We start from the raw sequence: 55,787 nt of genomic DNA, 5'->3' as shown, positions 1-55,787 counted from the left end.
CCACGGACGTGGCGGCGCGCGGCATCGACCTGCCGGGGCTGGAGCTGGTGATCCACGCGGACCTGCCGACGAACTCGGAGACCCTGCTGCACCGCTCGGGCCGCACGGGCCGGGCCGGGGCCAAGGGCGTCTCGGCGCTGATCGTCACGCCCGCCGAGTTCAAGAAGGCCCAGCGCCTGCTGCAGGGCGCCCGCGTCGTGGCCGAATGGGGCAGCGCCCCCTCGGCCGACGAGGTGAAGGCCCGCGACGACGCCCGCATCCTCGAACACCCCGCCCTGGCCGCCGAGCCCGAGGACGAGGCCGCGCTGGCGGCCCTGCTGCTCGACCGCCACGGGGCCGAGCGCGTGGCCGCCGCCTTCGTGCGGCTCTGGCGCGAGGGCCGCTCCGCCCCCGAGGAGCTGTCGGACGCCGCTGCCCCGGGCCGCCCGGCCCCGCGCGAGCGCGCGGCCTTCGGCGACTCGGTCTGGTTCTCGCTGGCGGTGGGCCGGTCGGGCCGCGCCGAGGCGCGCTGGCTGCTGCCCAAGGTCTGCGAGGCGGGCGGCATCACCAAGGCCGCCATCGGCGCAATCCGCGTGCAGGAGGACGAGACCTTCGTCCAGATCGCCGCCGCCTCGGCCTCCCGCTTCCCCGAGGGCGTCGAGGTCGTCTCCGGCGTCGCCATGCGGCGGCTCGAAGGCGAGCCCGTGCTGGAGCGCGCCGAGCGCCCCGCCCCGTGGAAGGGCCGCCCGGCGCACGGGTCGCGTCCGCCCCGGGACGCGGAGCCGCGCGCCATCGACGCCCAGCGGCCCGAAGCGACCCCGGCGACGGCGGCCCCTGCGGCCGAGCCGTCCGTCGAGCGTCAGGAGCCCCGCAGCACGCCGGCCCGCGAGCGGACCGACTCCCCCAGGGCCGGGCGGTCCCGTGAGGACGCCGCTGACACGGCGGCCGACAAGCCCCGCTGGAAGACCGGCAAGCGGCCCCCCGAGAAGGCCGCCCCCCGGACGCCGGGGGTCCGGGCGCGCGACACGCAGGACCGGAGCGCCGTGAGGCCGGCCAAGGCCCCCGCCACGTCCCGCGGCCCCAAGCCCGGCCCGGCCCGGCCCGGCGGCAAGCGCGTCCTCAAGCCGAAGGCGCCCCGGCGCTGACCGGGACGGGGGCGACCCGGCCTTCGGAACGCCCTCCCGGCGCCTCGCGTGGTCCGGGGCTCGCCGGTCTTCGAACCGGCGCCCCGCCCCCGCCGGACGCCTCGCCGGTCCCCATCCGCGCCATCGCGGGAGGGATCGGCGCCCGCACGGGCCGCTCCGCCCGTCCCTTGCCCTCGGCCACGCTTTCCCTCTTTCTGGGATCATGAGCACCCCGCCTGCCCCCGCCGCCATCCGCGCGCCTGGACCGCGTCCACCCGAGCCCGCCGGGGGCTGGCCGCCTCGTTCGGGAGGGCCGCGCCCTGGCTGACCGGCCCGACCTCCCGAACCTCGCGCCGGGCGCCTTCGAGCGGCCGGACCCTGCCCGGCTCTCGGCGGCGCCCCCCGCCCATCCGCCGCGCCTTCTCCTGCTCTACGGCTCGCTGCGCGAACGGTCCTACAGCCGCTTCCTGACCTTCGAGGCGCAGCGCCTTCTGGAGGCCATGGGGGCCGAGACGCGGATCTATCACGCGAACGGGCTGCCGCTGCCCGACGACGCTCCGGCCGATCACCCCAAGGTCGCCGAGCTGCGGGAGGCCATGCTCTGGTCCGAAGGCCAGGTCTGGACCAGCCCCGAGCGGCACGGCGCGATGTCGGCGGTGATGAAGGCGCAGATCGACTGGATCCCGCTGCCCGGAGGCGCGATCCGGCCCACCCAAGGGCGCACGCTCGCGCTCATGCAGGTCTCGGGCGGCTCGCAGAGCTTCAACGCCGTGAACCAGATGCGGGTGCTGGGCCGCTGGATGCGGATGATCACCATCCCCAACCAGTCCTCGGTGGCCAAGGCCTGGCAGGAGTTCGACGAGGAGGGGCGCATGAGGCCTTCGGCCTTCTACGACCGCGTCGTGGACGTGATGGAGGAGCTGGTGAAGTTCACGCTCCTGACCCGCGGCCTGTCCGACCACCTCACCGACCGCTACAGCGAGCGCAAGGAGGCGGCGGCCGCGCTCGCGGCGCGGGTCGGTCTCGATCGCCTCTGACGCCGGGCGGCGCGACGGCCGGCTGTCACGGAACGGCGACACAACCGTGCCAGAATGGAGCCCGACGGGGGCCGCCGGGCGGGCCGGCGCCCGGGCCGCCACGACGAAGGTCTCCGCATGATGCACCTGCACAATCCGGCCAGCCGGGCTCACCTCGACGACCTCCGCGACCGGCTGCTCGGCGCGCTCGGCGAAGGCCCTGTCCCTGGACTCGACGAGGCCGAGGCGCGCGCGCGGGTGGAGCGGCTCGTGGACCTGGTGCAGGCCATGGACGAGGGCCGGATCACGGCGAAGGACGCGCTGGAGGCCTACGGCTTCATCCGCATCCCGGGCTTCAGCCTGGGGCGGTGGCTGGTCGAGATGGTGGACGAGGGCGTCTACCTCGACGAGCTCCTTGACGAAGCCGCCTGAGGTCCGTGGACCTTCGGGCCCCCTCCGCGCGCCTTCGGACCCCGCGCCGCCCGGGGCGGGCCCGCCCGGCTGTCACGCCCCCGTTTCGGTCGTCCCGCATCCTGGCGCCGCACAGGTCCGGGGGACGATCCATGTGGAACGCGCTGTGGCGCCGCCTTCGCCGGGGCGCCGGTCACCGACCCGGCCCCGTCTTCGCGCTCGCCGCCCGGGGGCGCCCGCCCGGAGCGGCGGAGGACGCCCCGGCGGGCGGCGCGGGCTGGATCCTGCGCTGAGCGCCCGTCAGGCCACGCGCTCGCCCTCGCACCAGACGCCGCGCGGCACCGGATGACCGGCCACCTCGCCCACCCGCAGCAGGTCCGCCCGGGCCCCGACCTCGATCCGGCCCCGGTCCTGGAGGCCCGCCGCCCGCGCCGGCGCGGCGCTCACGCAGGCCCAGGCCCGCGCGAGGTCCCCGTGCCAGAGCCGCGCCAGCGCGAAGGCCGAGGCCAGCAGCGCCGAGGGCACGTAGTCCGACGACACCACGTCCAGAAGCCCCGCCTCGGCCAGCTCGGCCGCCGCGACGTTGCCCGAATGCGAGCCGCCCCGGATCAGGTTCGGCGCCCCCATCATCACGGCGATCCCGTGGTCGCGGCAGGCGCTGGCCGCCTCGCGCGTGGTCGGGAATTCGGCAAGCCGCGCACCCAAAGCCGCCGAGGCCGCGACCTGCGCCTCGTCCGTGTCGTCGTGGCTGGCCAGCACCGCGCCCAGCCGGCGGGCCGCCTGCACCGCGCCCGCCTCGTGCCGCGCGCCCACCCGGTCGCGCAGCGCCCGGCTCGCCTGGATATGGGCCTGGAACTCCTCCTCGGAGAGGCCCTGCTTGCCGATGACATAGGCCCGCAGCTTGTCGACGTCGCGGAACTGGCGCTGCCCCGGCGTGTGGTCCATCAGGCTCAGGAGGCCCACGCCGTCGTTCGGCCCGAATTCCGACAGCTCCTCCAGCAGCGTCTCCGAGCAGACCTCGGCGCGCAGGTGGAGGCGGTGGTCGATCCGCAGCGCCCCCTCGCGCCGCAGCGCCAGGATCTCGGTCGCCACGCCGCGGGCGTAGCGCGTCTCGGCCGCGGGCCCTCCGGACAGCACCACCCCCACCCGCAGCGCGTCGAAGACGGTGGTGATCCCCGCCCCCGCCAGTTCCGCGTCATGCGCGAGGATCGCCGCCGCGTGCGGCCAGTCCACGCGGGGGCGCGGCTCGATGTGCCATTCGAGGTTGTCGGTGTGCAGCTCGACGAAGCCCGGTCCCACCAGGTCCCCCCGGCAGTCCACCGCCCCGCCCGGCACGCGGTCCCCTTCCTCGACCGCGACGATCCGGCCCCGCTCCACGGCGACCGATCCCCGCATCACCCGGTCGGGCAGCACCAGCCGGGCATTGGCGAGCACGAGCCCGCGTGTCACATCCGCCGCGTCCGCGGCATCGGCGAAGGAAAGGTCGAGCGTCATGTCATCCGTCCGTCATGCAATCTACTGGGTGCCCGAAGGCGATCTGGCCGACTGGGGCGCGCGCTGGCTCGGCTGGGACCCCAGGGCAGGACGCGAGCGGCCCCACCCCGATCCGGCCCTCGGGGCCCTCACCGAGGAGCCGCGCCGCTACGGACTCCACGCCACGCTGAAGGCCCCCTTCCGCCTGACCGAGGGGCACGCCGAGGCCGACCTCGAACAGGCGATCGCCGCGCTCGCCGCCCGCCTGGCCCCGGCGCAGGCCCCGGGCCTCGTCCTCGCCCGCATCGGCCGCTTCCTCGCCCTCGTGCCCGAGGGCGACACGGGCCCCATCGACGCGCTGGCCGCCGCCTGCGTGACCGGGCTCGACGCCTTCCGCGCGGCCCTCACCGACGCCGACCTTGCCCGCCGCCGCGCGGCCGGGCTCGACCCGCAGGAAGAGTCGCATCTTCTCCGCTGGGGCTACCCGCATGTCCTCGACCGCTTCCGCTTCCACGTCACGCTGACCGGCCCCCTGGACGAGGCGCAGGAGGAGGCCGCGCGCGCGCTCCTCGACCGTCACCCGCCGCCGCTGCCCCGACCCTTCCGGCTGGCGGCGCTGGGCCACGTCGTGCAGGGCCCGGACGGCCGCTTCCGCCTGCGCCACCGCTACGCCCTTTCCGGCTGAAGGGCGGCCACCGCGCGCGCGAGCGTGTCCTCCAGCGGGCCGTCGTTGCGGATCGTGACGGCGGTCCAGGGGCCGTCGGGCACCTCCAGGTCGGCCCGCCCGAGCCGCGCCCGGATGGCCTCCGCCTCTTCGCGCCCGCGCCCCGCCAGCCGCTCGGCCAGGACCTCGGGGCTGGCCGTCAGGTTCAGGACCAGCAGGCGCGGGAACACGAGCGCCGCCTCGGGCAGCGCCCCTCGCGACAGGTTGGCCACCGCGTCCTGTCCCCCCGCGACGCGCGCCTCCACCTCGGCGCGCAGCCCGTAGCGCAGCCCGTGCGCCGCCCAGTGCAGGCAGAAGGCCCCGTCGCGGCGCATGCGCTCGAAGACCTCGGCGCTCACGCTGTCGAAGCGCTCCCCCGCGCCGGGCGGGCGGGTGATCGTGCGCCGCACCCGGTGGAACCAGGGCCTCGCGCCGCACAGCGCGTCGATCAGGCTGTCCTTGCCCACGCCCGAAGGCCCCACCACGGCGACCAGCCGCCCGCTCACCGCGCGAACCCCGTCACGTCCACCTCGCGGTCGCAGACCTCCGCCCGCGCCTCGGCGTCGTGGAAGATGCCCAGGATCGCCGCCCCCCGCGCCTTGGCCTCATGGATGAGGTCCAGCACCACCCGCCGGTTCACCGGGTCGAGGCTCGCCGTAGGCTCGTCGAGCAGGAGCGCCGGAGTGGGATTCACGAAGCCCCGCGCGATGTTCACGCGCTGCTGCTCCCCGCCCGAGAAGGTCGTGGGCGACAGCGCCCACAGCGCCTCGGGCAGGTTGAGCCGGGACAGCAGCGCCGCCGCCCGCGCCCGCGCCTCGTCGGGGGCGACGCCCACGTTCCGCAGCGGCTCGGCCACCACGTCGAGCGTGGGCACGCGCGGGATCACGCGCAGGAACTGGCTGACCCAGCCCAGCGTCTCGCGCCGCAAGGCCAGGATCTCGCGCGGGGCGGCCCGCGCCACGTCGAGCCCCCCCACGAGGATGCGGCCCCCGTCCGTGCGGTAGTTGCCCTGCACCATGCGCATCAGCGTGGACTTGCCCGCGCCCGACCGGCCCACCAGCGCCACGCATTCGCCCGGCTCCACCGACAGCGACGCCCCGCGCATCACCGCGATCCGGGCCCCGCCCTGCGTGTGGAGCGTGAAGGTCTTGGAGACATCCTCGACACGGATCATGGTCACACCTGCAGGACGGAGGAGACGAGAAGCTGGGTGTAGGGATGGCGCGGATCGTCGAGCACCTGATCGGTCAGCCCCTCCTCGACCACGCGCCCGTCCTTCATCACCATGATCCGGTGCGCGAGCAGCCGCACCACGGCCAGATCGTGCGTCACCACCACCGCCGACAGCCCCATGTCGCGCACGAGGCCGCGCAGCAGGTCCAGAAGGCGTGCCTGCACGCTCACGTCCAGCCCCCCCGTGGGCTCGTCCATGAAGACGAGTCTCGGGCCGGTCACGAGGTTCCGCGCGATCTGGAGCCGCTGCTGCATCCCGCCCGAAAAGGTCCGGGGCCGGTCGTCGATGCGCGCGGGGTCGATCTCGACCCGCCGCAGCCAGTCTGTCGCCCGCGCGCGAATGTCGCCATAGTGGCGCGCGCCCACGGCCATGAGCCGCTCGCCCACGTTGGCGCCCGCGCTCACCCCCATGCGCAGCCCGTCGCGCGGGTTCTGCCGGACGAAGGCCCAGTCGGTGCGCGCGAGCCACCGCCGCTCGGGCTCGCCCATCCGCAGCACGTCGCGCGGGCCGTCCGCGCGGGTGTCGAAGATCACCTCGCCCGCGTCGGGCTCCAGAAGCCCCGCAAGGCAGTTGAGCAGCGTGGACTTGCCCGAGCCCGACTCGCCCACGATCCCCATGACCTCGCCGGGCCAGAGGTCGAAGGACACCTCCGCGCAGCCCAGGCTGCGCCCGTAGGATTTGGTCAGCCCCCTGACCTCCAGGAGCGGCGTCATGCGGCCTCCCCGCGCCGGGTGGCGCAGAAGTCGGTGTCCGAGCAGACGAACATCCGCCCGCCCGCGTCGTCGGTGATGACCTCGTCGAGGTAGCTCCCCGTCGCCCCGCAGAGCGCGCAGGGATGATCGGCCTTGCTCGCCTCGAAGGGATGGTCCTCGAAATCGAGGCTCTCCACGCGGCAATGCGGCGGCAGGGCATAGATCCGCTGCTCGCGCCCCGCGCCGAAAAGCTGGATCGCCTCGCTTTTCAGCCGGGGGTTGTCGAACTTCGGGATGGGCGACGGGTCCATGACGTACCGCCCCTCGACCTTCACCGGATAGGCGTAGGAGGTGGCGATGCGTCCGTGCCGCGCGATGTCCTCATAGAGCTTGACGTGCATGAGCCCGTAGTCCTCCAGCGCGTGCATCCGCCGCGTCTCGGTCTCGCGCGGCTCCAGGAACCGCAGCGGCTCGGGGATCGGCACCTGATAGACGAGCACCTGCCCTTCGCGCAGCGGCGTCTCGGGAATGCGGTGGCGGGTCTGAATGACGGTGGCCTCGGCCGTGCGGGTCGTCGTCGCCACCCCGGCCGTCTTCTCGAAGAAGCGGCGGATCGAGACGGCGTTGGTCGTGTCGTCCGCCCCCTGGTCGATGACCTTCATCACGTCCTCCGGCGTCAGGATCGCCGCCGAGACCTGCACACCCCCCGTCCCCCAGCCATAGGGCATGGGCATCTCGCGGCTGGCGAAGGGCACCTGATACCCCGGCACCGCCAGCGCCTTGAGGATCGCGCGGCGGATCATCCGCTTGGTGTCCTCGTCGAGATAGGCGAAGTTGTAGTCCGTCATTCCGCCGCCTCCCGCGTCGCACCCTCGGCCGCCTCGCGCCGCAGGCGCCGGACCAGCTCCAGTTCGGACTGGAAATCCACGTAATGCGGCAGCTTGATGTGTTCGAGGAAGCCCGTCGCCTGCACGTTGTCGCAATGGCTCAGCACGAACTCCTCGTCCTGCGCCGGCGCCCCCACGAAGTCCTCGCCCAGCTCCCGCCAGCGCAGCGCGCGGTCCACCAGCGACATGGCCAGCGCCTTGCGCTCCGTCCGCCCCAGCGTCAGCCCGTAGCCGCGCGTGAACTGCGGCGGCTCGGTCCGGCTCCCCGCGAACTGGTTCACCGTCTCGCACTCGGTCAGCACCACCTCGCCCAGCGCGATGGCGAAACCCAGCTCGGGCACCTCCACCTCGACCGTCACTGTCCCGGTGCGCAGCTCGCCCACGAAGGCGTGCGTCCGCCCGTAGCCCCGCTGCGTGGAATAGGCCAACCCCAGCAGGAATCCCTCGTCCCCCCGCGCCAGCGCCTGGAGCCGCAGCGCCCGGTCGGCGGGCAACTCCAGGGGCTCCCGCGTCAGGTCCGGCACCGGGCCCTCTCCCTCCGCCTCCCGCTGGATCAGCCCCTCGCGGTCCAGCACCGCCACCACGTGCGGCACGGGCCCCGGCTCCGCCGTCCGCTCCCGCGCGGGGGGCACCTCCCCCTCGGCCATCAGCGCGAAATCCAGAAGCCGGTGCGTGTAGTCGAAGGTCGGCCCCAGCACCTGCCCGCCCGGCAGGTCTTTGAAGGTCGCCGACACGCGTCGGTCGCAGAGCATCGCGCCCGTGTCCACCGGCACGGATGCCCCGAACCGGGGCAGCGTCGTCCGGTAGGCGCGGAGGAGGAACACCGCCTCGATCAGGTCCCCCCGCGCCTGCTTGATCGCCAGCGCCGCGAGGTCCGGGTCCCAGAGCGACCCTTCCGCCATCACCCGGTCCACGGCCAGCGTCATCTGCTCGCGGATCTGTGCGACCGTCAGCTCCGGCACGCGGGCGTCGCCCCGCCGCTCCTCGGCCAGCCACCCATGCGCCGCGTCGATCGCCGCCTCGCCCCCCTTGACCGCCACGTACATCAGCCGATCCTCGTCGAACGCGGCAGCGCCGCGAGGCGGTGCCCATGGGTCAGGAACAGGTCCACCCCCAGCGGGAAGCGCGCCGCGTTCGCGACCAGCGGCTCCACCGGCGCGGGAAGCGACAGCCACGTCTCGCCCCGGATTCCCGGCCCCGTCAGCCGCGCGCCGTCGGCGGCCAGCCGCGGCACTTCCACGATCAGCGTGGCCGAGCGGTCCGGGTAGTCCGGCGTCCCCTGCGCGAACCGCCCCAGCGGCCGCAGCGCCGCCCAGTCCCCCACCGCGAAGGCCGCCCGCTCCGCCGCGACCAGCGGTGCCCCGGCATGGAAGGCCACCCAGTCCCGCACGGCCGGAACATCCCAGCCGCCCGCCAGATGCAGCGGCGTGGACGGATCGCAGAGCGTCAGGATCAGCACCCCGGCGGCGGGCGACAGCGGCCCCGGCGGCGCCGCGCCCGCCACCTCGCGGATCGTGCCCGGCCGCGCGAGGGCCTCCATGGCCGCGCGAAACGCGCGCGCCGAGTCGAGAGCCGGCGTGGCGAAGCCGCCCGACAGCGCGTCCAGCCCGGTCATTGATCCTCCCCCCGCACCAGCGTGAAGAACTCCACCCGCGTCGCCGCCGCCTTCGCGGCCCGCGCCCGGCGCTGCGCCAGCGCCTCGCGCTCCAGCGGCTCCAGCACGGCCGCGCGCACCCGCGCCGCCGCCCCGGTCTGCATCAGCGCGTCCACCAGCGCGGCGGCCTCGCAGGCGGCCTTGTCGCGCCCCTGCACCCAGCCGTGCCCCACCGTCCCGCAGGACAGCCGCAGCGCCCCGCGCGTGGCCGTCATCTCGCCCAGGTGGAAGGCCGCGCCCGTGCCGCCCGCGCGGCCCCGGATCATCACGCTCCCGATCTCCGGGACCCGCAGCCAGGCAAAGGCGGGCCGGGGTCCCAGCGCCCCCACCAGTTCCATCAGCCGCGCCCCCGGCGCGCGGGCGCACAGGCCCATCCAGCCCGGCCGCTCCGCCACCGCCATCTGTCCGCTTCCATCCATCTGGACGGCCGCCTCCCGTTCTATACAACTAGACAGGTAACAGCCTCCTGTGACAACCCCATGACGACCCGCCCGCCCGAGCGACATCCCGACCCGGCCCGCGGCCTGCGCGGCGCTGTGGCCGAGGCCCTGCGCGGCGACCTCGCGGCGGGGCGCTTCCGACCCGGCGACCGGCTGCCCTCGGAATCCGACCTCGCCACCCGCTTCGGCGTCCATCGCCACACGGTACGAGAGGCGCTGGCCCGCCTCGCGCGCGAGGGGCTGGTGGCGACCCGGCGCGGCGCGGGCAGCTTCGTCCTTGCCCCCCCGGCCGACTATCCCATCGGTCCCCGCGTCCGCTTCTCCGAGAACATCCGCGCCTCCGGGCGCTTCCCCTCGCGCGCGGGCCTCACGCTCGTCACCCGCGCCGCCGACGCCCCCGAGGCCGAGGCGCTCCACCTTTTCCCCGGCGACCCGGTCCATGTCTGGGAGGGCACGGGCCTCGCGGACGGCGAGCCCGTGGCGCTCTTCCGCAGCGCCTTCCCAGCCGCGCGCTTCCCCGACCTGCCCGCCCATCTCGGCCGGGAGCCGTCGGTCACGGCGGCGCTCGCGGCCTCCGGGGTGCCCGACTACCGCCGTGCGACCACCCGCCTCGCGGCGGTGCTGGCGACGCCCGACCAGGCCGCGCGGCTGCGGCTGGCGCTCCCCGCCGCGCTCCTGCGCTCCACCCATGTCAACGCCGACCCCAAGGGGAACCCGGTCGAGTTCGGCAGCACCTGGTTCGGGGGCGACCGGGTCGCGCTGGTGCTGGCCGAGGAGGGCGCGGCCTGATCCGGCGAATCTGGGGCGCATACCACAGTGCCCCGGGGTGTTGCGCGGATCGGGAAGGGACCGTTCGGTGGTCGAAGGAACCGTTAACCCCTGTCCGGCAGGCTGGGCCCATCGACGCCCTCGAAGGACCGCCCATGCCGCCCCACGCCCGCCCGACCTCGCCCGCTCCCCGCGCCGCCTCAGCCGCCGTGCTTCTCCAGGAAGGCCTCGGCGCGGAGCGTGCGGAAGTCGGGCAGCGCCGCGCGCAGCCGCTCATGGCTCCAGTCCCACCACGCCAGCGCCATCAGGCGCTCGGCGATGCGGCGCGGCTGGCGGTCCCGGATGACGCGCGCCGGCACCCCGGCGACGATGACGTAGGGCTCCACGTCCCGCGTCACGACCGCCCCGGCGGCCACCACCGCGCCGTGGCCCACCGTCACCTCGGGCTTCACCACGGCGCTGTGGCCGATCCAGGTGTCGTGGCCGATCCGCGCGGTGCGCGACCGCCGCTGCGCGAAGAAGTCGGGATCGTCCTCCGCGTCCGCCCAGTACTTCGACGAACGGTAGAGGAAATGATGGAGCGACGCCGTCCGCAGCGGATGGTCCGTGGGCCCGATCCGCACGAAGGCCGCGATGTTGCCGAAGCGGCCGATCTCGGCATGGGCGATGTCGCAGAAGCGGTCGCAGTAGGAATAGTCCCCCATCGCGACATGGAGGAGGCGCGTTCCCTCCCCCACCTCGGTGAAGCGCCCCAGCCGGCTCTCGCGGACCTCGCAGTTCGGGCCGATGACTGGACCCTCGGCGTCGAGCATCCCTCAGACCTCCCGCCCGCGGATGATGCGGCGGCGCACCCGGCCCGACACCGCGTCGAGCGCGAAGACCATCAGGAGGATCAGCACCACGTAGTAGGTCACGTCCTCCCAGTCCTTGCCCGTCTGCATCGCCTGGGTGAGCAGCAGCCCGATCCCGCCCCCCGTGATCGCCCCGATGATGGTCGAGCTGCGGACGTTCGATTCGAACATGTAGAGCACCTGGCTCGCCAGGATCGGCACGAGCTGCGGGATCGCCCCGAAGCGCCACCGCAGGAGCGGGCTCGCCCCCGTGGAGGCCACGCCCTCCACCTGTCGCCCGTCCATGTTCTCGACGGCCTCCGAGAAGAGCTTCCCGAAGGTTCCCATGTCGGTCAGGACGATGGCCAGCGTGCCCGTCAGCGGCCCCGGCCCGAAGGCGCGCGAGAGGGCGATGGTCCAGATCAGCGCGTCCACCCCGCGCACGAAGTCGAAGACCCGCCGCACCCCGAATCGCAGCGCCCGCACGGGCGTCACGTTGCGCGCCGCGAGGAACGCGAGCGGCAGGGCCAGCGCGGCCGCGCCCACGGTGCCGAGAAAGGCCATCAGCATCGTCTCGCCCAGCGCCCAGGCCACGTCGCCGTGCCGCCAGAGCGGATTGCCCCAGAAATCCTCCCAGGCCCCCGAAAGGTTCGGCCGCTCGGGGTCGATCCGGGGCCCGAAGAGGATCTCGGGCAGCAGATGGCCGTGATAGGGGCTGTCGAGCGTGAACCAGAACATCGCCCAGCCCGGCAGGGTCCGCATGACCTCGGCCTTGTTCCGCGTGACCGCGAGCCGCCCCGCCTCGGTGGTGACCGCAACGCGCGTGTCGCTCGCGCTCACCCAGTCGGGGACCGGCCCGGAAAGGTCCGAGGTCACCTTTCCGTCCACGACGCGGATCGTCAGCGGAGACTCGCCCGGCTGGGCGTAGGTCACCGCGCCGTCAGCGGCGAAGGTGACGGAATGGCCGTCGGGCAGGTCCACCACGGTCGCGCCGTCCCCGGCGCGCACCCAGCCCGGCCAGCGCTCCGGGGCGTAGGTGCCCCGCCGGTCGCCGTCGATGGCCACCCGGACCTCGCCCGAGCGGTTGTCGCGGGTGACGTGGGTCCGATGGCTCCAGCTGTCCGCGAGAAGGATCGCCGCGTTGTCGAGCCGCGCCCGCTGCGCGAGCCCCGCCACGTCGAAGGCCACGACGACATAGGCCAGATAGGCAAGCAGCAGCACGGGCAACGACAGGGCAACGAGGCGCCGGCGGCGCATGGCGCGCAGCACGGCAGGCAGCGGCGAGGGTTGGGCGAGCGCGGTCACAGGACGGCTCCCTGCACGAGGCGGCGGCGCAGCCGCGCGCTGGTCTGGTCGATGGCGACGATGGTGACGAAGAGCAGAAGGAAGATCGCCGCCGCCACGTCGAAGCGGCCCTGCCCGAAGGTCATGGCGTTCCTCAGGTCGTATCCGATGCCCCCCGCCCCCACGAAGCCCAGGATGGCCGAAGCGCGGACGTTGATCTCGAAGCGCAGCAGCGCATACGACAGCCAGTTCGGCGCCACCTGCGGCACCACGGCCAAGGCCATGCGCTGTCCCCAGGTCGCGCCGGTGGAGGCCAGCCCCTCGACGGGCCGCAGGTCCACCGCCTCGGTCACCTCGGAGAAGAGCTTGCCCAGGGCGCCCGCCGTATGGAGCGCGATCGCGATCATCGCCGGCACCGGCCCGCCGCCCAGCACGAAGATGAGCACGAGCGCGATCACCACGTCCGGCACGGCGCGCAGGACGTCCGTCAGGCGCCGGAAGATCCAGATCCCGCCCGGCCAGGGGGCGAGGCCCCGGGTGCAGAGCAGCGACAGGACGAGCCCGGCCAAGGCCCCGGCCAGGGTGGCGACGGCGGCGATGTTGATGGTCTCGACCAGGGAGGGAACATGATCCCAGATCAGGCGCGGCAGGTCGGCCCGCCGCTCCCAGGCCTCCGCCACGAGGCTGGCCGGGAAGTCGAGAAGCTGCGGCAGCCCGTCGAGGAAACCGCCGGCGCTGCGTTCCTCCACCACGCGCCAGCCGGCGACGAGGCTGGCCAGGAACAGCGCGAGGAGGACGCCGCCCAGAAGGCGGCGCCGACGGGTCAGCGCGAGATAGGCCTCGGCGGCGGCCGGCGGGGGAAGGGAGCTGTCGGTCATGGCATGGAGGACGCGGGCCCCCTCGCGGGACCCGCGCCCGTCACCGGCTCAGTTCGCGGCGATTTCGGCTTCGCGGATCGCGATGATCGTCTCGTAGGCGTCGTGCGTCACCGGCGAGAAGCCCGCCGTCTCGCCCGCCGCCACGCCATAGGCGCACTCCTGGTCGGTGGTGACGAGGTTCCGGACGAGATCGGTCATCGTGGCCTTCACCTCGGCCGGCAGGTCCTTGCGCAGCACCACCGGGCCCTCGGGGATCGGCTCCGAGCGCCAGATCTCCACGAGGTCGTTCATGTCCACGAGGCCCGCGTCGGCGGCCTTGCGCAGCGCGCCCGAGTTGTAGCCTTCGGCCCAGTCGCCCAAGCCGTCGGCCCAGGTCACGCCCGCGTCCACGTCGCCGTTCGCGACGGCGAGGATCGTCTGCTCGTGCCCGCCGGTGAAGACGACGTCGCCGAAGTATTCGCCCGGCACCATCGAGTAGCCCTGCGCGGGGATCTCCACGAGCGGGATCAGATAGCCCGAGGTCGAGTTCGGGTCGCCGAAGCCGAAGCGCTTGCCTTCCATGTCGGCCAGCGACGCGACGCCCGAGTCGGCCCGCGCGATGCCGATGGAATGGTAGGTGAACGACCCGTCGAGGTTGGTCTTGACCAGCACCGGCTCGACCGCGTCGGGGTTGTCGACGTAGACGGCCGCATAGGACGAGGCGCCCAGCCACGCCATGTCGAGCGTGCCGCCCAGCAGGCCCTGGATCACGCCGTTGTAGTCGGCGGGCGCGAATAGCGAGACCGGCACGCCCAGCGCTTCCTCGGCATAGCCCTTCAGGCACTCGTTGGAGGCGAGGCGGTCCTGCGCGTTCTCGCCGCCCAGAAGGCCGATGCGGAACTCGGTGATGGGGGCGGCGTCCTGCGCCATCGCCATGGGGGCGGCCGCGGCACCGGCAAGCAGGAGGGCGATCGTCGTCTTCATGAGAGGTCTCCGTTGGATGGCCCGGCGGTCCCTGCCGCCCGGGCCAGGGTGAAGGGGTCAGCCCAGCGCCTCGGCCTCGCGCAGGAGCGCGGCCACGGCCGGGGGGCGGTCGATGCTGGTGGAGGTGGCCTCCTCCGAGAAGCTCTCGTCGGCGCCGTAGATGTCGCGGGCCACGCCGCGGGTGAGTTGTTCGGGCGTGCCGTCGAAGACCACGCGCCCGTCGCGCATCCCCACGATCCGGTCGCAGTAGGCCCGCGCGGTGTCGAGCGTATGGAGGTTGCAGATCACGGTGCGCCCGTCCTCCTCGTGGATGCGGCGCAGCGCGTCCATGACGGTGGCCGCGTTCATGGGATCGAGCGAGGCGATGGGCTCGTCGGCGAGGATGATGCGCGGGTCCTGCATGAGGGCCCGCGCGATGGCCACGCGCTGCTGCTGGCCACCCGACAGCGCCTCCGCCCGCTTCGAGGCGTGCCCGGCGATGCCCAGCCGATCCAGGATCTGCACCGCCCGGCGGATGTCGGCCTCGGGCCAAAGGGAAAAGAGCGCGGCCAGGGTCCCGCGGCGGTTCAGCGTGCCGTGCAGCACGTTGGACACGACGTCGAGACGCGGCACCAGGTTGAACTGCTGGAAGATCATGGCGCACTGCGCCTGCCAGGCCCGGCGCTCGGCCCCGCGCAGCGCGGTCACGTCGCGGCTCTCGAAGAGGATGCGGCCCCCGGTCGGCTGGGTCAGGCGGTTGATCATGCGCAGGAGGGTCGACTTCCCGGCCCCCGAACGCCCGATGACGCCGACCATGGCGGGACGCTCCAGGGCCAGCGAGACCCGGTCGACCGCGCGATTCGCCCCGAACTGACGCGTCAGATCCTCGATCACCAGCATGGCGGCTCCGTCCCCGGATGTCTGGAAAGGGGGATAGGCGCTCTCGATGACAGCCCTGTTTCCGTTGCATGGAGGTTCGGTGACATCTCGGCCTCCCGTCAGATGGCCCGGCCGCTCCTTGGGGGGCAGGACGGCGGCAAGGATCTGACGGGCGGTCCTGCCGGACCCGGTCCGTCACCGTCCTGTTACGCGGCCGGGCCAAGCAGTCGTCAGACTTCGCTCCAGGAGAACCTTGTGATCCCGAGACTGACCTGCCTCACCTCCGCGGCCGCCCTGCTGGCCGGCGCGGCCGTCGCCCAGACCTCCTTCGACCGCGTCGCGAGCTTCGCCACCCCGCTCAACCGCGCCGAGGGCGAGGACCGCGCTGCCGAAAGCTCGGCCGAGATCATCGCCGCCACCGACGACGGCCTGACGCTCGTCTATACCGACAGCCCCCTGGGCGCGCTGGGCCGCATCGACATCACGGACCCGGCCGCGCCGAAGCCGCTCGGCAACGTGGCGCTCGAAGGCGAGCCCACCTCGGTCTCGGTGCTGGGGACCACGGCCTTCGTGGCGCTCAACACCTCGGAGAGCTTCACCGAGCCCTCGGGCGCGCTTCTCGCGCTGGACATCGCCTCGGGGGAGGAGCGTGGCCGCTGCGACCTGGGCGGCCAGCCCGACAGCGTGGCGCTCGCGCCCGACGGCAGCTTCCTTGCGGTCGCGGTCGAGAACGAGCGCGACGAAGAGGTGAACGACGGCGCGCTGCCGCAGATGCCGGCGGGCCATGTCGCGATCCTGACCCTCGCCGGGGGCCTGCCCGACTGCGCGGGCCTGGTCCGCGCCGAGCTGACCGGCTTGGCCGAGGTCGCCCCCGAGGACCCCGAGCCCGAGTTCGTGGACATCAACGCGTCGGGCGAGATCGCGGTCACGCTCCAGGAGAACAACCATGTCGTCCTCCTGTCGCGGGACGGGCAGGTAATCGCGGACTTTTCGGCCGGCGCCGTGGACCTCGAAGGCGTGGACCTGACCGAGGACGGGCGGCTGTCCTTTACCGAGTCGCAGCCCCAGCGCCTGCGCGAGCCCGATGCGGTCCAGTGGATCGACGACGACCACCTCGCCATGGCCAACGAGGGCGACTGGAACGGCGGCGCGCGCGGCTTCACCGTCGTTGACCGCGAGGGCCGCGTCGTCCACGAAAGCGGCGCGAGCTTTGAGCGGGCCGTGGCGGCCCTGGGCCACTACCCCGAGGGCCGGTCCGACTCCAAGGGCGTGGAGCCCGAGGGATTGGCCTTCGCCACCTTCGACGGCACGCCGCTCCTATTCCTGCTGGCCGAGCGCGCCTCGGTCGTGGGCGTCTACGACATGACTGACCCGGCCGCGCCCGTCCTGCTGCAACTCCTGCCCTCGGGCGTCTCTCCCGAGGGGGCGGTCGCGATCCCCTCGCGCGGATTGCTGGCGACGGCGAACGAGGCGGACCTGGGTGGCGACGGCCTCGCCCGCGCCCATGTCATGATCTACCAGCGGCACGAGGGCGCGCCGGCCTATCCGACCCTGACCTCGGAAGGCACGGCCGAGCTCTTGGGCTGGGGGGCGCTCTCGGGCCTGGCTGCCGACCCGGCACGGGCCGGCACGCTCCACGCCGTGAGCGACAGCGCCTACGGAGCCGAGCCCCGCCTCTTCACCATCGACACGACGCAGCACCCGGCCCGGATCACCGGAGCGGTGACGGTGACGCGGGACGGCGCGCCGGCCGAGAAGCTGGATCTCGAAGGCATCGCCGCCGATGGGCAGGGTGGCTTCTGGCTGGTTTCCGAAGGCCACGCGGACGAGGGGGTGCCCCAGGCGCTCCTGCGCGTGGACGCCGAGGGCGTCATCGCCGAGGAGATCGCCTTCCCCGAGGGGCTGCTGGCCGAGGGCCGCTTCGGCTCGGAGGGCGTGGCCGTGGTGGATGGCACCGTCTGGGTTGCCATGCAGCGCCCCGCCGAAGGCGACCCGGCGGACCGGACGAAGCTCGTGGCCTATGACCCGGCGGCCCAAAGCTGGGGCGCGGTGCTCTATCCGCTGTCCGCCCCTGCGGGCGAGGGCTGGGTGGGCCTGGGCGACATGGCGGCCCAAGGCGACTGGCTCTACCTCGTGGAGCGTGACAACCAAGCAGGCGCGGCGGCCGCGACCAAGCTCGTGACCCGCGTGCCCGTGGCGGACCTGCGTCCCGCACCGCTCGGCGGCGAACTCCCGGTCGTCCCGCGCGAGGTGGTCCGTGACCTGCTGCCCGACCTGCGCGCCACGGGCGGCGTCGTGCTGGAGAAGGTCGAGGGATTGGCCATCCAGCCGGACGGCACCGCTTGGCTCGTCACCGACAACGACGCCACCGACGACAGCTCGGGCGAGACGATGCTCTGGAGCATCGGCGCACTGGACTGAACGGGTCCTCGCGCTCCGGGGCCCGGCCGGCCGGGCCCCCTCCGCTTCATGCGGCCCGATCCGGCTCGCCCCGACCAGGTAAGCCCCGACGAACCGGGCGCATGCAGGAGACGGGAGGCCAGCCCGGGAATTCCACGGTCAAGCTGCGGGCCAGGTCGACGAAGGCGTAGCTGGATGGGTGAGATCAACCGGGTCCACTCAGGGACCTGCCTTGCGGAGGCAAGAGCCTTCGGCGCCCCGGCCGATCAGTAGGTGATCGTGACCACGACCGAGTCCGCGTAGGTGCCGATCTGTCCGGACTGGCCTGCCTCGATCTGGCCGAAGACCGAGTAGAGCTGCTGGAGCCCCGTCCCGGTCGCGGCCATCTCGTCGGCACCGGCCCAACCCCAGGGGGAGCTTCGACCCGAGTCCTTGTAGAGCCCGTAGGTCAGGGCGGAGGCTCCGTTCCTCATCTGCCGCTCGCGCGGATTCGTGACCGAAGGGCCAAGCCCCTGCCCAAGAGCGATCCGGTAGGGCACCGCGTTCGTGCAGGTGACGGAAAGGCTCGCCTGAGCGTTGATCGGGCTCGTGATGGCTCCCGGGATGCTGCCGAACGCCATGGCTCCAACGCTGACGGTGCAGCTCGGCACGACGTTGGCCCTGACCGTAAGGGTGCCGTCGACCGGCCCCGCGAGGGAACAGGACGCCCCCTCCCCGTAGGTGAACACGAAATCCGCGGAGGTGAAGGTGGAGATGTAGTCACCACCGCCGACGCCCGCCCCCTGCGCGACAATCTCGGCGAACATCGGGAGGCGCAGGTTGGCCTTGCCGCTCCCGTTGAGCGAGATCGGGATCTGCTCGTTGCCCCAGGCCGGGCCGCTCGCAGTGCGGCTGATCTGATAGGAAAGCGCAGCGTTGTCGAGCCGCCGCATGTAGCGCGGCGTGTTGCCTCCGCCGGCCCCGCCGCTGCCCGCCCCGAGATTGAGACAAAGCATGACCGAGCCCTTGGGCGGCCCGTTGCGGCACTCGATCCGGAGGGTCTGGGACGTCCGGTGGACGACCCCGTCGCGCACGGAAACGTCGCCGAAATCGAACGGATCGATCAGGAGGTGACAGGTGAACGTGCTTTGCGCCCGGGCCTTGCCCGGTCCCAGCATCAACCCGGCCAGGGCGATCACAAAGATGCCCAGGACACGCATCATCGGCATACCACATCCTCCAGAACGACTACGTCCCCGGGGTCGCCGCGATAGTCGAACTCGGCCATGCAGGTGCCCGTGGCCGTCCGGACCTCCAGGGTGTTGCGGGAGCGGAGTCCCTCCAACCAGACCTCGCCGTCGTAGCCCACGACGAACTCGCCGCGGCCGGCGAGACGGGCGACCGCTCCGACCGGAATGACTTGGCCTTGCGGGTCCTTCAGCACCACGAGCGCAGAGGGCGCCAGCGCGGACCCGAAGTCGACGACGGTGCCGGACCGGTAAGCCGGCGCAACGGTCGCCGCCGTGGCATCGGGCGCCGCCCCGAGAGGCAGGTCGTTCGGATCGATCGAGATCCGGTTGTCGTAGTAGGACAGGAGCCCCGGAACGAGCGCGTGGCCGAAGGGATCGGTGACCGCAACCGGCTGGTTGTTGAGCTCCACCTCGATGCCGGGAACGCCGACGTCGACCACGGCGAAGCCATCATCGACCCTCTGACCGGCCAGGATGGCGCCCCCGCCGGCGACGAGCGATCCCTCCAGGCTGCCGATGGCGGAGGTTTCGCCCGAGGTGTCGCGGTGGACGGTGATCTGGCCGACGCCGAAACCCGTCCGAAGGCTGGCATCGGCCTGCCCCGAAAGCTCCCCTTCCCGGTTGGAGGACAGGACCAGGCCGTAGCCGCGGCTCCCCACGTCCGAATCGAGCATCCGGCGGAAGCCCGAGGCCAAGCCATAGCCGCCGTCCGGATCGCGGCTGATCTCCGACGAGGTCGTGGTCCGATGACCGAGCGGCATCGAGAAGCCCACGGAAAGCCCGGCCTGATCCGTCTCAAGATCGCGGAACGCGCTCATCCGGAGAGAGGAGTCCCGCCAGCGCAGGGATCGCGCATAGGAGGCGGCGACGATGGTGCTGTGACGTTCGTGGTCCTCCAGGTTCACGACGCTCAGCCCGATGCTGCTGTCGTCGAACCCCATCGGGAGGGTGAGTGACAGCGCATCCTGCGCCAGAGCCGGGCGGAGGCTCACCTCGTCGAAGAGCCCTGTGCCGTCGATCTGTCCAAGGCCCGCGACATAGGCCATGTCGAGGTAGTTCTCGGAGACGCGGGTCGTGGAGAACTGGACGTCAAGGCCGGCGACCTCGGTGCGCATGTCGAGGTGCAGGAGCTTCCCCGTGATGTCCCCATAGCGGCTGCGGCCGAACGCGAGACCGACCTCGGCCGCATTGAGGAGGACCGTCGAGGCTCCGGCGCTGTAGGCCAGGAGGTCCTCGGTCCGTTCGACATGGCCCTGCATCGTGAGCCGGTCGGTCAGGCCGACGCGCACCGTCCCTGATGCCATCGTCTCGGGGCCGTAGCTCGGCTCGTCCCCTCCGAGGTCCTGGGTGGCGCGCCCCGCCTCCAGCGAGACGTCGAACTGCCCCGCCTTGAGGAGATTGCGCGTCGCGAAGAACGGCACGGCGGTCTGGCGCTCGTTGCCCGCGTCATCCCGCAGGATCACGACCGCTTCGCCGCTCGAATTGATGAGCGGAACGTCGGTGAGCCGGAAGGGGCCAGCGTCGACCGTGCCGGACCAAGCCCGCACGCTGTCGACATAGACCTCGATGGCGGTGGGCTGGGCGACGGTCCCGGAATAGGACAGGAGAGGGCTCGTGACGATGTCCCCCCGCAGGGAGAAATCGCGCCTGATCTGGACGCCCGCCATCCGGATCGAGCGGGACCAGGGCAGGCCAGAGGAGGACAGGTCGCCGACCGTGAAGATCAGCATCTGTCGTGGATCGGCGTGGATGAGGGCGGTTTCCTGGCGACGAAAGCCGGGGCCGCCATCGGGGTCGACCGAACTGTACCAGCCACGGGTCGTGAGAAGGCCGAAGGGAGAGTAAAGCCGTCCCTCGAGGCTGCCGGCGGCTCCCGTGTCCGGATCCTTGAGGTCGACGGAGAGGTGATAGTTCAGGACGGCCCCGAAGCTCCGCTGGGGCTCGACCGGAGGCGGACGTCCTTGGCCGCTGACGTCCTGGACCCGCAGCATTGGGGCGGGCGCGGTGATCGACACCGACTGGGCCGCCTCGTCGTAGGCATAGGCAAGACCCGGAATCTGGTCGAGCGTCACTATGCGCCCGCTGCCGAAAGGCGGCTGGATCCCGACATCGAGAAGCTCGCTGCGCGGCGCGCGCAGGCGACCGGTCCCTGGATTCCGGCTGAACTCCGCCACGAGGCCCGTGTTGCGCCCGTTGACGTAGACCAGCAGATAGAGGGTTGCTTCCGTCCCGCCCTCGCCGGGAACGACCGGGAGGGCCGTGTCGAACTGCGCGAGGTCCCCGATCGAGTAGGTCTGGGCGGTCACGGGAGCGGACAAGGCGATCAGTGCGCTGGACAGGACCGCAAGCCGCCAAGCCGTCGCGATCGGCCGGCCCGGTGTGGCGGCGCCGATGGGTGACCCATGTGCCTCCGTTGCGTCCTTCAATGCACCCCCGAAGCCATCCTGTCGCGGGTCAGCCGAAGCACAGGGGCAGGGAATGGCGGATGGTGAGCTGGACGGCCACGCCGTCCTCCTGCGCGCCTGGAAGCTGGTCGATGAGGACGCGGTAGCACTCGCGGTCGCGGACCGGCGCATTCGACCGGCGAACCAGCCGGACCGTCATTTCCTGGTTCGGCGCGAGCCGCATGGCCGGAGGACTCGCCACCACGTCGCGGGTGGGCGCATAGGCGTCCTGGCCGCCCTCGCGCGTCCAGCGCACGATCCGGATCTGCCCTTGGATGACCTCTCGGCCCGCTGCCCGCAGCGTGACGAAGGCCGTCTGCCCGGTCGCCGGCAACAGCAGCTCGGTGGGCGAGATGGACAGCGCGCCCGCCTCGGCCGCCCGGGGCGGCACGGCCCCGAGCGAAGCACCGGCAATCACTGCGGCAAGCAGATAACCCCGTAGTCTCATTCCAGCTCTCCTGAAGCCCGTGTCGCGTCAATCTGCGGGCTTTCGGGCCCGCTGCGGGGGCAGACATGATCAGTGCGACACAAATTCTTCGCTTCGGATAAGGCCGTAGTAAGCTGGCCTTAACGACTCGCCGTCCTAATCGGGTTGCGGCCATCGGCCGGTCGCCGGGTGCCTTTGCGCGTCACGATCGGCCGCGAAGGTGTCGACAAAGTCGACGGATGCTCCCGGCCTGCAAGAACTCCCACCATCGCTTCCATCCTTCTGGGACGACAGCATGACGGACCGGTTAACTGCGGACTGCGCGCGCCATCTCTTGCTTCCCCTCGCCTTCGCAGCCGGGCTTTCAATCACAGGTTGCGCGCCATCCGGTGGCCTCATGCCTTCGGGCGCCGCGCCATGCTTTTCCTATGCCCCGGACATGGCCTCCCTCGCGTATCATCGGTGCATGACGAGGCACATGCAGCGACTGACCCGTCCCGTTCCGGAGTTCGCGCAGCATTCGGCTGCCAGCAAGATCCCATCCTCGGGGGCGGCGAGGTCACATAGTGCCCTCATCGCTGTCGGCGCCTTCGTCAGCCGATGATGGCCTCCCCTTTGGTCCCTCTGACTCGCCGCCACTTCATGCAGATCCGGCCTCTCAAGCCGCCACCGACCACCTCCATCGCCATCTTCGCATCTGTCCTGACAGCAGGTTCGAGAGGTGTAACCCCCAAGAGGGTACCGCCGGACTGCAGACCACCGGGGAATCCTGCCATCGTAAGCCGTTGCGCGGGACTTGGGGGATGCCGCTCAGGACTCGCCGGCCTCCCACGCGAGCTATGCCCCGAGACTTCGGGGAGTGCGGCCAAAGCGGCTCGGTCGGCACGCCCATCAACCAGGGCTGAACGCTCATGCCACCCTCCAGAGCCGGGCAGCACGACCCGGTCAAGTTGCGGAGCAGCAAAGCTGTTGCAGATACGGATCGCCGATCCAGGCCCTACCAGCCGCGCTCCTCTGCCTTGAGGCGGCGCGCCACCGCCTGCGCACGGGCCTGGGCGGCAAGGGTGTCGGTCGCGCTGCGGCGGCCGAAGGCGGTCGTCAGTTCGTCACGCGCCATCTCTATTCGTGCAAGAAGTCGGGCCAGTTCGGCTCCAAGAGCCGATGTCCTTCGGTCGATCCACCCCTCCCAGCGCAAATCCACGCCGGATCGCAAGGTGACATCGGTTGCCCGGGCCTCGGTCAGACGGGCCCGACGTGCCGCGTCCAGCGCGGCGATCTGCCGACGCAGTTCGGTCTCGTCACGGCGAAGGGCCGCCAGACGCGCCTCGGCGGCGTCGCAGGCCAAGCCCGCCAGCCTCACCAAGGGCGCGAGTTCGCGTGTCGTCATCCCGGACCCTTCCTGGCGCGATCTCGAAGCCCTTCGGCGAACCGGATGGCGGCGGCCACAGCGCGCCATTCGGGGCGGCGGACCTGCTCCCCGACTTCGACGCTGGCGTGGATGGCCCGGGCCGTGGGTGGGTCGCGGTGGATCGGCACGCCGGCGGCCATGGCCCGCTCGCGAATGCGAGCCGCGATCTCGTCCACGCCTTTGGCCACGCAGACGGGTGCCCCCCCGGAGGCCCGGTCCCAGCGGAGGGCGACCGCATAATGGGTAGGATTCACGATCACGACAGAAGCCGAGGGCACGTCGTTTAACATCCGGTTCATGGCGATGCTGATACCTTTCTGCCGGCGCTCTTGCTTGAGGTGGGGATCGCCTTCGGCCTCCTTCATCTCGTCCGTCATCTCCTTCCGGCTCATGCGATGGCGACGCAGGAAAGCCAGCCGCTGCCAGAGGAGATCCGCCGCTCCGAGCACCAGAGCCACGGCCACCACCTTGCCCAGGAGGACGACGGTGAGACCGAGCAGGACCTCAATGACCTGCGGTGCCGGCTGCCCCGACGCCCCGACCAGGTCGGGCGTGGCCTGCGCCAGGGTCCAGCCCAGCGCCGCCGCATAAAGAGCAATCTTGAACAGGCCCTTGCCAAACTCCACGAGGCCGTGATGGCCGAATTTCTGCCGCGCTTGCGCCAGGGGCGAAACGCGGGACAGTTGCGGCGCGAGCTTCTGTGGAGCGACCACGAGCGCTCCCTGCGCCACGAGGCACAGAAGCGCCGCCCCAGCCGGAAGAGCGAACCAGACCCAGATCGCCCCGCCGGTGAGGGCGAACAGATCGGCCCAGAGCGGCTGCGGGCTGCCCACGAAAACCTGCTCCGCAAGGGACGGCGCTTGGGCCAGAAGGGTCGCCAGCCCGGCTCCGAGCGCCAGCAAGGAAGACGCTCCGAAGACCGAGGCTGACAGCAGCAGGCCGGCATAGGCGGCGGCAGTGACGAGGTCGGCCGATTGCGGGACCTCGCCGCGCTTGCGCGCGTCCTCCAGACGGCGCTGGGTCGGCTCAAAGCTCTTTTCGCTCTCGTCCTCGGCGTCCTGGCTCATGGCGCCCCATGGAATGGATCGGCTAAGAAGGTCTGCAAGGCCGCGACCCAGGCTGTCAGCATGACGGGCGCGGCCAAGGCAAACAGGGCGAGACCTCCTGCCGTCATCGCCGGCGCACCGATGAAGGTGACCATGAGCTGCGGCATCGCCCGGTTGATGACGCCCAAGGTCAGGTTGTAGAGGAGCGCCGCCGCGACGAAGGGGGCCGAAAGCGAGAAGGCCAGCGCGAAGGCGCGCCCAACCTCGGCCACGCCTGCCTCGAGCAAAAGCGCTGGATCCAGGATCGTTCCCGGCGGGACCAGCTGGTAGCTTTGCAGGATGTAGGCGGCCGCTTGGGCAGGAAGCCCCAGCAGCCCCGCCAAGGCCAGCCCACCCACGACCAGCACATGGGTCATTGCCGGCGAAGGCTCCGCCCCCGGTCCCCCGCCGAAGAGCTGTGACAGCGAAGTGGCCTGCGCAGCCATCGCCCCGGCCGTCTGCAGCGCCAGCACGAAGAGCCTGAGCCCGAAGCCAAAGACGAGTCCCGTCGCGACCTCGCCCACCACAAGCAGCAAGGTCGGCGCCGACGTGCCGGGATGCGGCAGTGTCCCCGCCACGGCCGGCAGCGCAACCAAGGTGAAGGCGAGCCCGAGTCCGAGCCGTACCCGCGCAGGGATGGCCATCTCTCCGAACAGAGGCAGGAGCGCCAGCATGGAGCCGACGCGCAGGAACACGACAAAACCCTGCCAGAGGCCCTCGTGCGCGAGGTTCAAGAGCGGCATCAAGCTTTCGGTCAGTTCGGGGTTCATGCCACCCCCGCCCATCGACCGCGCCGGTTTGACGGGATACGCACTTCCGTCATGCCGGCACCAGACCGACCAGGGCCGGGCGCGCGTCGATCCCGATCTCCTCGAAGGAAAGCACGGGATTGGCGATCCCCTTGGCCGCCAGCACCGTCCGCAAGAAACGCCGCCGCCGCATGGAGGTGACGAGAGCCGGATAGGTGCCCTGCTCGGCTGCCTGGGCCACCTTCTCGGCGATGGCGCCCGCGAGCCGATTGAACTCATCGGGCGGGAGCGCCACGTCCGCGGGGCCGCGCTCCGAACCGATCTGGTAGGTGGCGAAGATCTCTTCCCATTCCGGGGCGAGCTGGACGAGCGGGATCGTTCCGTCGGCCCGCCGAATCTCAGCGACGAGCTGAAATCCCAGGCGCTGTCGCACATGCTCGGCGATGGCCTCTGCGGTGGGAAAGACAGGCCGTGCCTCGGCGATGGCCTCCAAGATGAGGGGCAGGTTGCGGATCGAGACCCGCTCTTCAAGAAGGAGCCGGAGCACCGACAGCAGCAGGTCCACAGGCACGCGCTCGGGGATGAGTTCGTCGAGCATCCGGCGGTTCGCCTCTGCGCGGGCGGAGTCGGACAAGGCGACCATCTCGTCGAGAAGGCGGCGCAGTGCCCGCAGCGTCATCAAACGCGCGAAATTGCGCTTGATGACCTCCAGCAGATGGGTGGCCAGCATCTCGGCGGGCCAGACGGTGGTCAGGCCCGCCAGCGCCGCCGTCTCCTGCTCCGTCGTGGCGATCCAGCGGGCGGGCGCCCCGTACACGGGCTCGCGCACGTCCTCTCCCGCCAGCCCGCTCGGGTCCCCGCCCGAGAGAAGCGCCAGAACGCGCCCCGGGTGCAGCCGGTCGCGGGCCTGCTCCACACCTTGCACCTTGATTCGATAGGACCCCGTCGGCAGCATGGCGTTGTCGGTGAGCCGGATTTCCGGAAGGACGAGGCCAAAGGCCGTGGCGACGTGGGTCCTCATGTTGCCGATGCGCACGTCGAGCCCGGTCGCGGGATCCAGCACCATGTCCACGAGATCCGGCGCGAACTCCACATGGATATCGTCCAGGTCGAGCAGGTCGCCCATGGAGGCCTTGCGCAAGGGCGCGGCCGGCTCCGTGACCGGCGAGGCGACCTGTCCCGACGGGCGCCGGGTCAGCCGCCAGGCCGTGTAGCCCAGGCCTGCCGCCCCCAGCATGAAGGGCAGGAACGGCATGCCCGGCACGACGGCGAACATCGCCATGAGCAGGGCCACCGTGGCGATGGCGGCCGGATAGCGGCTCAGCTGCTCCAGGATCGCCGTGTCGGTGGTCTGGTTGGATCCGCCGCGCGCCAGGAGCAAAGCCGTGCCGACCGCAATGATGACGGCCGGGATCTGGCTGACCAGGCCGTCGCCCACGGTCAGGATGGCATAGGTCTCGAAAGCCTTGCTGGCGGGCATGTCGTGGACGAACACGCCCATTGCGAGGCCCACGAGAAGGTTCAGCGCCGTGATGAGGAGCCCCGCCACCGCGTCGCCCTTGACAAACTTGGACGCGCCATCGAGCGAGCCGAAGAAGGTGGTTTCCTGGCTCTCGCGCTCGCGCCGCGCCCTGGCTTCGGCATGGGTGATGGCACCGGCGGCCACGTCCGCATCGATGGCGAGTTGCTTACCGGGCATGGCGTCGAGCGCGAAGCGCGCGCCCACCTCGGCCATCCGGGCGGCACCCTTGTTGATGACGACGAAGTTGACGATCAGCAGCACGAGGAAGACCACGATGCCCAGGAGCACCTGCCCGCCCATCACGAACATGGCAAAGCCCTCGATCACATGGCCCGCCGCATCGGTCCCGGTGTGGCCCTGTCCGATGATGAGCTTGGTCGACGAGACGTTGAGCGAGAGCCTCAGCATCAGCGAGGCGAGCAGGATCGAAGGAAAGGCCGAGAAGTCGAGCGGCCGCTCGATGAACAGGGTGACGGTGAAGATCAGGATGGCCAGCGCAAAGGAGATCGCGAGACCGATGTCCAGGATCCAGGCCGGGACAGGCAGCACCATCATGACGATCACCGCCATGAGCGCGAGCGCGAGCAGGACGCGTGGCTGGAACAGGCTGGCGACGGAAAGGGGGGGCATGGCTCAGCCGTCTCCCAAGGGCACGAGCGAGCCGAGGCGTGGCGCCGCGCGCGTGGGCTGAAGGAGAGGGAAGGTGTTCACGCGCGGCTCGCTGGGGGAAGGCGCACCCTGCGCGAGCCGATCGCCCGACAAGGCGAGAGGACCGGACAGCCGCCCCTCGTCCGCGCCGGCCGCGATGGCCGTGGCAAGGTTCTCGTCGAACTTCGTGCGATAGCGTGCCGCGTGCTCGGGCGTGCGGGAATGGAAGGCCCCGGCGGCCTCGGACCAGTTCCGGCCCTCCTCGGCCAGGCTGCTGAGGAAGCTCGCCGCATAGGTCGCGTTGGCCAGGGGATCGAACATCTGGTCGATGGACACAAAGTTCCGGTGATGCCACTGCCAGTTGATCTGGAAGCAGCCGACATCGAAGCTTTCGGCGCCGCCCGCGTGACGCGCCTCGGCGAACGCCAGCGCCTCGTTGCGGGTGGCGAACCAGTGTCCTTCACCTTCCATGTTGACGGTCCAGGGCCAAGGTCGTCCCGCGCCGCCCCCCGTCTCGGTCAGGGAGATGGCGAGCAGCACGGATAAGGGCACGCCGGACAATCGGCTCGCATCCTGCGCGGCAAGTAGGCACAGATCCGAATCGTCGGCCCAGGACGGGCTGGCTAGGAGGCCGATCATCATGGCCAATATGAGGGCTCCGCTGCATCGGCCCCGAACGGGCCGAGCGTCAGGTCGCAGGTGACTCCGGCGCTCCAAGGAGCGCCGCGTCCCGTCGCCGCAACGCCCAACAGGTTGCGACGCGCATCGCTCGTCCGCCGACCGGAGCCGGATCGTCACGGCCCTGAACATCGATCGGTGGGGCAGGTGTCGGGCGGGCGCTTCGAGACGCGCTCCTGTCATGGTCGGCTGCCTTCTGCTGCACGGAACAGAGCTTAACCCGCTCCAGGTTGTAGAAACCTTAAGGCTTACTCCATCGGGGACTGCTCCAGCAGCGCCCGCGCCCGCGCCCGAACCTCACCCGCCGTGGCCAGAAGCGCCCGACGCTCTGCAAGGGTCAGGGCATCCGGCATGACCGACTGGACTGCCTCGCCAACCTGTTCCGACACTTCGGGAGGGTCGGCCGCGCGTTCCGCTGCTGGCATTGTCACGGGCGGCTCCAAGGTGTCGGCGGGCACCCTGGCCGAGGGCAGGCGCGCCTCCGCGTCACCAAGATTCGACCCGGGCGGCTCTGCGGCAGGCGCCTCGACCTGCGGGCGAAGCGATATGACGGCGTCTGATAACGAGGAAACTGCCTGCCGGGGCGTCGCATCGCCGTCAGGCGCGGCGACTCCGCTTTCCTGCCGAGCTTCCGTAGCCTCATCGGCTGCCTGGGTTGTCGGACGTGCGCTCGACACGGGCCCTTCCCTTGCAACCGAGGTCCCGCTCGACAGACGGCGGGCCTCATCCGGAAAGCCCAGGTCAGCCAAGCGCTCGACCACAGGACGGGCGGCCTGGGCCGGCAGGATCCGCAGCGGCTCGCCAAGGGCCAGTTCCAAGAATTCGGCATCCGGCAGGTCCCGGGTCAACACAGCCGCCACCTCGGCGAGGGCCAGGTCAAGATCCTCGTCAGGGTCCTCCATACGTTGTGCAATCAGGAGCGACAGCGCCTGCTCGAACCGGCCGCTTGCGGAGAGCGCACGGGCTTCGGCCACCAGCAGCTTTCGGCCTGTGGCCCCGCCATGCTCGAAGCGGAGCGCGCGGGCCAGTTCCAGGGTCTCCTCGGGAACCGGGCGCCCCTGATCCAGAGAAAGGTCCAAGAGGTCGACCATCGCCTCAGGCGTCATGCGGGGATCGGTCGCGGCGATGCGCTCCAGCTCGGCCAAGGCCGGTGCGGCGCCCTCGATCTCCTCCAGGATGGCAACCCGGGCGAGTTGCGTCGCAGGGCTCGTCCCGTCCTCGGACAGAGCGGCGATTTCTTCTGCGCCCAAGGCATCGCCCGCCTTTAGGAACAGGCCGGACAGCCGTGGCGCGAGGTGATCGCGCAGCTCGTCCGGCAAGGACCGCAGCGCCACCGTCATGGCGGTCCGTTCCCGCTGGTCGGTGCCGCGGATCGTGTCGCGAGCCAGGGCGCGCCAGAACGCGACGGCGCCGAGGCAACCGGCCTGATCGTCCAAGGCGTCGGCAGGCGCGGGTTCGCCATCCACCAAGCGAGCGAGCAGATGCAGGAGATCCCTGTCGCGGGACGAGGTCCCATCCATTTCGAGCGCGCGGATGGCCTCGCGCCCGAAGCCGAAGGCGAGATAGGTCCGGGCCAGATCCTCCACGGCTATGGGATCCAGGCGGTCCCTCCCGTCCGAGACCTGGGCCATGCGCGCCGCGAACTCGGCTCCGAAGAGGCCACTGCCGGCCCAACTGGCCAGGTCGAGCAGCGCGTCGTCCAAGCAAGGGCTGCCGGTCGCACCCAACGGCCGTTCTGAGGCCGGCGCATCCACGGCGCTGCGCAGGGTCACGCCGGGTCGTGGCTCCGCCCCGGCGAGGCTGGGCGGCGTTCCTTCGAGGCGTCCCGAGTCGCTGGCTCCTGTGGGGACTGGATCGCGTCCTTGGACCGGGTGATCCGACGAGGATGGCTCCTCGGCAGCCGGACTCTGTCGGCCGGGCCGGATATCCAGGAGGTTCTGGGTCGCTGCCTGCGCGAAGCCTTCGAGAATGGCGCGACGCATCTGCTCCAAGTGCGCTGCGTCCCCGGTCGGCGCTGCGTCCGGGGATGAAGCCGCCTGCCGGGGAGTCGCCAAGGGCAAGTCGGCCAGGGGACCAAGCAGAGGACCCGTCGGCCCTTGCGGGAGAAGGGGCAGCAACCCGGACATGAGCCGGCCCGCGCCGGGCCGGCCCGGCGCGAGGCCACCTGGGGGCGGGGCGCCGTCGATGACGTCGATCACAAGGCCCACGCGTCCGAAGACGTAGGCTTGCGCATGGCAGTCGCAGTCCACGTCCAGACCGAGCCGCCCATCCTCCCCGGCCCGAAGCGACCGGATGCGGTCGCGGGGAATCCGATCAAAGGCGCGGCCCAGGTCATAGCGGACTCCGGGCGGCAGGCGCAGCTCGTAGCCCCCGGGTGCTGGCGCGAAGGACCAGCTCGCCCCGTCCGGCAGCGGCAGGACGAGACGACTGAACTCCGCGTGCTCTCCGCCGCGAATGCTGATGGTCTGGGCAGCGGCCCCGCTGCTCCAGATTAGGGCGGCGGCCAGAAGGAGCGCTCTCATGCGGCCTCCTTGGCGGCCTTGAGGGCCTCTTCGAGCTCGGCGAAGCTGGGACGGCTGGGGCCGGGGGTGGCCTGCCGGCCGACCTCGATGCAGATGTTGGGCGCATGGGCATGGAGGTTCGCCACCAGCACCTGCCGGATGAGTTGGTAGAAGTGGGCGTCCTCCTCGAGGATGGTCTTGAGCTTGGCGGCGAAAGGCCCGACGAGGCCGTAGGCCAGGAACACTCCCAGGAAGGTGCCCACCAGCGCGCCGCCGATCATCTTGCCCAGCACCTCGGGCGGCTGGTCGATCGAGGCCATGGTCTTGATGACCCCCAGCACCGCCGCGACGATGCCCAACGCCGGAAGGCCATCGGCCACGGACTGGAGCGCATGGGTCGAATGCATCGCGTGATGCTGCGTCGCCTCCATGCGCGCCTCGAGGATCTCCTCGACCTGATGCGGGTCGTCGTAGTTCATGGAGCCCGCGCGCAGCGTGTCGCAGATCAGCGCTACGGCCTCCTTGTCGGCCTGGATGCGGGGATACTTGCCGAACAGGGACGACTCCTTCGGGTTCTCGATATGCTCCTCGAGCGCCACGGGGTTCGAACGGCTGATCCGGATCAGCGCAAAGAGCAGGCAGAGGAGGTCGCGGTAGTCGTCGGGCTTCCAGCGCGGCCCCTTGAAGACCTTGGCCATGTCCTTGAGCGTGTGCTTGATCGAGGCCCCGTCGTTCGCGATCACGAAGGCGCCCACGGCCGCGCCACCGATCATCATGAGCTCGAAAGGCAGTGCCTTGAGGATGATGCCGAGCTTGCCCCCGGCCAGCAGGTAGCCCCCGAAGACCATCACGAAGATGATCACGATGCCGATGATGCCGATCATGCCGAATCCCTCGTCTCCTGGTCCGATCCTGGCAGGCGGAGGTTAATATTTCCGGAACGCCGGCCTCATTCGGTGGGAGCGCGGGCGTTGCGCCCCGCGAGCACCGCGCTGATCGCGTAGGCGGCCTGCGGGTCGAGGTTGGTCATCAGCGCCGCGGCCGCCTCGGGTCGCATGAGCGCGAGGAAGCCGGCCGAGAAGCCCGGGTCCATGGCCGCGAAGAGCGCCGCCGCGTCCTGCGGCTTCATGGCCTCGTAGACGCGGGCGAGCCGGGCCACGTCCTCCTGCGCCGCCGTCTCCGCAAGGGCCAGCGTCGCCGACAGCGAAGCCTCGACCTCCTCGAGGGTGGCAATCTGCGCCGACAGCTCGGCTTCGGCCGCGGCGAGCTCCTCCATGCGAGCGTCCAGGGCGGTCTCGCGCGCGGCCAGCCGCTCCTCCCGCGCCTGAAAGGCGGCCAGGAGCTCGGCGGTGGGCTGACCCGAGGCGGCCGGCTCGCCGGCCGTGCCCGCTTCGGCCAGCACCTCGCCCACCCCGCCGCCAAGCCGGACAGCGGCCGACAGGAAGAGCATCCCGGCCACGACCGGCAGCACGCGGCGGGTCGGTCGGCGCCGGGGGCTCATGCCGCCCGCCCGAGGCTACCGCGATGCCGGATGAAGACGGGGGTGGCGGGGGCCTTGGGTTCGTCCTCGGCCGCCTCCGGCAGGTCGTGCAGGGAGGCCATGAGAAGCTCGAGCCGATGGCCCGCGGCCTCGGCCCGCTCGGAGGCCTGGGCGAGCGTGACCACCGACTCCTTGGCCGCCCCCTCGGCCCGGCGGAGAGTGCGGGACAGGTCGTCCACCTGCGCCGACAGGACCGCGACCGCCCCGCCCACGCCCTTTTCCAGGTCGGTGAATCGGCGCAGGCGGTGGGACAGCACGAGGCAGTAGGAACCCGCCCCCAGGGCGCCCGCGCCCAGGAGGATGTCGCTCAGATCGGACAGGATCTCCACGTCGCTCTCCCCGAATCAGTTGATGACGAATTCCATGACCAGGAGGTCCCGCACGCGGTCCCCGCCGGCCACGACCTGCACGCGCCGCAGCATCTGCGCCCGCAGCTTGAGAAGGGCGGCCGGGTCCTCGACCTCCTGCGGCTCGAGCGCGCGCAGGTAGCCGTTCAGCACGTCCACCACCCGGGGCGTGAGGGCGGTCACCTCGTCCAGGTGCTCGGGCGCGACCTCGAGCTGGCCGGCGAAGCGCAGGAAGCGCCGCGCGCCCTCGGCGCTGAGGTTCACCACCAGGGGCGGCAGGACCACGAAGGCGGCGGGGGCCAGCTCGGGCAGGTGCGCCTCCTCCGCAGCAGGGGCGGGCTCGTCGTGCGGCTGGCCCAGCAACCCCAGGTGCACGGCCGCGAAGCCCCCCGCCGCCCCGACCAGGGCCAGGACGAGGCCGAGGATCAGGGGCAGCCGGGACGCCTTGGGCTTGTCCGGGGCGGGCGCGTCGGATGCAGCGGTCATGCGGGTTCTCCGGTCGAAGCGATCGCCCTCACATAAACCGGGAGGAGCTAACCGAATCTTAAGGCTGCGCCGGCATTCTGCCGATGTGGGGCAGAAGCCTCGGCCGCGGGAGGATCCCTCTTGGACAACCTGATTTCGATCTGGGGCAAGCTCGACGGGCGCCGTCGCGCCGTCGTGCTGGGGGCGACGCTGGCGACCTTCGTGGCCATCGCGCTTCTGGCGCGCGGTCCCGGCCCGGGCGAGATGGCCCTGCTCTATGCCGGCCTCGATCCCGCTGCCGCCGGAGAGGTCGTCGCCGCGCTCGAATCGCGCGGCATCCCCTACGAGGTGCGCGGCGATGCGATCTGGGTGCCCGAATCGGCTCGCGACCTCGAACGGGTGACGCTGGCCGCCGAGGGCCTGCCCGCGACGTCGGCCAAGGGTTACGAACTGCTCGATTCGCTGTCGGGCTTCGGGACGACCTCGCAGATGTTCGACGCCGCCTACTGGCGGGCCAAGGAGGGGGAGCTCGCACGGACCATCCTGGCCGTGCCGACGATCCGCACGGCGCGGGTCCACATCTCGGCCGGCGCGAGCCGCCCGTTCCGTCGCGAGGAGGCGCCCACGGCGGCGGTGACCGTGACCACGGGCGCGGGGCCGCTGGGGCCCGATCAGGCCGACGCGCTGCGCCACCTCGTCGCCGCGGCGGTCCCCGGGCTCGCCCCGGACGATGTCGCCGTGATCGACGCGGAGCGCGGCCTCGTCGCCGATCGGGAGGAGGCGCCCGAGTCGCGCGCCGGGGACCTCGCGCAGCGGGCGGAGCGGCTCCTCGAGGCCAGGGTGGGCGTCGGCAACGCGGTGGTCGAGGTCTCGGTCGAAACCGTGACCGAGACCGAGCGCCTGAGCGAGCGCAGCTTCGATCCCGAAGGCCGGGTGGCGATCTCAACGGAGACCGAGGAAAGCGAGTCGTCCGGCCAGCAGGGCGGGGCGGGCGTGACGGTGGCGTCGAACCTGCCCGACGGCAAGGCGCAGGAGGGCGGCGCAAACCGCTCCTCGGAGGAGACGTCCCGCAGCGTCACCAATTTCGAGGTGTCCGAGTCCTCGCGCGAGGTCCTTCGCGCGCCCGGCGCCGTGCGGCGGCTCACCGTGGCGGTCCTCGTCAACGACATCGCGACCACGGACGCGGACGGCGTCACCACCCTGACCCCCCGGCCCGAGGAGGAACTCGCGGCGCTGAGCGAACTCGTGGCCTCGGCCGTGGGCCTCGACACGCAGCGCGGCGACGTCATCACCGTAAAGTCCATGCCGTTCGAGTCTCCGGCGGCCCTGGGCAGCGAGCCCGGGGCGCCACAGGACCGACCGATCGACATCGCGTCGCTCCTGCGTCCCGCGCTGCTCGCCCTGGTGGCGATCGTGCTCGGGCTTTTCGTGGTGCGCCCGCTCCTGCGGCCGAGGCGCGAGCCGGACCTGTTGCCGCCGGTCCCGGCATTGGCGGGCCCCGACGGTGCCATGGACGGTTTTCCGCCGATGCGGCCGGCCGGCGGGTTGCTGACTGCCGACTTCGCCGAGGCTGCCCTCCCCGGCTCCGAGGCCGCCGACCCGGCCGCGCGGCTGCGGCGGCTGATCGAGGAACGGCAGGAGGAAACCGCCCAGATCCTGCAGGCGTGGCTCGACGACCGCGGCGTCCCGGCCCAGGCGAGCGCACCGCGCGGAGGCGCCTGACATGGGGCTTGTGCTCGAATCCTTCGATTCGTCGGGTCTGGCTCAGGATGCGCCGCCCGGCCCGTCCGCCGACTGGCTGGCTGGAGGGCTTCGCCGCGGGACAGGCCGAGGGCCTCGCGGCCGGACGGGCCGAGGCCGACACCCGGTCGGACCGGCTGTCGGCCGATCTTGCCGGCAAACTGCAGGATATGACCTTCAACTACGCCGAAGCGCGTGGCCAGGTCCTCGCGTCGCTGCGGCCGCTGTTCGAGCTGCTGATCGACCGTCTCCTGCCGGCCATCGCGGCCCAGGCCGTGGCGCCCTGGCTGGTGCAGGCCCTGCTCGACGCGGCGCGCGCCGACAGCGCGACTCCTTTGGTCATTCACCTGCACCCCGAACGCCTCGGGGCCGTGCGGGCCTGCCTGCCACCGGGGCTGCCCGCGCAACTGCGGCCCGATCCCGCGCTGGGGCTCCAGGCCGCGCGGCTCACCTCACGCGAGGGCGAGTCGGACCTGGACCTCGACGCCTGCCTTCTCGCCCTGCGCGAGGCGCTGTCCACCCTTCTCGATGCCACCTCCGGAAAGGTCCGTCATGGATGAACCGTCCTCCCCCCTCGCGCCCCTCGGGGCTGACCACCCGTTGCGCGCCCTGCCCATCGAAGTGACGATCTCGGTGGGGCGGGCTCGCCCGCTCGTACGCGACCTGCTGAAGATGGGACCGGGAGCCGTGATGCCGCTCGACCGGCGCATCGACGATCCGGTGGAACTCTACATCGGAGAGCGCCTCATCGCCCGTGGTGAGCTGCAGGAACTGCCGGGAGGCGACGGCGGCCAGCTCGCGGTGCGGCTGACCGAGGTCGCGCGTCCACAGGGCGACCTAACATGATCCGGACCAAGACCCCCGGTGCTGCGACAGCGGGACTTGGCAGCCTCGGCTCCTCCGCATGGTCGAATTGCCAACCCGCGACGGTCCGGCGGTCCGGGCCCCGGCACTGGCCGCTCCTGACCGGCAGTCGGTCAGGAGATGGGTGCCGAATCGTTCCGCTGGCCTTGCTGACGGCGTTGGCGATGTCGGCCGGACCTGCCGTGGCGCAGGAGGTGACGCTGAACCTGGGCGGTGACGGATCGCTGGCCACGCGCTCGCTTCAGCTTCTGGTGCTCGTGACGGTTCTGAGCCTCGTTCCGGGGCTGGCGATCATGGTCACCTGCTTTCCGTTCGTGGTGACCGTTCTGTCGATCCTGCGACAAGCCTTGGGCCTGCAGCAGGCCCCACCCAACATGCTCCTCGTGACGCTTGCGCTGTTCCTGACCTGGTTCGTGATGGAGCCGGTTCTCGCCGAAGCTTGGGCCACCGGAGTTCAGCCCTTCGTCGAGGGGCGTCTTCCGCTCGAGCAGGCGTTCACGGCCGCCCTTGCCCCGTTCCGGATCTTCATGGCAGGCCGTGTCGCAGCGGACACCTTTGATGCGCTGGTGGCCCTGCGCCCGCAGCTCGACCCGGGCATCGCCCCCGCGGACGCCCCCCTGTCGGTCCTCGTTCCGTCCTTTCTCCTGAGCGAACTCACGCGGGCCTTCCAGATCGGCTTCCTGATCTATCTGCCGTTCCTGATCATAGATCTGGTGGTCGCCGCGGTCCTCATGTCGATGGGCATGATGATGGTCCCACCAGCCATCGTGGCCCTGCCTTTCAAGCTCGCATTCTTCGTGGTCGCGGATGGCTGGAGCCTCGTAGCCGGAAGCTTGGTTCGGAGCTACTTGTAGAAACTCTTCAACCGATCCTTCTAGGCCGCCAAAGATGCTCGTGCGGTCGTCCTTGGAACGTCTGGGCTTTGGTGGTGTGCCGTGCTGGGTCCGACAGGCCACAAGGGAGAGCGGTTCTGATGGAGATGACCATGGTCGAGCGCGATCTGGCGAAGACCGTGTTGGGAGCACACGGGGCTGGTCCTTGGGGGCGGTCCCTTGCAGGAGACCGAGACGCCATCGTCTGCTGGCCGCCCTCGTCCAGCCAGCCAAGCTGTGGCGCGGCGACGGAAGCGTGAGGCGGTGCACATCTGAGGCGCGCGCTGGCCCGAATGGGCTATGAGGCACGGCCTATCCTGCCTGCCCATATGAAGCCCTGCGTCAGGTGTCGGAAGAACGGTGCCGCCAATTTTGAGGTGCATCTCGCGAGACCGCTCAGCGCTCCGGAGTGCGCGTTGCGGGTAGGAATAGTGTCTGCGGGCGGGGAGCGTCAGGATTTTTGTGTCTCTGTTCGCCCGCCCGGTTCTCCGTTGATCGCTTTCAGCCCGGCCTCGGCGAGAAGCAGGATCTTCCTGATGGCGTCGATGCTCCCGCCTGCGCGGCATTGCATGCACCACTGTGATTTCAAGGGCGAGGCAGGCTGGCTTCCCCAGACGGACCTTCTCACCCGCAGGTTCTGCAGGACCACGGGCGATGCGTAGGTGAAATACGTGCAGGCACTCCGCATCAAAAAAGCGAAGCAGATGCTTGGGATCACTGCGCAGCCGACGGACAACGTGGTCACTGCCGCACGCTATGCCGACGTCGCCTTTCTCGCCGCATGTTCCAGCGGCAGGATGGGGGTAACCCTCGTGCGCTGTCGCCAGCGTTTCAGAACCCTTGAAGCGGCCAACGCCATAGGGAAGGCACCTTCCGAAGCGACAGCAGCCATCCGACCATTACGTTCGCAGGACCGGCGGCGACTTGGAACCTGAATCCATGCAGGATGCCGGTCTGAAGGAAGCGACCAAAAGCATGGAACTGGTCTCACGGTCACGCTCGGGGGTTCCCCTCTCACCGCATCCCTTTTCAGCTCCGATGGGATTGGCTCTCGATGATCAAAGGGACCGGGCCAGCAGCAGCCATGCCGCGGGGCGGGCAGAGCCGGCGGCTGGTCTGGCTGCGCCGGACGGCTCGTCGCGACGAAGGCCATACAGACGGTGGTCGTTCATATGCTCGATGTGCTGGCGGGCAATCCGTTCGGCCAGGCGGTCGGCAGCAAGTCGTAAGAGGATAGGGATGTTCGTCACAAGCAACGGCCAGGGCGAACGGCGGGAGGGAACCGGACAAGGATCCGTGGTCATGAGGGAGTCCTGAGATGCTGAAGGTAAAGGCTGTCCCCGTCTCCGTGCGTCATCGTCCGCTGTGGCAATGGAGGTCGGGCCGCGGAGGCACGCGCCATCAAGAGCGAGGAACACCCTGAGGGCTTCTCATGACCCATGATGGAGACCCATGGACGGGTGGGCTTGCGCCGTTCAGGTCCCGCCGGAGAGGCCGGCCATGGCCGGGCCAGCCTCGGATCTTTGGTTCAGATCCTTGCTTCGAGCACCAGATTGAACGGTGTCTCGAACGCCCGCCGGAACTGCGTGAAGCCGGCCTTGCGGAACACCTCCCGCAGGCGCGCCTCGCCCGCCTGCGCCCCGAGCACCATGTGGCCGCCGTCCGAGATCGCATGAGCGCAGCAGACCGTTGCGGAAGCGGAGTAGTACATCCGCGCCACCGGCGAGACGTTCTGCCCGACGCGGTCGTTGGCGAAGGGCTCGACCAGCATCACCGAACCACCCGGCGCGAGCCTCCGGGCCGCGCGCGTGGCGGCGGCCACCGGGTCGCCCATGTCGTGGAGGGCGTCGAAGAAGCAGATGAGGTCGTAGCCCTCGCCCGGATAGTCGTCCGCCCGTGCCACATGGAAGCTGGCGTTGCGTACCCCTGCCCCATCGGCATGGTCCCGCGCCTCGTCGAGCGAGGGCTGGTGGTTGTCGAATCCCCAGAAGCGCGACCTCGGGAAGGCTTCGGCCATCAGCAGGGTCGAATGCCCGTGACCGCAGCCGACATCCGCAATCTTCGCGCCGGCCTCCAGCTTTGCGACCACCCCGTCGAGCGAAGGCAGCCACAGCGGCACGAGGCTCGGGCGGTAGGCGTTGCGGTAGAAGGCTGCGACCCCGCAGACGAGCCTGTCGTCGTGGTCGCCCCAGGCAATGCCCTTGCCGGTGCGAAACGCTTCCAGTGCCTTGGGCTCGTCCGCCCACATGGAAGCGGGGATGTTCCAGGCCGTGGGCATGAAGACCGGGCTGTCGGGATCGGCCAGCACGAAGGCCTGCTCCGGCGGAAGCTCATAGGTGTCGCTGATGTCGTGGTAGACGACGTAGCCGCCCGCGACCTGCGAGCCGAGCCACTCGCGGACGTAGCGCTCCGCGCAGCCGGACCGGCTCGCGACCTCGCGCGAACTCAAGGGTCCGGCGCCCGCCATGGCCGTGTAGAGCCCAAGCTTGTCGCCCAGGCTGACCATCACGCCGGCATAGGCGGCCGAGATGTCCTGCACCGCCTGTCCCACAAACGCGTCGAGCTTCGCGGGGTCGATATGCGAATGGTAGTCCTTCATCTCTGAATCCTTGATCAGTCGCTCGGGAGCGTCCCGAGGGTGCGGGCAACCTCGCTCGGACCCGCGCCGCGCGGCAGAGCGGCCCATGCCAGAACCGGGCCATTCGTGCCGCCGGAGCAGGACGGCGTGGCGCGGCGGGACGTCCGCGCGTATTCTCCGGTCAAGGAGCCTTCGATGCCGGACACGAGCCCGACCGCCGTCCCCGCGCCACTGCACGTCAGCCTGCTCGCCCTGCCCGAGGGCGCGGTCTCGACGCTGACGGGCATCTTCGATGTGCTGAGCGCCTTCGCGTTCCTGCCGACGCTGGGCGGCGGCCCGCCGCAGCCCTCGCCCTTCCGCGTCGAGATCGTGGGTGCCCGTTCCGGACCGCTGTCTCTGGCCAGCGGCATCCCGATCAGCATTCACAGGGCGGTGGCCGAGGTTCCCGCGACCGACATCGTGATTGTGCCTTCGGTGGTCTTGCCCCCCGAAGGCTGGATCGCGGGACGCCACCCCGAGCTCGTCGCGTGGCTCACCGCCATGCACACGCGGGGCGCCCTGCTCTGCTCGGCCTGCTCCGGGATTTTCCTGCTGGCCGAGACGGGCCTCTTCGACAGCGTCGACGCGACGGTGCATTACGGCTACGCCCGCCAGTTCGCCTCGGCCTTCCCTCGGGTGCCGATCCACCCCGAGCGCGTGCTGGTGGTTGCGGGACGACAGGAGGAGCTGATCTCCTCGGGGGCGTCGATGACCTGGCACGACCTCGTGCTATATCTGATCGCCCGGTACGCAGGCGCGACCGCCGCCCAGGAGGTGGCCCGCGCCTTCGCCCTGCAATGGCATCAGGACGGCCTTGCGCCCTACATCGTCTTCGAGGGACGCGTCGACCATGGCGACTCGGCCATCCAGACGGCGCAGGACTGGGTGGCGCGGCACTTTCAGGTCGCCAATCCGGTGGAAGAGATGGTCCGCCGCTCGGGCCTGGCGGAGCGGACCTTCAAGCGCCGCTTCGCGTCGGCGACGGGCCTGAGCCCGATCGCCTATATCCAGCGCCTTCGGGTCGAGGAGGCCAAGCGGCGCCTTGAGCGGACGGCGGCCTCGGTGGACGAGATCAGCTGGCAGGTGGGCTACGAGGAGCCCGCCTTCTTCCGCCGCCTCTTCAAGCGCACGACCGGCATGGCGCCCGGAGCCTACCGGCGACGTTTTCAGGTGCCGGAGTTCGCGGCGGGCACCAAGACCGTCATGAAGTGAAGGGGCGTATCGCACGCCCCTTCGCGACCGTCACGCCGCCTGCATTGCTGCGGACGCCCGGTTCCTGCCATGCAACCACAGCCGCCCGACCGAAAGCCCCGCAGCCACCAGCGTGCCGAGACCCAGGGCGCACCAGAGCCCGACGACGCCAAGCCCCAGCCCGGCGCCGAGCCAGAGCGCAAGCGGCAGTCCCACCAGCCAGTGCCCGACCAGCACATGGACCATGGGCGCACGGGCATCCTTCCGCCCCCTGAGCAGGCCCGTCGCCGCTGAACCCGGTCCCAGGACCAGCTCCGTCACGCCCAGGATCGCGAGGAGCCAACCCGCCAGTTGCGCCGCTGCCTTGCCGAGCTCGCCATCGTCGAAGACTGCATGAGCCAGGGGAGTCGCCAGGCTGAGCAGCACAAGGCAGAGCGCCGCTCCGAACGCGACCGACAACCCCAGGCTGCTGGTAACGACGGACCTGGACGCCCGCGCGTCGCCCAGCGCCTCGGCCCGGGCGATGCGGACCATGCTGGCCTGGAGAAGGGCTGTGGGCACGGCATAAGCGACTCCGGCCGTCCTCAGGGCGAGCGTATGAGCGGCGACCTCGACCGTGCCGAAGCGCGCAGCGTAGAGCGTGGCACCGAGCCAGATGCCCACTTCCGCGACGGTGGCCACCCCGATGGGAAGCCCGACCCGGAGAACGGGCGCAAGCTCGGTCCAGGCGACAGGAGGGGATCGCTTCGCGTCCGCCGGTCGCCGCGACGCGCGCCGCAGCACGAGCAGAAGCACCAGCAGCGTCCCGCAGGCCACTAGGAACGAGGACAGGCCCGCGCCGGTGGGACCAAAGGCCGGCAGGGGTCCGGGCCCGGTCATCAGGACCCAGTTGGTGGCCGCATTCAGCGGCAGCATGGTCAGCGTGACCTTGAGAAAGAGATTGGGACGCCCTGCCGCCGTCAGCAGCGTGCGCAGGAGCACGACGCCCAGCATCGGCAGGAGCGTCAGCGCCATGGTACGGGTGTAGCCCCGCCCCTGAGTGAGAAGGTCCGCATCGAGACCGAAAGTCACGAGCCAGCGCGGCGCGAACCAGACGGCGGGCACGGCCACCAGAGCGCAGAGCGCGACGAGGCGCCAGCCGATGCGCTCGAGGCGAGCCGCCCCGGCGGCATCCTCCTGCACCGCTGCCGCCGTATAGAAGGGCGAGAGACCGGCGACGACGCCTGCGCCCACATAGAAGAGAATGGAATAAAGGTCGCTGCCAACCGCCACGGCGGCAAAGGCATCGGTGCCGAAGAGCGCCGACACCATGGCCGCGTCGGTCACGCTCATGCCCATGTTGACCAGGGCGATCAGCATGATGGGAACGGCCAGGCGGACAAGCGCGCCGGTTTCGCCGAGTCGGTCCGTCCAGCTCATTGAGGCACGGGACCGCGGCTGGCCCAAGGGCCGGGAGAGGGAAAGAGACATCTGAAGGCTCCGAGAAATGTGCTGCGCCGGGGCCGGATGGCGCCGGAAGCCCCGGGCCTACTCGGGCACAGCCAATGCCGTCAGAGCCGCATCGGCCAGCTCCGGGCCGTATCGGCCACAACCCCGCATTGTTGTTGCCTGGCCCCAGATCTCTCTATCCGAAGGACCGCATCTTCGCCTTCTGCGACGGTGTCGGCCGAAACGGCCCGGTTCTGGCCGATCCGAACCTCGGCAGGAGCAGGCTGGTCGCCTAGCAGGACGTCATGGTCGGCCTTGGCAGCAAATCGCGCGCGGAACGACCCGTTCCCTACGGAGATACGATCATGACATTCCGAACGACCCTTCTCGCCAGCGCGGCGACCTTGGCATTGGCAGGCGCCGCCATGGCCGAGCAGACCGCCCTTGTTCTCTTCGAGACCAAGGGCATGACCACCGAGCCCCGCCGGGAGGGCATGGCGGTGCTCGACATCGATCCCGCCTCGCCCGACTTCGGCGAGGTCCTGGTCGAGTATCCGCTGCCCACTGGAACGGTGGGACACCACATCTTCTACAACCCCGACCGGACCCGCGCCTATGTGACCTCGCTGGGCTCGCCGGTGCTCCATGTCTTCGACATGACGGCCCAGCCCTACCGACGGACCGAGATCGCCGTTCCCGACTGCGTCGTGGGCGAGGATGTCGCCTTCTCGCCTGCCACGGGTCGCTGGTTCCTCACCTGCATGGGCAGTTCCAAGGTCATCGTCGGCGACCTCGCCACGGACGAGGTGGAGGAGGTCTGGGACCTGCCCGAGCCCTGGCCCCACGGCATCACGGTCCGCGAGGACCTCGGGCGCATCCTCGTGACGAGCACCGCGAACCCGGCCGTGATGGGCGAGTACGGCGACAGCGTCACCGAGCTCGACCTCCAGACAGGCGAGGTGGTTGCCGTCCACTCCACCCGGGCGGCGGGGGCCGAGGCGCCCTCGGGGCCGGTGGAGATCTTCTTTGTGCCGCATGCCGAGCCGCCGGTGGCCTATGTCACCAACATCCCCCAGGGCGACCTTTGGATCGCCGAGTGGGACCCAGGGGCGGAGGCCTTCGCGTTCCGGCAGGGCTTCGACTTCACGGCTCTCGGGCAGGGCATGGCGCTCGAGGTCTACTTCGACGAGGAGAACGCCAGGGCCTATGTGACCACCGCCGCCCCCGGCCACGTGAACGCTTTCGACATCTCGGACCCTCGCAACCCCCGGCACCTCGGGGCCGTGGGCACCGCTCCGGGGGCGCACCACATGACCTTCTCGGCGGACGGGGCGCTCGCGTTCGTCCAGAACGGGCTCATGAACATCGATGGGCTTAACGACGGTTCGATCACCGTGGTGGACCTCGCGGCCATGGAGTCCGTCGGCAGCATCGACACCTTCAAGGAAGCGGGCTTCACCGTGAACATGATCGAGGGCATGCCCGACGACCCCCGCGCCCATACGCACTGACGAGCCTGATCCCTCCAAGGACGGCTTCGGCGCGGAGTTCGACGCCGTCCTTCCCCAGCATTCGCGCGCAGGATGGAACCACAGGATGTCATGCCTTTCAGCTTCGACCTGCCTACACGGCGTCTCCGGATCTCGTGGGCTGCACTGGGCCAGCCATTGGCTGGTCTCCATGTGGCTTCCCTTCGACGAGCGTATGCTTCAAAACAACGGTCTTCCGGATGCTGATCAGCCCGGCCCGCCCTGGATCGGGGACCACATCCGACCACCGTCGCGCTTCTGCTACCGCACTAGCGAGTTCGGGGGGCGCGGCTCTTGGCCTCCAGGTCCGCCGCAGGCTCCGCTGACACCACCGCCGGCAGGAGGTTGCGCCGACGGTAGGCCGAGGCGGTGACGCCCACCGCGCGGCGGAACAGGCGGCGGAAGCTCGCGGGCTCTTGGTAGCCCACCGCCTCGGCGACCTCGTCCACAGGCAGGTCGGTGGTCTCCAGCAGATGCTTGGCCTCCTCGATCCGCAGGACCTGTACGTAGTCCATGGGCGCAAGCCCCGTGGCGCGCTTGAAGCGGGCATGGAACCCGCGCTCAGTCAGCCCGCTGCGGGCCACCATCTCCCGGACGGGGTTTGCGGTCACGTAGCCGTCCGCCAGCCAGAGCTGGGCCTCGGCGACGAGCCGGTCCTCGTGCTGGCGCCTAGCCGTGAGTCCGGCGAAGGGGAGTTGGCCCTCGGCATGCGCCTCGATGAGGAACACCTTGGCCGCCTGCCGCGCCCGGTCAGATCCGGCGAAGCGGGCGATGAGATAAAGGAGGAGATCGTACCACGAGGAGGCGCCGCCTGCGGTGACGATGCGGTGGCCCGGCCCGGTGGGCACGAGGATGCGCTCCTTGCGCAGCCGCACCTTCGGGAAACGGCGGGCGATCACGTCGCAGAACGCCCAATGCGACGTGGCCTCCTCCCCATCCAACAGGCCCGCCTCTGCCAGAAGAAGCACGCCCGAGCAGACGGAGGTGACGAGCGCACCCGAGGCATGAGCCCCGCGCAGCCAGTCCGCGACAGGAGCATAATGCGCAGGCAAGGGCGCCAGGGGGCTGACGAGGAGCTCGGGCACGATGACGAGGTCGGGCGCGGGCGTCCCGTCCAGCCGTCCGTGCGGCGTGAGAGCGAGCCCATTGCGCAAGGTCAGCGCCTGACCATCTAGGGTAAGGAGCCTGGGGGCGAAGACCGGCGGCTGCGGGGGCCGCCCGTGGAGCACCTCCCAGCTCCGTCCGACAGAGGAGAGCACGTCCAGCAGCGCCATGGTTCCGGCGGCGCCGACCTCTGGCGCTCCGACGACCACCGTTCTCAGCGGACGCGCCTCGGCCATGGCGGCGGCTCCGTTCCGATCCGGCCCGTTTCCATCGGATCCGAACCTATCACATGAGCCGTCCTGCCGGTAGCTCCCCGGCCATCCGGCTCGCGCCAGATCGGCGGCTCCCGGACCCCATTCGGATTGATCCCAAGGAGATTGACATGACGCATCATGAACCAAGTCTCGCGCGGCAAACCGCCTTCGACGAAGCCAAGGCCAAGGCCTTCGCGGGCCAGATGCTGACGGCGCTGAACGGCGCGGCCCTGGCGCTGATGGCCTCCATCGGTCACCGGACATGGCTCTTCGACGAAATGGCCGCCGCCTCGCCCTGCACCTCGGTCGAGTTGGCCCGCCGCGCGAAGCTGGCCGAGCGCTATGTGCGCGAATGGCTGGGCGTGATGGTCGCCGCGCGCGTCGTGACCTACGACCCTGTCGCAGGAACTTACACCCTCCCGCGCGAGCACGCGGCCTTCCTGACCCGCGAGGGCTCGGTCAAGAACCTGGCCGCCACCATGCAGTTCCCCAGCGTGGTCAGCGCGCTGGAAGAGGAGATCCTTGCCCGCTTCCATGATGGGGAGGGCATGCACTACCACCATTACGGCCGCTTCCACGAGGTCATGGGCGAGGTCAGTTACCAGACCACGGTGATGCCGCTTGTGGGATCGATCCTGCCCCTCGTCGATGGGCTGACCGACCGGCTGGAGGCCGGCATCGACGTGGCGGACTTGGGCTGCGGCGCCGGCCGGGCGCTTCTCCTGCTGGCCGAACGCTTTCCCCGGAGCCGCTTCAGCGGGATCGATCTGTGCGAGGCGGCCTTCGCTCCGGCCGAGGCGGCAGCGTGGAGCAAGGGGCTGCGGAACCTCGCCTTCCGGTCCCAGGACCTGTCTCGGGGGTTGGACGGCGAGTTCGACGTCCTGTTCGCGTTCGATGCGATCCATGACCAAGCCGATCCTCAGGCGGTGCTCCGGTCCGCTCACAAGGCGCTCCGCCCCGGTGGAGTGTTTCTGATGGTGGAGTTCGGAGCATCGAGTCGGCTCGAGAACAACCTCGCCCACCCGATCGCGCCATTCCTCTACATGATGTCCACCATGCACTGCACGCCCGTGTCGCTGGGCCAAGGCGGTCAGGGCCTGGGCGCCATGTGGGGCATGGAGACGGCGACCGAGATGCTGGAAAGGGCAGGCTTCGCCAATGTCACCGTGACGCGGCTGCCGCACGACCCATTCAACGCCTACTTCGTAGCACGACCCTGATCGTATCGGTCGGCCATGAAAGTCCGACGGGCGCCGCGCCATCGCGCGGCGCCCGCTGGGGCCGGGGGACTGGAGCGATCCAGAAGCCGCCGCCTGTCGTCTGCCCCGCTCCGGCTCAGAGCCGATCGGCGGTGGGCCGCTCCGGCCCGCCCAGCCAGGCTTCGTGGAAGGCCTGACGGGCCTGGTCGGTCCGGGAGCCCTCGCCCATCAGCTCTTCCGCCTGCCAGAGACCCCAGAATGTCCAGGCATCGCGCGGCGCCCGGGCCAGAGCGGCCTGGAATGCGTCCCGCGCCTCGGCCGCCCGCCCCTGCCCGAGCAGGACCGCGCCGAGCGTGCGGTGAACGGGGGCGTACCAGTAGGGGGGCTCCATGTAGGGGATCGTGACCTCGATCGCGACGGCTTCCTCAAGGAGAACCACCGCGGCCTCGCCATCGCCCTCCGCCTCGGCCACCCTTGCCGCGACGATGCGGCTCGCGATCCCGAGGAGGTCGCGCGCGGGCATGTACTGGGCCTCGAGGTCCGCGAAGTCGGCCTTCGCGATCATCGCCTCGATGGCGGCGCACTCGCTCCGCGCGGCCCCGAGGTCGCCCTCGCGAACGAAGGCCAGACCGCGCGCATAGTGCCGGAAGCCCCGGAGCAGCGGGAACTCGGGCCCGGGATCGGGAAGCGCGAGGATGGTGGCTGCGTCGCTCATCTGCGCGTGCACGGTGAACGGCGCGGTACGGATCGCCTGCACCCAAGCCAGATCGGCCGAGACCTCGTCCGACGTGATGGCGGCCAGCCGATCGGCCGCCGCCACCGCCGGCTCCGCCGCGCCGGCCGACTGCGCGGCCACGAGGAGGAAGTGGACGTTGTGGGGGACGTAGCCGTAGCGGTAGAGTTGACTGACCTCGCCGCCGGACCGCGCCAGGAACGCCTCGTCGGCGGCGATGGCGGCCTCGTTCACGGCGATCGCGTCGGCGTAGCGGCCGATCCGGTTGTAGATGTGCGAGGGCATATGCGCGAGGTGCCCCGCCGCGAGATCGAGCGCCGCGAGCCGGTCGGCCTCATCCTCGCCCTGGGCAGGATCGGCTGAGGCCTCCACGGCATGAATGTAGAGGTGCAGCGCCCCCGGGTGGTCGGGTGCGAGGGCAAGGGCCGCCTCCAGATGTGCGAGAACCGTCGCGCCCACCTCGTTGGGGGTCTCGCCTCCGGCCTCCCAGTAGTCCCAGGGCCGCACCACCATCCAGGCATCCGCGGCGAAAGCCTGGACGTCGGCGTTGCCCGGGAACTGCGCGGCGGCCCCGGACATGGCCTCTGCATAGGCTTGGTTCAGGGCAGCGCGGTCACCGCTGCCGGGTTCCGCATAGCGGGCCAGGAGCGCCTCCGTCAGCGCCCGCTCGAGCGGCGTCGCGGCGAGATCGGCCGCGCGGTTCGCGGCTTCCCAGGCGCGTGCCTCGGCCTCCGGATGCATCCCATCGTTGATGTTGGGCCCGAGAGCATGTGCTTCGGCCCAGAAGCAGAGAGCGCAGCCCGGGTCGATCTCCTGGGCACGGTGGAAGGCGCGCACGGCCTCGGCATGGTTGAAGCCCCAGAGATGGCCCAAGCCTTGGTCGAACCAGAGGCTCGCGGCGGGGTCGGCGGGGGCTTCAATATCAAGGTCGTAGTCGCCGAGGCCCGAAACGAGCACGGCCCCGCCAAGCGGGACGGTCGAAGTGGAGGCTTGGACTTCTGACGGGGATGCCGATCCGGCGGCGACATGCTGCACTCCTGGCGCAAAGAGCTCGGTACGTGGAGGGGCCGTCTCGTGGCGCTCGCCCTCGTGGGCGACAGCGGGAGTGACAAGCGCCGACGACAGGAACAGGGCGCGAAGGGGAAGGCGAAGCATGGAAATGATCCTTTGTAGTAAAAGTGGATGGTCGAAAGGAGCGAGAACCGGCAGCCCGATTGTCAGCGGCCTTCGGTGGCCCGAGAAGCGGGCCGATGACGGCGGAGCTGATCGGGCCTCCGTCCGATGTCCTGCAGGGGATGATTGCCGAGATGCCTTGGACCGCCGGTCAGATCCTAAAGAATGGCTTGGCGGTGGACGAGCGAGGCGAAAAAGTGATTGCCATAATTGTACAACCTTGGGTTGATACAATGATGGGTTGCGCTCCCGCCATCCGCGGGCGGGGCGGAAAGGATGACCGGAGCCCCGGCCTAGGCGGCGCGTCGGGAACGCAGACGGTCCACGAAGTCTGTAAGGTCGCGTGCGAAACGCTCGGGCTCCTCCCAGTGGACGGCATGGCCGGCCTCCTCGTAGGCGAGCAGCCGGGCGCCGGGGATGCCGCGCCGCAGGTCCTCCTGGTCGTCACGGGAGACGAAGCCGTCCTGTCCGCCCCAGATCAGCAGGGTCGGCACACGGATGCGGGACAACTCGGGCCGGAGGTCGAGCGCCATCGCCCTATGGACGGACTCGCGAAACACCCATCCTGGCGTCCGGACGCTCTCCCGTGCGGCCATCTCGACGATGGGCGGGGCCGGCGACTGCGCCACGCAGCCCGCCTGGAACTCGCGGGCGAAGTCCAGGTCGAGCTCGTCGCCCAGATGGACGATCGTGCCGTCCCAGAAGTCCTGGATGGCGGGGTTGCCCTCCATGCCGGGAAAGGCGCCGGCGAGCACGAGGCCCTCGGCCCGCTCGGGATGACCGAGAGCGACCATCTGCGCGACGAGGCCCCCGAAGGAGTGCCCGCAGATCACCGCCCTTGGCAGGCCGAGCGCATCGAGCAGGGCCACGACGTCCGCCGCGAAGTCGGCCGGCGCGTAGCCCGTGGGGGGCTTCGTGGCATCCCCGTGTCCGCGCATCGTGATGGCGATGGCGCGCAGCCGGGCCGGAAGGAACGGCAGGACCGGCTCGAAGCTGCGCCAGCTGTCGGTGTTGCCGTGCAGGAGGATCAGCGGCGGACCATTGGGATCGCCCTGCTCCCTCACGGGAAGCGTGATGCCGTTGCCCAGATCGACGTCATGGGCTCGAAGGATTTGGGTCATGTCAATCTCATGCAATCAGAAAAGGACGAGCGGCCGGCAAAGCCGGTCGGCCAGGACCGAAGGCTCGGTCCTGCCCAGAGCCGTGGACTCGATGCGGTCAGGCCGCCACGTGAGCCGAAGCACCGATGTGTCGGGCCGTGCAGCCGATGTGCCGGTGGTCCGAGCCGCAGCAGCCACCCAGCAGGCGCAGGTTCGGCAAGACGTGTCGGAAAGCTGCGCTGAGCTGTCCGAACTCCTCCGGGTCGCCCGCGTCGAGCTCCGTGGCCGCGTCGAGCTCCGCATGGCTCATCCGCGAGGCGTTGGCGCGCACGCCGCTCACGTGCCGGACCCAGTCGCCCCGCAGCACATCCGCGAAATGGCTCGGATGGGCGCAGTTGACCATGAAGTAGACCGGCGCGCCGTCCGTCGCGTCCATGGTGTCCCCGATCGCCTCGGCCAGGGACTGCCCCGAAGGGAGGCAGCCGTCCGTCTCGACGGTGAAGGACACCGCGACGGGCACGCCGGCGGCCTTGGCTGCGCGCACGATGCCGATGGCCTCGCCGGCATGGTTCATCGTCGTGGCGGTTATGAGGTCGGCGCCGGCCTCCGCCAAGGCCCCGACTTGCGCCCGGTGCAGCGCCTCGGCCTCGGCTGCCGGAAGCTCTGCGCCCACGACGTAGCCGTCCCCCGAAGGTCCGACGATGCCGTTGATCACGATGGGTGTGGCCTCCGTCTCGTGCTGGCGCCGCAGCTCTTCCGCAAACTGAATAGCCTCGGCATTGATCGAGCGGATCGCCGCCTCGTCGTAACCCAGCGCCCGGCCCCAGCGCGTACCGGCCCGCCAGGTCGCGGTGTCGAGCACGAAGCCGGTTCCATGCGCCTGTGCCACATCGATGTAGCGTTCGAAGTAGCGCCGAAGCGCCGCGCGGCCCCCGTCACTCCCGTAAAGCACGAAGGCAGCAAAGGACGGCAGGTCGAGGCCGTCATGATAGATCAGCGATGTCTCAAGGCCGCCATCGGCCAACCAAGGCCGTGCGGTGGACAGGAGGCGTTCAATGCGGGTCATATGCAGGTCCTTTCGAAATGCTCGAATGGCCTTCAGATGCCTCAACATGGCATTCTCTCTCCAGAGAACTTGCGGTATAGTAGAGAGCGCCAGAAATTCGTTTGGTTTGTCGAAGGCCTATACTCCCGGAACGACCTCGGCCGGGGCGTTGTGGCCCGCACAACTGCACCGCCGGTACAGTGGAGGCAGCCCATGGCCGTCACGAAGCCTCAGGACACGCGCACCCGGATCCTCGACGTCGCCCATGAGGCGGTTCTTGCCAAAGGCTTCGACGCGACCTCGATCGAGGAGATCGTTGCCGCGGTGGAAATCACCAAGGGCGGGTTCTTCTACCACTTTCCGGACAAGAACGCGTTGGCACGTGCGCTCATCGAGCGTTACCTCGCCCATGAGAACAAGCTTCTCGACGGTGTCATGTCCCGAGCGCATGACCTCTCGGACGATCCCCTCCAGGTGGCGCTCATTGCCCTGAAGTTCATGGCCGAGCTTCTCGAGGATATGCCCAATGGTCATCCGGGCTGCATCGTCGCCACCGCCGTCTACCAAGATCGCCTCTTCGATGCCGGCGTGCGGGAGATGAACCGCAAGGCTGTCCTGTCCTGGCGGACGCGCTTCCGCAGCATGATCGATGACATTGCCGCGGTTTACCCTCCGCGTGAGCCGGTCGACTTCGACGGGCTCGCCGACATGGTCAACGGGGTGGTCGAAGGAGGCATTGTGCTCTCGAGAGCCCTGCGCCAACCGACCGTGACCGCGCAGCAGGTGCTCCTGTTCCGGACCTTCATCAAGCTCCTGTTCAGTCCGAGGATTCAGTAACGGCCAAGGAGCGGCTTGTTTTCCTCGACCCTCACCCAGCAACTCGCACTTCTACAGGCCATCATGGCGGGCGGCTGGTTCGCCACGAGCGGCCGGAACTGCGGCCGGGCACCTTCAAGCGGAACTTCCGATGTCCTCTCATTCTGGCGTCGTGGAACTGGAACACGTTCCTGGCCAGATCCATTTCAACTTCGTATCTTTATCTGACGTCCTCTCTCCTTGCGGCGCTGAACACCGCGATCTTGGCATCTCGCGACGCCATCCAAGCAGGGCGGCAACCATCACATTTTCTGGTGCTTCACGAACGGCTCATGTGAGGAGCTTTGCCGCAACAGCTAGATCAACACCGTATGGACGATATCCCATCGCGCTGCAGATCGCAGGTCGGAGCCCGATCGGACAAAGCGCGCCTTGCGGTCACGCCCAAGCTCACATGCGGTTGTCGGGAATGTCGCCTGCACCATGACCCGGCGGGCCGGGCTCGGAGGCCGGGGCCTTTCTCGATGCCGGGAGCTGAGGCCATCTGGCCCGGATTTCGTGACCCAAGCCGTGCAGGACTGGACTGCGGCAGCCGGGTCCAAGACCGTCTGCATTGAGCCAGGTCATCCTTGGGAGAACGGACCTGTCGAAAGCTTCGCCTCCAAGCTCCGAAACGAACCCCTGAACCGCGTGGATAAGGGTGGCCCGCCACACTGTCTCACCAGCTGAGAACTGCCGGAGTTCTGCCTGCCTCCGCCATCTTGCGCCGGGCAGCGCGCTTCCTGAACTCAACCCACCAGCAGCGACTCGGCACCGTCGATCCAGACCGGTGTCCCAGAGATGTGACGTGCGCGGTCCGAAAGCAGGAAGGCCACCAGCTCCGCCACCTCCTCCGCCGTGCCGGGATCGCCGTCCGTCAAGGGGATCTCGCCTTCCGGGTACTCGACGGGCTCACCGGCCAGTTCCTCATGGCGCTTGGTCGTGCTCTGGTCGATTGCGGTTTCGACGGCGCCCGGGCAGACGACGTTCACTCGGATGCGGAACTTCGCCAACTCCAGCGCAAGCATCTGCGTCATTGCGACCTGCGCGGCCTTGGTGGCGCTGTAGGCGGTGGCGCCCGCATTCGAAAAGATGCGTGTCCCGTTCACCGAGGCCGTGATGACCACCGCCCCGCCGCCTGCACGCTTGAGGTGCGGCACGCCATAGTGGAGCGTGAGATAGGTTCCGCGCAGGTTCGTGGCGATCGTGCGATCCCATTCCTCTGGCGTGATCTCGTCGATGGGGGCCCAGACGCCGTTGATGCCCGCGTTAGCGAACAGGTAGTCGAGCCGACCGAACTCGCCCACAAGACCCTCGAACGCGGCTTGCACCTCCTCGGCAGAGGTCACATCCGCCACAAGCGGGAGCGCCCGACCGCCCGCTTGACGAACCTCCGACACCACTCGCTCGACCTTGTCCCGACCATGTCCCAGGACGCCGACCACACACCCTCCAGCGGCCAGGCGCAGAACCGTCGCGCGGCCGATCCCGGAGCTGCCTCCGGTGATCAGGGCGACCTTGCCTTCGAACTCCATACGTCCCTCCAGATGGTTGATCGTGTCGACGAACAGGTTCGCTCGTCGCGAGGCGCCCCTGTCGCGCTGAAAGCCCGGCCAGGTTGCAGCTTCACGAAGGGAGGCTGTGGAGAAACCAGAGCTCCGTCATGAAGGCAGACTGGCCGCCGCTTGCTAATCCGACGACGACGTGCCGCCCCGCTGCCCGACCTTGTCCTGTGTCCTACTTTCGAAGTCGCTGGCGTCGTGCCGCTCGTGCAACTGCATCGCGGGTTCGCCGAACGTGTTGTTCACCATGCGCCCGCGCCGCACGGCCGGTCTCGCATCGATGATTTGCGCCCATCGGCTGACATGCTCGTAGGACCCGACGTCCAGGAACTCGGCCGCGTTGTAGAGCCGGCCTAGCACGAGCTGCCCGTACCACGGCCAGATGGCCATGTCGGCGATAGTGTAGTCGCGGCCCGCCACGAACCCCTGCCCGGCCAGCCGGCGGTCCAGAACGTCCAGCTGGCGCTTCACTTCCATCGTGAAGCGGTCGATGGGGTAGCGGAACTTGGCCGGGGCATAGGCATAGAAATGGCCGAACCCGCCCCCAAGATACGGGGCGCTGCCGACCTGCCAAAACAGCCAGGACAGGCATTCGGCTCGTTCCGCCGGGTCGGTCGGCAGGAAGGCCCCGAACTTCTCGGCCAGGTAGATCAGGATGGAGCCGGACTCGAACACCCGGATCGGCGTGCGAGCGCTGCGGTCCACCATCGCCGGAATCTTGGAGTTCGGGTTGATGGCCACGAAGCCGCTGCCGAACTGGTCGCCCTCGTTGATTCGGATCGGCCAGGAGTCGTACTCGGCCCCTGAATGACCCATCGCGAGCAGCTCCTCCAGCATCACGGTGACCTTCACCCCGTTTGGGGTGGCTAGGGAGTAAAGCTGGATGGGGTGCCGTCCGACAGGCAGTTCCTTGTCATGCGTGGCCCCGGCGACCGGGCGGTTGATCCGGGCGAACTCGCCGCCGTTCTCCTGGTCCCATGCCCAGACCTTCGGTGGGGTATAAGTGTCCGAGCCGTTCATGTGGGGCGCCCAACCTCGCTGGTCCGAGTGGTGAGGGATCTAGGGCAACCTGGGCTGAGGCAACGACGAGGATGCCACGCCCGATCGGTTCAGCTGCGGCAGGGACGGCTCGGCCTGGTGCCGCGGGGCTCAAAGCATGGCTCATGACGGCCTTAACGCCAAGCAACGGCGAATTTGCCGGCCTGACCTTGGATGGTGGGAAACCGGTGGACGCTCCCCTTTCCGGCAGACAGGCGGTGGCCTAGGCTTCCTTCAAACGAAGAAAGGAGACAAGCCGATGGACGGCGCACAGTCCCGCCAGACCCCAGTTGACCCCGATGGCCTCCTGGAGTTCTCGGTCGTCTTCACCGACCGCTCCCTGAACCACATGTCAAAGCTCTTCCAAGGCGTGATGCGGGACATCTCGGCCGGCCTGAAGGAGGTCTATGGCGCAGAGGCGGTAGCGGTGATCCCGGGCGGGGGCACCTATGCCATGGAGGCCGTCGCGCGCCAGTTCGGGTCTGGGGCCCACGCGTTGGTCGTGCGCAACGGCTGGTTCTCCTATCGTTGGACGCAGATCTTCGAGGCGGGTGGCTTTGCGGCCCGGACCACCATCTTCAAGGCCCGCTCGCAGGGCGACGCAGCCCCGTCTCGCTATGCCCCTGCGCCCATCGAGGAGGTTACGGCCGCGATTCGCGAGGCCCGGCCCGACGCCGTCTTCGCTCCCCACGTCGAGACTTCGTCAGGCCTCATCCTATCGGACGACTACATCCGGGCGCTGGCGGAAGCAGCGCACGAGGTGGGCGCGCTGATGGTCCTCGACTGCGTGGCCTCCGGGTGCGTCTGGGTGGACATGAGGTCGACCGGGGTGGACGTGCTAATCTCGGCCCCGCAGAAGGGCTGGTCCTCGACCCCGGCGGCGGGTCTCGTGATGATGTCCGAGCGCGCCAGGGCACGGCTGGAGGTCACCACGTCCAACAGCTTTGCGCTGGACCTCAAGAAGTGGACCTCGATCATGTCTGCCTACGAGGCGGGCGGGCACGCCTACCACGCCACGTTGCCCACCGACTCGTTGCGCCAGTTCCGCGACATGATGGACGAGACGCGCGCCTTCGGCCTCGAACGGGCCAAGGTGGCGCAATGGGAGCTTGGCCGCGCGGTCCGGGACATGCTGAAGCAGAAGGGCTGTGTGTCAGTCGCCGCGCCGGGCTGGGAGGCGCCCAGCGTCGTCGTCTGCTTCACCGACGATCCCGAGGTGCAGTCGGGCCGCCGCTTCGCCGCAGAAGGCATGCAGATCGCCGCGGGTGTGCCGCTCCAGGTGGACGAGCCCGAAAGCTTCCGCAGCTTCCGCGTGGGCCTGTTCGGACTTGACAAGCTCCGCGACGTCGAAGGCACGGTCGAACGGTTTCGCGTGGTGGCCGATCGGGTGTTCGGGTAGGAATACGGCCAACGGCCCGTCGTGCCGCTATTGCTCGATGATCGGCCTCTGCACACGGCGCGGCCCTATGCGGGATCCCACTGAGAGATCTCCTCGACAAGCACCGTGCGGACTGTCAGCGAGAAGCATCGTTGAGGCGCACAGGCGGTGTACTTCTGTGACAGGCTTCTGGTCGTCACGCCTGTGACATACAACTTCAGTGGTCGGACCGGTGCGCCTGATCCAGCCCCGCCAAACTTGCCAGTGCGGCGGTCCGACCGAGAAAGAGCCCTCAGCCCAAGGCGTTGGGCTGGATCAAGCCCAGGAGCGGCGGGGCGACGTTGGTCGCGACCCAAGCGGAGCTAGGGGCAAGGTGAGGGCCACGCCTTAGGCCGGGCTCGTAGGGCGTACGGCCACGGCGAGGATGCAGGCTCCCATCGTCAGCAGCAGGCCCGCAGCGCGGAGAAGGACCAGTGTGAGGTCTGTCAGCGAGCAGAGGGTTAGAGCCAAGGCAGCAAGGATCACGCTCGTTAGTAGGTGGGCAGGCCCGTCCAGGCGGAGATCGGATGGTGCGAAGAGCTTAGTCATCTCGGGTCTTCTTGGTTGCGCAGGTCTCCTTGGGACCGCCGCGGTCCGACGGTGGAGCGAGGTCGGACGTCAGGCGATCACCTTGAAGGTCAGAGTCATGCGGCGGTGCCCGGCGCAGATTGTTGGAATGACCGAAGACCCGCCCAGCTTCGGAGCGCTGATCCGGCCTCGCCGCCGAAGGCACTTCAGCCAGCTCGACCTCGCTGCCTCCCAGCGCTTGGTCGATGCCGTCCCAAGGGCCATGCTCCTAATCCGGCGCTCGTGGTGAACTGGCCCTAGACCAGAACCGGCCCTGGACCCTGGTTGCCGCCGACGAGGGCCTGGCGCACCTGCTCGTTGGGGTAGCGCTGCCCCTTCTCGGCCCCGCGGCCAATATGCTGCGGATCAACCTGTATGCCGACGGCTTGGCGCCATGCATCCGCAACTGGTGCGACCAACTTCTCGCCTGGCGGACCCGGCAGAACGAGACCGTCCCTACGCGGCACTATCGGCGCGTCTGGGCAAACTTCTGGGTTGCCCGTTGCCGCCCCACGCCCGCCCCCGGCCAGGCCTGCCCTCGAGGGTAGGCTTGCCATGCCGCTGGAGTTGGCCACCGACGCCCAAGCGCGGCCGCTGCGCCTCATCTTGACCACCACCGTGTTCGGCACCGCACTCGACGTCGGCCTCTCCGAACTGGCCATCGAGTCGTTCTTTCCTGCCGATCTAGCCTATCTACGGACCGCCCAAGCCTTGGATAAACCGGCCTGGACGACGCGAGCAGTCCGGCGGGGTTGCCGTAGGAACAAGGTCGGCGCGGTTGTGTCCACTCTCCCCGCGAGATGCCGACCGCCTCCGGCCGGGTCCCCCTTTCGTGCTCGGCGCCGAACGGTGCGCCTTCACG

At 70.1% G+C, this 55,787-nt stretch carries 51 protein-coding genes and 1 pseudogene (1 of these 52 running past the window's edge); 18 read left to right on the top strand and 34 right to left on the bottom strand.

The window, feature by feature from the left end:
- The 4 genes from FHG71_RS12140 to FHG71_RS23550 all read left to right on the top strand — a co-directional run.
- Positions 1–1,124: the 3' portion of a DEAD/DEAH box helicase gene (locus FHG71_RS12140; RefSeq protein ID WP_139081951.1), read on the top strand. It extends 895 nt beyond the left edge of the window; only the last 1,124 of its 2,019 coding nucleotides appear in the window; its start codon lies beyond the left edge, outside the window; it ends in the stop codon at positions 1,122–1,124.
- A 299-nt stretch (positions 1,125–1,423) separates the two neighbouring features.
- The gene (arsH, locus tag FHG71_RS12135) at positions 1,424–2,140 is read left to right on the top strand and encodes an arsenical resistance protein ArsH (RefSeq protein ID WP_139081950.1); all 717 of its coding nucleotides are present in this window, start codon (positions 1,424–1,426) and stop codon (positions 2,138–2,140) included.
- Between the two features lie 117 nt (positions 2,141–2,257).
- Complete coding sequence (locus tag FHG71_RS12130) at positions 2,258–2,551, top strand: hypothetical protein (protein WP_139081949.1); 294 nt, start codon at positions 2,258–2,260, stop codon at positions 2,549–2,551.
- 131 nt (positions 2,552–2,682) lie between these two features.
- The gene (locus tag FHG71_RS23550) at positions 2,683–2,823 is read left to right on the top strand and encodes a hypothetical protein (RefSeq protein WP_176559402.1); all 141 of its coding nucleotides are present in this window, start codon (positions 2,683–2,685) and stop codon (positions 2,821–2,823) included.
- A gap of 7 nt (positions 2,824–2,830) precedes the next feature.
- On the opposite strand, the gene FHG71_RS12125 is transcribed toward FHG71_RS23550, so the two are convergent.
- Positions 2,831–4,024, bottom strand: coding sequence for an alpha-D-ribose 1-methylphosphonate 5-triphosphate diphosphatase (locus tag FHG71_RS12125; protein ID WP_139081948.1), 1,194 nt, complete (start codon positions 4,022–4,024; stop codon positions 2,831–2,833).
- On the opposite strand from FHG71_RS12125, the gene FHG71_RS12120 reads away from it, so the two are divergent.
- Positions 4,023–4,688: a DUF1045 domain-containing protein gene (locus tag FHG71_RS12120; RefSeq protein ID WP_139081947.1), complete on the top strand. Its 666-nt coding sequence runs from the start codon at positions 4,023–4,025 to the stop codon at positions 4,686–4,688. The genes FHG71_RS12125 and FHG71_RS12120 overlap by 2 nt on opposite strands.
- Here FHG71_RS12120 and phnN read toward each other — a convergent pair.
- The 7 genes from phnN to phnG are packed head-to-tail and all read right to left on the bottom strand — an operon-like array spanning position 4,670 to position 9,592.
- A complete protein-coding gene (gene phnN, locus FHG71_RS12115; protein ID WP_139081946.1) occupies positions 4,670–5,212 on the bottom strand; it encodes a phosphonate metabolism protein/1,5-bisphosphokinase (PRPP-forming) PhnN in 543 nt (180 codons plus the stop codon). The two genes, FHG71_RS12120 and phnN, sit on opposite strands and share 19 nt — an antisense overlap.
- The gene (gene phnL / locus FHG71_RS12110; RefSeq protein WP_139081945.1) at positions 5,209–5,880 is read right to left on the bottom strand and encodes a phosphonate C-P lyase system protein PhnL; all 672 of its coding nucleotides are present in this window, start codon (positions 5,878–5,880) and stop codon (positions 5,209–5,211) included. The genes phnN and phnL overlap by 4 nt, the downstream gene beginning before the upstream one ends.
- A gap of 2 nt (positions 5,881–5,882) precedes the next feature.
- Positions 5,883–6,653, bottom strand: coding sequence for a phosphonate C-P lyase system protein PhnK (gene phnK / locus FHG71_RS12105; RefSeq protein WP_139081944.1), 771 nt, complete (start codon positions 6,651–6,653; stop codon positions 5,883–5,885).
- Positions 6,650–7,480 carry an alpha-D-ribose 1-methylphosphonate 5-phosphate C-P-lyase PhnJ gene (locus FHG71_RS12100; RefSeq protein WP_139081943.1) on the bottom strand — a complete coding sequence of 277 codons (831 nt, stop codon included), beginning with the start codon at positions 7,478–7,480 and terminating at the stop codon, positions 6,650–6,652. Before FHG71_RS12100 ends, phnK begins: the two co-directional genes overlap by 4 nt.
- Positions 7,477–8,565: a carbon-phosphorus lyase complex subunit gene (locus FHG71_RS12095; RefSeq protein WP_139081942.1), complete on the bottom strand. Its 1,089-nt coding sequence runs from the start codon at positions 8,563–8,565 to the stop codon at positions 7,477–7,479. Before FHG71_RS12095 ends, FHG71_RS12100 begins: the two co-directional genes overlap by 4 nt.
- Positions 8,565–9,134: a phosphonate C-P lyase system protein PhnH gene (phnH, locus tag FHG71_RS12090; RefSeq protein ID WP_139081941.1), complete on the bottom strand. Its 570-nt coding sequence runs from the start codon at positions 9,132–9,134 to the stop codon at positions 8,565–8,567. The genes FHG71_RS12095 and phnH overlap by 1 nt, the downstream gene beginning before the upstream one ends.
- On the bottom strand, positions 9,131–9,592 hold the full coding sequence (gene phnG, locus FHG71_RS12085; RefSeq protein WP_246045435.1) for a phosphonate C-P lyase system protein PhnG: 462 nt from the start codon (positions 9,590–9,592) through the stop codon (positions 9,131–9,133). Before phnG ends, phnH begins: the two co-directional genes overlap by 4 nt.
- Positions 9,593–9,652: 60 nt before the next feature.
- Between phnG and phnF the strand changes: the two genes are divergently transcribed.
- A complete protein-coding gene (gene phnF, locus FHG71_RS12080; RefSeq protein WP_139081940.1) occupies positions 9,653–10,402 on the top strand; it encodes a phosphonate metabolism transcriptional regulator PhnF in 750 nt (249 codons plus the stop codon).
- Positions 10,403–10,581: 179 nt separating this feature from the next.
- Here phnF and FHG71_RS12075 read toward each other — a convergent pair whose 3' ends face one another.
- Genes FHG71_RS12075 through phnC form a run of 5 tightly spaced genes read right to left on the bottom strand, consistent with a single transcriptional unit; the run spans position 10,582 to position 15,215 of the window.
- On the bottom strand, positions 10,582–11,193 hold the full coding sequence (locus FHG71_RS12075; protein WP_139081939.1) for an LbetaH domain-containing protein: 612 nt from the start codon (positions 11,191–11,193) through the stop codon (positions 10,582–10,584).
- A gap of 3 nt (positions 11,194–11,196) precedes the next feature.
- Positions 11,197–12,468 carry a phosphonate ABC transporter, permease protein PhnE gene (gene phnE, locus FHG71_RS12070; protein WP_139081977.1) on the bottom strand — a complete coding sequence of 424 codons (1,272 nt, stop codon included), beginning with the start codon at positions 12,466–12,468 and terminating at the stop codon, positions 11,197–11,199.
- Between the two features lie 44 nt (positions 12,469–12,512).
- Positions 12,513–13,373, bottom strand: coding sequence for a phosphonate ABC transporter, permease protein PhnE (gene phnE / locus FHG71_RS12065; RefSeq protein ID WP_139081938.1), 861 nt, complete (start codon positions 13,371–13,373; stop codon positions 12,513–12,515).
- A gap of 48 nt (positions 13,374–13,421) precedes the next feature.
- Positions 13,422–14,336, bottom strand: a complete 915-nt coding sequence (gene phnD / locus FHG71_RS12060; RefSeq protein ID WP_139081937.1) for a phosphonate ABC transporter substrate-binding protein — start codon at positions 14,334–14,336, stop codon at positions 13,422–13,424.
- Between the two features lie 57 nt (positions 14,337–14,393).
- Positions 14,394–15,215: a phosphonate ABC transporter ATP-binding protein gene (gene phnC / locus FHG71_RS12055; protein ID WP_139081936.1), complete on the bottom strand. Its 822-nt coding sequence runs from the start codon at positions 15,213–15,215 to the stop codon at positions 14,394–14,396.
- Positions 15,216–15,449: 234 nt separating this feature from the next.
- Between phnC and FHG71_RS12050 the strand changes: the two genes are divergently transcribed.
- Complete coding sequence (locus tag FHG71_RS12050; RefSeq protein WP_176559401.1) at positions 15,450–17,615, top strand: esterase-like activity of phytase family protein; 2,166 nt, start codon at positions 15,450–15,452, stop codon at positions 17,613–17,615.
- Positions 17,616–17,860: 245 nt separating this feature from the next.
- Here FHG71_RS12050 and FHG71_RS12045 read toward each other — a convergent pair whose 3' ends face one another.
- From FHG71_RS12045 to FHG71_RS11985, 13 genes are all read right to left on the bottom strand, one after another.
- Entirely contained in the window at positions 17,861–18,802 is a 942-nt protein-coding gene (locus FHG71_RS12045) for a Csu type fimbrial protein (protein WP_139081934.1), read from the bottom strand.
- Positions 18,793–21,249 carry a fimbria/pilus outer membrane usher protein gene (locus FHG71_RS12040; protein WP_139081933.1) on the bottom strand — a complete coding sequence of 819 codons (2,457 nt, stop codon included), beginning with the start codon at positions 21,247–21,249 and terminating at the stop codon, positions 18,793–18,795. The genes FHG71_RS12045 and FHG71_RS12040 overlap by 10 nt, the downstream gene beginning before the upstream one ends.
- 28 nt (positions 21,250–21,277) lie before the next feature.
- The gene (locus FHG71_RS12035; protein ID WP_139081932.1) at positions 21,278–21,715 is read right to left on the bottom strand and encodes a fimbrial biogenesis chaperone; all 438 of its coding nucleotides are present in this window, start codon (positions 21,713–21,715) and stop codon (positions 21,278–21,280) included.
- Between the two features lie 976 nt (positions 21,716–22,691).
- Positions 22,692–23,081 carry a hypothetical protein gene (locus FHG71_RS12030; RefSeq protein ID WP_139081931.1) on the bottom strand — a complete coding sequence of 130 codons (390 nt, stop codon included), beginning with the start codon at positions 23,079–23,081 and terminating at the stop codon, positions 22,692–22,694.
- A complete protein-coding gene (locus FHG71_RS12025; RefSeq protein WP_139081930.1) occupies positions 23,078–24,169 on the bottom strand; it encodes an EscU/YscU/HrcU family type III secretion system export apparatus switch protein in 1,092 nt (363 codons plus the stop codon). Before FHG71_RS12025 ends, FHG71_RS12030 begins: the two co-directional genes overlap by 4 nt.
- Entirely contained in the window at positions 24,166–24,957 is a 792-nt protein-coding gene (locus FHG71_RS12020; RefSeq protein ID WP_139081929.1) for a flagellar biosynthetic protein FliR, read from the bottom strand. Before FHG71_RS12020 ends, FHG71_RS12025 begins: the two co-directional genes overlap by 4 nt.
- Positions 24,958–25,006: 49 nt before the next feature.
- Positions 25,007–27,088: a flagellar biosynthesis protein FlhA gene (gene flhA / locus FHG71_RS12015; RefSeq protein WP_139081928.1), complete on the bottom strand. Its 2,082-nt coding sequence runs from the start codon at positions 27,086–27,088 to the stop codon at positions 25,007–25,009.
- Positions 27,089–27,091: 3 nt separating this feature from the next.
- On the bottom strand, positions 27,092–27,748 hold the full coding sequence (locus FHG71_RS12010) for a lysozyme family protein (protein ID WP_139081927.1): 657 nt from the start codon (positions 27,746–27,748) through the stop codon (positions 27,092–27,094).
- Positions 27,749–28,032: 284 nt separating this feature from the next.
- Positions 28,033–30,306 carry a hypothetical protein gene (locus FHG71_RS12005; RefSeq protein WP_139081926.1) on the bottom strand — a complete coding sequence of 758 codons (2,274 nt, stop codon included), beginning with the start codon at positions 30,304–30,306 and terminating at the stop codon, positions 28,033–28,035.
- On the bottom strand, positions 30,303–31,169 hold the full coding sequence (gene motA / locus FHG71_RS12000) for a flagellar motor stator protein MotA (RefSeq protein WP_139081925.1): 867 nt from the start codon (positions 31,167–31,169) through the stop codon (positions 30,303–30,305). The genes FHG71_RS12005 and motA overlap by 4 nt, the downstream gene beginning before the upstream one ends.
- Positions 31,170–31,234: 65 nt before the next feature.
- Complete coding sequence (locus FHG71_RS11995) at positions 31,235–31,786, bottom strand: MotE family protein (protein WP_139081924.1); 552 nt, start codon at positions 31,784–31,786, stop codon at positions 31,235–31,237.
- Entirely contained in the window at positions 31,783–32,145 is a 363-nt protein-coding gene (locus FHG71_RS11990) for a hypothetical protein (RefSeq protein ID WP_139081976.1), read from the bottom strand. The genes FHG71_RS11995 and FHG71_RS11990 overlap by 4 nt, the downstream gene beginning before the upstream one ends.
- A 24-nt stretch (positions 32,146–32,169) precedes the next feature.
- On the bottom strand, positions 32,170–32,658 hold the full coding sequence (locus FHG71_RS11985) for a flagellar basal body-associated FliL family protein (protein WP_139081923.1): 489 nt from the start codon (positions 32,656–32,658) through the stop codon (positions 32,170–32,172).
- Positions 32,659–32,778: 120 nt separating this feature from the next.
- On the opposite strand from FHG71_RS11985, the gene fliF reads away from it, so the two are divergent.
- The 5 genes from fliF (at position 32,779) to FHG71_RS11960 (ending at position 37,048) form a co-directional block, all read left to right on the top strand.
- Positions 32,779–34,359, top strand: coding sequence for a flagellar basal-body MS-ring/collar protein FliF (gene fliF, locus FHG71_RS11980; RefSeq protein WP_139081922.1), 1,581 nt, complete (start codon positions 32,779–32,781; stop codon positions 34,357–34,359).
- Positions 34,360–34,406: 47 nt separating this feature from the next.
- Positions 34,407–34,937, top strand: coding sequence for a FliH/SctL family protein (locus FHG71_RS11975; RefSeq protein WP_139081921.1), 531 nt, complete (start codon positions 34,407–34,409; stop codon positions 34,935–34,937).
- Positions 34,930–35,223 carry a FliM/FliN family flagellar motor switch protein gene (locus FHG71_RS11970; RefSeq protein ID WP_139081920.1) on the top strand — a complete coding sequence of 98 codons (294 nt, stop codon included), beginning with the start codon at positions 34,930–34,932 and terminating at the stop codon, positions 35,221–35,223. Before FHG71_RS11975 ends, FHG71_RS11970 begins: the two co-directional genes overlap by 8 nt.
- Positions 35,224–35,405: 182 nt before the next feature.
- The gene (gene fliP, locus FHG71_RS11965) at positions 35,406–36,095 is read left to right on the top strand and encodes a flagellar type III secretion system pore protein FliP (protein ID WP_139081919.1); all 690 of its coding nucleotides are present in this window, start codon (positions 35,406–35,408) and stop codon (positions 36,093–36,095) included.
- Between the two features lie 680 nt (positions 36,096–36,775).
- A complete protein-coding gene (locus tag FHG71_RS11960; RefSeq protein WP_139081918.1) occupies positions 36,776–37,048 on the top strand; it encodes a hypothetical protein in 273 nt (90 codons plus the stop codon).
- Positions 37,049–37,641: 593 nt separating this feature from the next.
- Here the strand turns inward: FHG71_RS11960 and FHG71_RS11955 are convergent.
- Positions 37,642–38,712 carry a class I SAM-dependent methyltransferase gene (locus FHG71_RS11955; RefSeq protein ID WP_139081917.1) on the bottom strand — a complete coding sequence of 357 codons (1,071 nt, stop codon included), beginning with the start codon at positions 38,710–38,712 and terminating at the stop codon, positions 37,642–37,644.
- A gap of 174 nt (positions 38,713–38,886) precedes the next feature.
- On the opposite strand from FHG71_RS11955, the gene FHG71_RS11950 reads away from it, so the two are divergent.
- On the top strand, positions 38,887–39,942 hold the full coding sequence (locus tag FHG71_RS11950) for a GlxA family transcriptional regulator (protein ID WP_139081916.1): 1,056 nt from the start codon (positions 38,887–38,889) through the stop codon (positions 39,940–39,942).
- Positions 39,943–39,972: 30 nt separating this feature from the next.
- Here the strand turns inward: FHG71_RS11950 and FHG71_RS11945 are convergent, their stop codons facing one another.
- Complete coding sequence (locus FHG71_RS11945; protein ID WP_139081915.1) at positions 39,973–41,391, bottom strand: MATE family efflux transporter; 1,419 nt, start codon at positions 41,389–41,391, stop codon at positions 39,973–39,975.
- A gap of 323 nt (positions 41,392–41,714) precedes the next feature.
- Here FHG71_RS11945 and FHG71_RS11940 point away from each other — a divergent pair, with 323 nt between their 5' ends.
- Positions 41,715–42,860 carry a YncE family protein gene (locus FHG71_RS11940; protein WP_139081914.1) on the top strand — a complete coding sequence of 382 codons (1,146 nt, stop codon included), beginning with the start codon at positions 41,715–41,717 and terminating at the stop codon, positions 42,858–42,860.
- A gap of 287 nt (positions 42,861–43,147) precedes the next feature.
- On the opposite strand, the gene FHG71_RS11935 is transcribed toward FHG71_RS11940, so the two are convergent.
- A complete protein-coding gene (locus tag FHG71_RS11935; RefSeq protein WP_139081913.1) occupies positions 43,148–44,218 on the bottom strand; it encodes a GlxA family transcriptional regulator in 1,071 nt (356 codons plus the stop codon).
- A gap of 146 nt (positions 44,219–44,364) precedes the next feature.
- Between FHG71_RS11935 and FHG71_RS11930 the strand changes: the two genes are divergently transcribed.
- Positions 44,365–45,456: a class I SAM-dependent methyltransferase gene (locus tag FHG71_RS11930; protein ID WP_139081912.1), complete on the top strand. Its 1,092-nt coding sequence runs from the start codon at positions 44,365–44,367 to the stop codon at positions 45,454–45,456.
- Positions 45,457–45,571: 115 nt separating this feature from the next.
- Here FHG71_RS11930 and FHG71_RS11925 read toward each other — a convergent pair whose 3' ends face one another.
- The 3 genes from FHG71_RS11925 to FHG71_RS11915 all read right to left on the bottom strand — a co-directional run bounded on the left by FHG71_RS11925 (position 45,572) and on the right by FHG71_RS11915 (position 49,507).
- Positions 45,572–47,323: a tetratricopeptide repeat protein gene (locus FHG71_RS11925; RefSeq protein WP_139081911.1), complete on the bottom strand. Its 1,752-nt coding sequence runs from the start codon at positions 47,321–47,323 to the stop codon at positions 45,572–45,574.
- Between the two features lie 311 nt (positions 47,324–47,634).
- Positions 47,635–48,462: an alpha/beta fold hydrolase gene (locus FHG71_RS11920; RefSeq protein ID WP_139081910.1), complete on the bottom strand. Its 828-nt coding sequence runs from the start codon at positions 48,460–48,462 to the stop codon at positions 47,635–47,637.
- 97 nt (positions 48,463–48,559) lie between these two features.
- Complete coding sequence (locus FHG71_RS11915) at positions 48,560–49,507, bottom strand: homocysteine S-methyltransferase family protein (RefSeq protein ID WP_139081909.1); 948 nt, start codon at positions 49,505–49,507, stop codon at positions 48,560–48,562.
- Between the two features lie 192 nt (positions 49,508–49,699).
- Here FHG71_RS11915 and FHG71_RS11910 point away from each other — a divergent pair, with 192 nt between their 5' ends.
- Positions 49,700–50,323 (top strand): TetR/AcrR family transcriptional regulator, encoded by a 624-nt coding sequence (locus FHG71_RS11910; protein ID WP_139081908.1) that lies wholly within the window; start codon positions 49,700–49,702, stop codon positions 50,321–50,323.
- Positions 50,324–50,845: 522 nt separating this feature from the next.
- Positions 50,846–50,989 (top strand): annotated as a pseudogene (locus tag FHG71_RS11905) (integrase core domain-containing protein); the annotation flags it as partial.
- A 101-nt stretch (positions 50,990–51,090) separates the two neighbouring features.
- On the opposite strand, the gene FHG71_RS11900 reads toward FHG71_RS11905, so the two are convergent.
- Together FHG71_RS11900 and yghU are read right to left on the bottom strand one after the other, a co-directional pair.
- Positions 51,091–51,876, bottom strand: a complete 786-nt coding sequence (locus tag FHG71_RS11900) for an SDR family oxidoreductase (protein WP_139081906.1) — start codon at positions 51,874–51,876, stop codon at positions 51,091–51,093.
- 153 nt (positions 51,877–52,029) lie between these two features.
- On the bottom strand, positions 52,030–52,923 hold the full coding sequence (yghU, locus tag FHG71_RS11895) for a glutathione-dependent disulfide-bond oxidoreductase (RefSeq protein WP_139081905.1): 894 nt from the start codon (positions 52,921–52,923) through the stop codon (positions 52,030–52,032).
- A gap of 277 nt (positions 52,924–53,200) precedes the next feature.
- Between yghU and FHG71_RS11890 the strand changes: the two genes are divergently transcribed.
- Complete coding sequence (locus FHG71_RS11890) at positions 53,201–54,340, top strand: aminotransferase class V-fold PLP-dependent enzyme (RefSeq protein ID WP_139081904.1); 1,140 nt, start codon at positions 53,201–53,203, stop codon at positions 54,338–54,340.
- Positions 54,341–55,787 lie beyond the last annotated feature (1,447 nt).

The organism is Rubellimicrobium roseum, assembly GCF_006152145.1.
Classification (GTDB): domain Bacteria; phylum Pseudomonadota; class Alphaproteobacteria; order Rhodobacterales; family Rhodobacteraceae; genus Rubellimicrobium; species Rubellimicrobium roseum.
Note: the sequence above shows the minus strand (reverse complement) of the source record. Positions and strands in the feature narration are given on the sequence as shown.

Coding starts and splice junctions, on each gene's coding strand:
- FHG71_RS11945 (WP_139081915.1), bottom strand. CDS start 41,391: ATGTCTCTTTCCCTCTCCCGGCCCTTGGGCCAGCCGCGGTCCCGTGCC.
- FHG71_RS12120 (WP_139081947.1), top strand. CDS start 4,023: ATGTCATCCGTCCGTCATGCAATCTACTGGGTGCCCGAAGGCGATCTG.
- flhA (WP_139081928.1), bottom strand. CDS start 27,088: ATGCCCCCCCTTTCCGTCGCCAGCCTGTTCCAGCCACGCGTCCTGCTC.
- fliP (WP_139081919.1), top strand. CDS start 35,406: ATGTCGGCCGGACCTGCCGTGGCGCAGGAGGTGACGCTGAACCTGGGC.
- phnL (WP_139081945.1), bottom strand. CDS start 5,880: ATGATCCGTGTCGAGGATGTCTCCAAGACCTTCACGCTCCACACGCAG.
- phnG (WP_246045435.1), bottom strand. CDS start 9,592: ATGGATGGAAGCGGACAGATGGCGGTGGCGGAGCGGCCGGGCTGGATG.
- FHG71_RS11970 (WP_139081920.1), top strand. CDS start 34,930: ATGGATGAACCGTCCTCCCCCCTCGCGCCCCTCGGGGCTGACCACCCG.
- FHG71_RS12020 (WP_139081929.1), bottom strand. CDS start 24,957: ATGAACCCCGAACTGACCGAAAGCTTGATGCCGCTCTTGAACCTCGCG.
- FHG71_RS12010 (WP_139081927.1), bottom strand. CDS start 27,748: ATGATGATCGGCCTCCTAGCCAGCCCGTCCTGGGCCGACGATTCGGAT.
- phnE (WP_139081938.1), bottom strand. CDS start 13,373: ATGACCGACAGCTCCCTTCCCCCGCCGGCCGCCGCCGAGGCCTATCTC.
- FHG71_RS12100 (WP_139081943.1), bottom strand. CDS start 7,480: ATGACGGACTACAACTTCGCCTATCTCGACGAGGACACCAAGCGGATG.
- FHG71_RS11925 (WP_139081911.1), bottom strand. CDS start 47,323: ATGCTTCGCCTTCCCCTTCGCGCCCTGTTCCTGTCGTCGGCGCTTGTC.
- FHG71_RS12005 (WP_139081926.1), bottom strand. CDS start 30,306: ATGAGAGCGCTCCTTCTGGCCGCCGCCCTAATCTGGAGCAGCGGGGCC.
- phnH (WP_139081941.1), bottom strand. CDS start 9,134: ATGACCGGGCTGGACGCGCTGTCGGGCGGCTTCGCCACGCCGGCTCTC.
- phnF (WP_139081940.1), top strand. CDS start 9,653: ATGACGACCCGCCCGCCCGAGCGACATCCCGACCCGGCCCGCGGCCTG.
- FHG71_RS11985 (WP_139081923.1), bottom strand. CDS start 32,658: ATGACCGCTGCATCCGACGCGCCCGCCCCGGACAAGCCCAAGGCGTCC.
- FHG71_RS11955 (WP_139081917.1), bottom strand. CDS start 38,712: ATGAAGGACTACCATTCGCATATCGACCCCGCGAAGCTCGACGCGTTT.
- FHG71_RS12030 (WP_139081931.1), bottom strand. CDS start 23,081: ATGACGACACGCGAACTCGCGCCCTTGGTGAGGCTGGCGGGCTTGGCC.
- FHG71_RS11950 (WP_139081916.1), top strand. CDS start 38,887: ATGCCGGACACGAGCCCGACCGCCGTCCCCGCGCCACTGCACGTCAGC.
- phnK (WP_139081944.1), bottom strand. CDS start 6,653: ATGACGCCGCTCCTGGAGGTCAGGGGGCTGACCAAATCCTACGGGCGC.
- phnD (WP_139081937.1), bottom strand. CDS start 14,336: ATGAAGACGACGATCGCCCTCCTGCTTGCCGGTGCCGCGGCCGCCCCC.
- FHG71_RS11975 (WP_139081921.1), top strand. CDS start 34,407: ATGCGCCGCCCGGCCCGTCCGCCGACTGGCTGGCTGGAGGGCTTCGCC.
- FHG71_RS11900 (WP_139081906.1), bottom strand. CDS start 51,876: ATGGAGTTCGAAGGCAAGGTCGCCCTGATCACCGGAGGCAGCTCCGGG.
- FHG71_RS23550 (WP_176559402.1), top strand. CDS start 2,683: ATGTGGAACGCGCTGTGGCGCCGCCTTCGCCGGGGCGCCGGTCACCGA.
- motA (WP_139081925.1), bottom strand. CDS start 31,169: ATGATCGGCATCATCGGCATCGTGATCATCTTCGTGATGGTCTTCGGG.
- phnE (WP_139081977.1), bottom strand. CDS start 12,468: ATGCGCCGCCGGCGCCTCGTTGCCCTGTCGTTGCCCGTGCTGCTGCTT.
- FHG71_RS12095 (WP_139081942.1), bottom strand. CDS start 8,565: ATGTACGTGGCGGTCAAGGGGGGCGAGGCGGCGATCGACGCGGCGCAT.
- FHG71_RS12130 (WP_139081949.1), top strand. CDS start 2,258: ATGATGCACCTGCACAATCCGGCCAGCCGGGCTCACCTCGACGACCTC.
- FHG71_RS12035 (WP_139081932.1), bottom strand. CDS start 21,715: ATGAGACTACGGGGTTATCTGCTTGCCGCAGTGATTGCCGGTGCTTCG.
- FHG71_RS12075 (WP_139081939.1), bottom strand. CDS start 11,193: ATGCTCGACGCCGAGGGTCCAGTCATCGGCCCGAACTGCGAGGTCCGC.
- FHG71_RS11890 (WP_139081904.1), top strand. CDS start 53,201: ATGGACGGCGCACAGTCCCGCCAGACCCCAGTTGACCCCGATGGCCTC.
- FHG71_RS11940 (WP_139081914.1), top strand. CDS start 41,715: ATGACATTCCGAACGACCCTTCTCGCCAGCGCGGCGACCTTGGCATTG.
- yghU (WP_139081905.1), bottom strand. CDS start 52,923: ATGAACGGCTCGGACACTTATACCCCACCGAAGGTCTGGGCATGGGAC.
- FHG71_RS11920 (WP_139081910.1), bottom strand. CDS start 48,462: ATGACCCAAATCCTTCGAGCCCATGACGTCGATCTGGGCAACGGCATC.
- FHG71_RS11995 (WP_139081924.1), bottom strand. CDS start 31,786: ATGAGCCCCCGGCGCCGACCGACCCGCCGCGTGCTGCCGGTCGTGGCC.
- FHG71_RS12045 (WP_139081934.1), bottom strand. CDS start 18,802: ATGCCGATGATGCGTGTCCTGGGCATCTTTGTGATCGCCCTGGCCGGG.
- FHG71_RS11915 (WP_139081909.1), bottom strand. CDS start 49,507: ATGACCCGCATTGAACGCCTCCTGTCCACCGCACGGCCTTGGTTGGCC.
- FHG71_RS11910 (WP_139081908.1), top strand. CDS start 49,700: ATGGCCGTCACGAAGCCTCAGGACACGCGCACCCGGATCCTCGACGTC.
- FHG71_RS12125 (WP_139081948.1), bottom strand. CDS start 4,024: ATGACGCTCGACCTTTCCTTCGCCGATGCCGCGGACGCGGCGGATGTG.
- phnC (WP_139081936.1), bottom strand. CDS start 15,215: ATGCTGGTGATCGAGGATCTGACGCGTCAGTTCGGGGCGAATCGCGCG.
- FHG71_RS12025 (WP_139081930.1), bottom strand. CDS start 24,169: ATGAGCCAGGACGCCGAGGACGAGAGCGAAAAGAGCTTTGAGCCGACC.
- FHG71_RS11930 (WP_139081912.1), top strand. CDS start 44,365: ATGACGCATCATGAACCAAGTCTCGCGCGGCAAACCGCCTTCGACGAA.
- FHG71_RS11935 (WP_139081913.1), bottom strand. CDS start 44,218: ATGGCCGAGGCGCGTCCGCTGAGAACGGTGGTCGTCGGAGCGCCAGAG.